We start from the raw sequence: 57671 nt of genomic DNA, 5'->3' as shown, positions 1-57671 counted from the left end.
GGCGGGCGACGGGGTCCCTGTGCTCGTGAACAATCGGACAAGTGTACGCGAATTAGCCTTGGAGGCAGCCCGCTCCCGGCTATCGCTTGCCGAATGCGTCCAAAGGTGCGGCTTCGGAGAGAAGGTCGATTACGATGCGATCATCCGCGAGAAGCGGCTGTTGCCGCCTCTCGACCACGCTGATCCTTCGCGTTGCATGATCGCGGTGACTGGACTTACGCACCTCGGTAGCGCCGAGTCGCGCGACGCCATGCACGCGAAATTGGCCGCAGGCGAACTTTCCGATTCAATGCGGATGTTCAAGCTTGGCCTGGACGGTGGAAAGCCTCCGCCGGGATCCATCGGGGTCCAGCCAGAGTGGGCCTATAAGGGTGATGGCTCCTGGGCAGTCGCACCTGAGCAACCCCTCACGTTGCCGTCCTATGCTGAAGACGGGGGCGAGGAGGCCGAAATTGTAGGGCTTTACGTCATTGGCGAGGGAGGCGACGTACTGCGTGTCGGCTTCTGCCTCGGCAACGAATACTCCGATCATGTGATGGAGCAGCGAAACTACCTCTACCTTGCTCATTCAAAGCTGCGCCAGTGCTCCTATGGTCCCGAACTCCTCGTGGGCGATCTTCCGGACGAGGTATCCGGAACGGTCCGCGTCTTGCGAGCTGGCGAAGCGATCTGGTCCGGAAGCTTTATCTCGGGCGAGAACAACATGTCTCATTCCATTGAGAATCTTGAGCACCATCACTTCAAATACCGCGCGTTTCGTCGGCCCGGCGACGTCCACGTCTATTTCTTCGGCGCGAGCGCCTTAAGCTTTTCGGCCGGCGTCAAGCTGCGCGGCGGTGACGCTTTCGAGATCGAATCTCCGGCTTTCGGGCGGCCATTGCGCAACTCGCTCATCGAGGAAAAGCAAACAGAGATCGTGAGGGTGCGGCCGCTATGAGCTTGATCTGGTGGACCAAAAATTGGGATAGCGAAAGCGCGGTATTCTGAGATAAGCAATCAAAATGCAGAAATGGCACCCTCACCTGCGGGCTGGCACCGCTCCCCTGTTCGTCCGGCTCGTCGAGGCCATCGAACACGACATCGCGGCAGGAACTCTTGCGGCAGGAACAAGGCTGCCTACCCAGCGTGATTTGGCAGAGGAGATCGGCCTCAGCGTCGGAACGGTCATCAAGGCCTATGCAGAAGGTCAACGGCGCGGCCTGCTTCTGGGGCACGTCGGCCGCGGGACGTTTGTCGCGTCACAGAGGCCGACCCCTGCGTCCGGTGGCAAGGTTGTCGATCTCAGCCTCAACATCCCAGGGCCGGCGTTACTGCCCAAGGTGCTAGCTGAGAGCCCATCTACGTTTCCAACGGCTGACATCTCCGACTACGTGGGATACCTCTCCCACTCTGGTGTTGCCGAACACCGGGCCCAGCTCGCCGGCCTATTTCGTCAATCGGGCTTCGAAGCCAATCCGGACAACCTCGTTATTACGAATGGAGCACAGCACGGGATAGCGCTGACCTTCAGCTCGATCTGCCAGCCTGGTGACAAAGTCTTCGTCGAGGCCGGCACTTATCACGGCATGAAGTCCTATGCTCATTTCGCAAAGCTCGACCTTATCGGGCTGCCGATGGATGGCGAAGGATTGCTGCCGGGCGCTTTCGACAAAGCGGCGGCAAGCGGGGCAGCGCGGGTGCTTTTTGCTATTCCCACCATCCAGAGCCCAACCGCGAGAATCATGAGCGCGGCACGCCGGCGAGAGATCGTGCGGATCGCGCGTAAGCGGGACATCCTGATCATCGAAGATGACGCATACGGCTTCCTGGACGAGACCAGCGAGCCGCTCGCCTCATTGGCGCCGGAGCGGACCTTCTATGTCAATACGCTGTCGAAGTGCCTGGCGCCGGGTCTGCGCATCGGAATGCTCGTCGCGCCCGAGCCTTATCTTTCGCAGATTCATCAATCTATGCGCGCGACCTGCTGGATGGCCTCGCCGATTTCAACCTTCATCGTATCCGAATGGATCCGCACGGGAACAGCCGCGCGCGTGAAGCAGTCTCTGGTCCAGGAGGCGAAGAAGCGCGTGAAGCTTGCCTCCCAAATCCTCCGGCCGCATATACGTGCAGATCATCCGGCCAGCTTTCACATCTGGATGGACCTGCCAAGCGACATTGCTCAACAGGTGGCAGCCCGTTCATTGCAACGGGGCGTCATCACAACGCCGCCCTCGGCGCTCGTGGTTGATCCCTCCTTGATCTCGGGGCTGAGGATATCGATCGGCGTTCCCGAAAACATCGAAGATCTCGAATGGGCGCTCCGCCAGGTCGCAGCTTCGCTCGAAGTCGGCAACGAAGCCAGCATGTCAATCATCTGAACGTGCAGAACTGTTCAACTCGGGCGCTTTCAGGCGGCCGCCATCACGCTCATGGTGGACCTCCATCAAACGCATAGGCTGTCTTCACAGTCGCATAGAACTCTGCAGCGTAGCGCCCTTGCTCACGTGATCCATAGGACGAACCTTTGCGGCCGCCGAAGGGCACGTGATAGTCGACGCCCGCCGTCGGCAGGTTGACCATCACCATGCCAGCCTCCGCGTTGCGCTTGAAATGGCTGGCATAGTTCAGACTTGTGGTGCAGATTCCGGAAGATAGTCCGAATGGGGTGTCGTTGGCGATCTCAAGGGCCTCGTCATAATTTCGCGCCCGGATCAGTGCTGCCACGGGCCGAAAATTTCTTCGCGCGCGACCCGCATCCGATTGTCGACTTCTGCAAACAGCGCGGGCGACAAGTAGAAACCGGGCGCATCGCGTTTCAATAGCTCGCCCCCAGCGACGAGCTTGGCCCCCTCGTCCTGGCCGAGGCGGATGTACATCAAGTCTTGCTCCAGCTGCTTCTGATCAACCACCGGCCCAATCTGCGTTCCTGGCTTGCAGGCGTCATCCACGACCAGCGCATCCATCCTTTCCGTGATAGCTGCCAGGAAGGCGTCGTAAATGCCATCTGTCACGATGAGGCGAGATGAGGCCGTGCAGCGCTGGCCGGTCGAAAAGAAGGCGCTGTTGATCGCGCATTCGACGGCCACCTTTAGGTCGGCGTCGTCGAGCACCACCATTGGATTCTTGCCCCCCATCTCCAACTGCATCTTCTTCATGGGATCGGCAGAAATGCAGGTTTGGGCAATGCGCCGGCCGGTCGACAACGAGCCGGTGAAGGAGATCGCGGCCACCTTCGTACTGGCGAGCATTGTTTCGCCCACGACCGAGCCGCTCCCCATGACGAGGTTGAAGACGCCGGGGGGAACGCCGGCGCGCGCAATGATGTCGCAAAGGGCGTTTGCCGAGGCGGGGACCAGTTCTGCAGGCTTGAACACGACGGAGTTGCCATAGGCCAGTGCCGGGGCGATCTTCCAGGCCGGAATGGCCATAGGAAAATTCCATGGCGTGATCGCCGAGCGGCTCGCGGGACATCTCAACGTCTATGCCGGCTCGCACGGAGAGCAGCTTCTCGCCGCTCAGCCTCAGGCACTCACCCGCGAAGAAATGGAAGATCTGGCCGGCGCGAGCGACCTCGCCGATCCCCTCCGGCAAGGTCTTTCCTTCCTCACGTGAGAGCAGGCGTCCGAGTTCGTCCTTGCGGGCCAATATCTCGTCACCCACGGCTTTCAGAACGTCGTGGCGGCTCTGGATCGTCGAACGCGCCCAAGCCGGAAAGGCGCCATGGGCCGCATCGATCGCACGCTTCGCCTCTTCTACAGAGGCTTGGGCGTACTCGCCTACGATGTCGCGAGTATCAGACGGGTTGATGTTCGCGACTGCCTTGGCTGCCGCAATCCATTCACCGGCGATGTAGTTCTTCGTCATCAGGCCCCCCGTCACCAAGCCTTGCAGAACGTCTCAGGACGTCCAACTGCGTCGGCACCTGCTTTTCGGCGGCAGGGAGTGATCCCCTTTCCGGCAGGTGCTGGCCCAAACGCCTGTTCGGCGCCTCGATTCGGCAATCGCATTCAAAGCCGGTTTCGCAGCGCATTGCAATATATCAATTTTATAATGGGATATAGTAATCTTGACGGCGACGATCGCGCGGCATAGTATCGAGCGTTCCAATCTGAGGGAAAGGCCTGTCGTGAGCGATAAAGCAACTGCCTCCGTAGCGCGTGGCGCCCTTGACGGCTTGATCGTTCTGGAAGTCGGCATGGTGATGCAGGTGCCGCTTGCAGGACAGGTGTTGGGGGATTTTGGCGCGGACGTCATCAAGATCGAACGTCCCCAAGGTGACATCACGCGCGGGCTTGATTTTGAGGCCACCCGCGTCGGCGGGATGAGCGCGTATTACGCTGCGATGGGCAGAAACAAGCGGACACTCGCCTTGGATTTGAAGAACCCGGCCGCCTTTGAGATCTTGCTGACCCTGGTCGACCGCGCTGACGTGTTGATGCACAACTTCCGCCCCGGCGTGATGGAGCGGCTGGGCCTCGGCTATAAGGATCTTAGCACACGCAATCCCCGTCTCATCTATGCTGCGGGGTTTGGTTTCGGGGAAACAGGTCCGCTTGCAGATCGTCCGGGCCAGGACATGCTGGCGCAGGCATTTAGCGGGTTGGCACGGGGAGGACTGCAGGAGCACCAGCCTCCGCAGCTGACGAACTCTCCTATTGTCGACTATGGCGCGGCGATGTCGCTCGTCCAGGGCATTCTTGCCGCCGTCATCGAACGCCAGACCTCGGGCCGGGGACAACTGGTGTCGACGTCGCTGTTCGATGTTTCGCTCGCTATGCAGCTGTGCGAAATCGCCAGCGAGAGCATCTATGGTGTGAAAACCGACTGGACGCGTCAGGCGATGCTCGTCAGGACCGCGGACGGTTGGGTAGCCGTTGTAATGCTCTTTCGCGACAACCCGCTTGGCCTGCTTTGCCAGGCGCTCGATCTACCGGACATAAGCACGCGGCCTGAACTCGCTACACGCGAAAAGCAGATCGAAAATCTGACCGCCATTCAGGAATATTGTGCGCCGGCTTTGATGACCTTGAACACTTCGGAGGTACTCGATCGTCTGGCTTCCGTGGATCTGCTCTGCTCACCTGTGAATGAAATTCCAGAAGCGATCAGCCACCCTCAGGCAAGCCAAAACGGCATCATGTGGCAGGTTGAGGTACCCGGGCGAGGAGTCGTTTCGCTCGCCGGACTGCCAGTCCGGCTCTCACGCACACCTCCAGCCGTCCGGATTCACCCCGCGCCGATCGGTGCCGCTACCGAGGAGGTCCTGACTTCCTTTGGCTTCTCGGAGCAGGCGATTCAGGAGGCTCGAAGCAGAAAGGCTTTCGGATAGCCCGCCCAAACCACAATGTGGTGTCTGTTTTTCCTGGCCTTGCTCGCACGATAGCAACCATATCAACCTCGGGTCCTCGGCAGCTTGCCCGGATGAATGGCAGCGAATTGTGTGCAACGCAATGATCTCTCCGAAGCTCGCTGCAAGCCAGCTTACGCAAGGTGCATCCCGATCCAAGTCGAGAAGAAGTTCTGGTTCTTCTCCCATTCTCCAGGAAGAATTCTCTCGTGATCCAAAAATCCGAACTCGTGCTATCCACTTCCCCTCTCCCGCACGTCCGCCTGCTGAGCATGAACAGGCCGGCGAAGCGAAATGCCCTGAGCAATGAGCTTATCGCGGCACTTGCATCGGCCTGCCGAGACGCAATTTTGGATGAGGACGTCCGCTGCATCGTGCTTTGCGGCACCGACACGTTCTTTTGCGCGGGCGCGGATATCAAGGAGATGCAACAACGCGGCTTCGAGGCCATTAACAATCTCGCCCGACGCAATGATTGGCGCGACCTCACCAACTGTCTCAAGCCGATCATAGCTGCCGTAGAGGGCGTTTGTCTTGGGGGCGGTCACGAACTTGCAATGCTGGCCGATATCATTATCGCAGGCGAAGGCGCGCTCTTCGGTCAACCTGAAATCAACATCGGCGTTTTGCCGGGTGACGGCGGAACCCAGCGGTTGACACGCGTGGCGGGCAAATCGCTTGCCATGCTGATGATCCTCACTGGCCAATCAATTTCGGCCCGTGCCGCAATGCAGGCAGGAATGGTCTCCGAGGTTACAGAAACGGGCCAGGCGCGGGCACGCGCGCTCGAGATTGCGGAAATAATCGCACAGAAGCCGCCTCGATCGACGGAGCTTGCGAAGGCTGCCGTTCTGGCCGCCTATCAAACGAACCTCGATGCCGGTGTGGAATTTGAACGGCAAGCGATCCGGGTTGCTTTCACCACTTCTGATCAGCAGGAAGGGATGGACGCTTTCTTCGAGAAGCGGCCCCCAAATTACCAGGGGAAATAGAACCCCTTTGCAGAATTCTGCTCTTAGGAACACAATACAAAGCGAGCAGATTTGCGAGCGCCGCACGAGAGCCGTCGGGCTGCTTGTGGTGCTGAGGCATTGGAAGCTACGATGGCCTAGCCGGATCATCGTTGATCGTCTCGATCACCCTGTCATCTTCGCTCCCGGCGAGAGCCACGAGTTCAATCGGCGGCGCAACCGCGTCGCTCTGAGCTAAAGCTGGCCGCCGGTTTGCTTCTGGTCGCAATGGTCGAATTGCATCGGTACTTAGATATTCTGGGTACGATTGTCCCGGCTGAGAATATCGGGACTGCTAGGAAGGAGAAATACAGACCGCCGCGCCGTATATGCTTCAGACAAGAGGGTGCCCAGTTGGATCTAGTCGATTGAGGCGAGCCAGTCGAAGCTCAGTCGTAAGGCGACTAAGACGATGCGGCATTTGCGACCGTCGACCTTACTCGTTCGCGCGGATCTGTGCGGTTGCAGTAATACATCTCAAAGCGGCTACCGGTTTCTTGGAATAACTTGTGACCTTCCAGCGCCCGTCGGTCACTCAGCGCAAACGCCAGTACGTGACTCGTGATCCCCCGAGATCCCATCGCGCTGTTGGAGCCGTAGCGAGGGGTGCAGATGCCGGGAGAGGCTACCACACTGCCGCTGTCGGGGCGGTGGGCGGAGTCACCATCAGCCGCCGCATTTGCACGTGGGGGACGCGTTAAAGAACCGAGAAGGAGCATGCGGCGCACTGTCGGAGTCACGACACACCCGTTCTACCTGAGACACGTGCCAGATGAGAATAAGAAGGAAACTCAGACTGACGGTTTTGGTATGCTTCTTGAACTCAGAAGCTGACCCGCCGTGTAATGCTCCATCCGAGAATAGGAAATGCTGCAATGAGCGCACCGAATTTGACCAAGCGAGCTAATGCCCTCGGAACCGACAAGGGGAATGAGGTAGGCGACGCCCACGGCTACACCAGCTTCTACTCTTTTCTGTTCGAAGAATTCCGCCAGCAACCTTTCACGATGGTCGAGATTGGATTACAACACGGAAACGGCTCTCTCGATCCCGATGTAGTGGTCGGTCGCAAGGTTGACGACATTCCGTCTATTAAGATGTGGCTGGAGTTCTTTCCCAAAGCCGAGATCATCGGATGCGACGTTGCCGATTTCAGCGCCTTTAAGATGGACCGGTTCCGTTTCGAGCGCCTTGACATGGGCGATACGGTAGCCCTGGAACGCCTAGCGAACTCGCTCCCGCCCGTAAGGATCATCATTGATGACGCTTCGCACGCAGCTTATCACCAGCAGCTTGCTCTAGCGAAGCTGTTTCCCATCGTCGAGCCTGGCGGTTTCTACTTTATCGAGGATCTACATACCACGCACGGGATTGCCGCACGATTGCCTTCCTGCAATTCAACTGAGACCGTAGTTGAGAAATTCGCTCAGACACGTCGGCTCGACATTCCGTTCCTGCCCGCGATCGAGCGTAGAAACCTCGAGACTACAATCAGGAAGATGTTCATTCATCGCGACGACAAGGGGGGTGTCAGCCGCTGGACCATGAAAATGGTGGGATTTGAAAAGTACTAAAGAGTCAACCGAACTTTCCCGCGACCAACATGCCTATCTAGTCGGCGGTCTTCGCTCGCGCACGTGAGACCACTAAAATGTTGATCTCAGAAATATGAATGGGTTCACAATGGTGGAAAAATGGCGATAGAGGTGATTTGCTGGCTGGAGCGGCTTGGCAATTCCCGTGCCTCGCTGCCGCGCGATACGGCGGCTCGAAGTCTTTGTGTTGGAGTTACAAGCTGCGGGCCGTCTAGCTACTTGATCGACGATCGCCAAGCTTTCTCGACAACAACGTTAGATTGAGGCCCTGGCTCTTTACGGACTTCAAGGCCAGGCTGTACAACGAATTCGCTGGCCATGAGCGACACGTCACGCAAGGCCTCGACAGGTGCGCCGACGACGACAATAAATTTGGAGAGGCTGCGCACCTCGAGCCGCCCGTCGACGTCAACATCGCGCCGAGTCGGCCAAATTCCTTCGTCCGCTTGGCCTGCACGCGGTAGCTCTCGATGATCGATGCATCAATGATCTGCGTGTTGCGGTACTTCCGCTGTTGACCGGAGAAGCCAAACCGACCGCCGAGTCCAGTTCGCGGCGGTAGGTCGGATAGCACCTCCCAATTGGCGTAGCGCATGCTTCTGTCCGAAAACACACTCGTCTGATGTCAGGAACCCGCCAAGCAGTTTGCGAACGCGAGAGTCGGCCGAGAAACCGCGAGGGATTCCTGCGATTTGCATTGGTCTAGATCGTGCACTGCGCTACGTGCGGCATCTAGTAATCGGATCGCCGCGCTGGGGTCACGCTGCTAGTGCCGAGACGGTCGTGGGTATGTGGAATGCAACCTTAGACCGACGTCGAGCGCGAGCGGTGCCAGAATCGATCCACGACGATTTCCTATTCGCATCTTTCTAAGTTCGATTCGGTCTTTGTCAATCGAATTGCCGGCATCAGACAAGGAGGCACTATGCGCATCTGCGGTATCAAGCTGACACATGACGGCGGGATTGCTCTTGTTGAGGACGGACGGCTTATCTTTTGTATCGAGCAGGAGAAACGGAGCAACAATCCGCGGTATCAAACAATCGACAACCTCGATGCAATCGTCGTCGCTTTGACCGAACACGGTCTGGATCCGCAAGAAGTTGATCAGTTCGTCATCGATGGCTGGGCGGGGGTGGCGGAGTCGCAGTTCCAGGTTCTCAGCGGGACGACACCGATCACTCTCAAAGGGGCGCCCTATGTTGAACGCCATGCCGACGGCCTTCTCACCTCGTGCGATGGCTCTGGTCTTAGGCTCGATGGCAGCGATTTCCCTTATAGAAGCTATCCGCACGTCACAGGCCATGTAGCCTCCGCATACTGCACCAGCCCCTTTGCCAAAGCTGGACAGCCCGCCTTCTGCCTCGTGTGGGACGGCGGCACCTTTCCACGTCTTTATCACGTAGAACATCGAGGCGCTCAGTTCATCGAATGCCTGTTCCCGGTGATTGGGCATGTCTATGCCGCCGCGGGACTTCATTTTGGACCGTATAAGCAGGCGAACCGCGCTAACTGGGACCTGGGTGGCCCCGGCAAGGTGGACCCGGGCGGTGCCGGCAAGCTTAACCTGGGTGTAGCCGGCAAGCTGATGGCGTATATCGCGCTCGGGTCTGTCATTGAAAACATTGTCACGGTCTTTGAGGAACTCTACCAGGAGCGCTTTGCGGCCGACACGAAACTTGCCAGTTTCCGTACAGACATTGAGAGCATGGAGTCCGCGCTTGCGGCTGTGCATGACTTCTTCGACGCCAGCGCGCGCCACCTAAAGGCCAGGGCCCCCGAAGATGTGCTGGCATCGTTTCATTGCTTCCTCGAGCGTCTCCTCGTCCGCAAAATGGCGCTTGCTTTGCAGCGGCATTCATATCTTGGGGCGCGCAATCTGTGCGTAGCAGGTGGCTGCGGTCTCAATATCAAATGGAACAGCGCACTACGTGCGACAGGCCTGTTCGATGCCGTCTGGGTGCCCCCGTTTCCGAATGACAGTGGCTCGGCAATCGGTGCCGCTTGCTGCGCAATGGTGGTGGAAAAAGGCTTCTCGCCGTTGGAATGGTCGGTATATAGTGGTCCAGCCTTGCAACGTCGAGATGTACCCCCCGAATGGAAGGCCGCGCCGTGTAGTCTGCATGAACTTGCGACCATTCTTGCCGGCAACAAGCCCGTGATTTTTCTTACCGGCCGCGCCGAGCTTGGGCCTCGGGCGTTGGGTAGCAGAAGCATTCTCGCCCCCGCGACCTCGCCGCGAATGAAGGATTATCTCAACGACATCAAACTTCGCGAACACTTCCGGCCAGTGGCTCCGATATGCCTAGAGGATCGTGCGCCGGATATATTTAGTCCCGGAACACCGGACCCTTACATGCTTTTCGATCACCAGACACGACCAGAATGGCGGGACAAAATCCCCGCTGTTGTACATCTCGATGGATCGGCGCGATTGCAGACGATTTGCAGGACCTCTCAGCACAAAGTCGCCGAGCTTCTCGTCGAATACGAAAAGCTCACAGGCATTCCGCTGCTTTGCAATACGAGTGCAAACCACCATGGACGTGGGTTCTTCCCGCATGTCGCAGCAGCCTGCGAGTGGGGACGCGTCGAGCACGTATGGGGCGACGGCATACTGTGGACCAAAGCTCGATAACCGTGCGGCGCGACAATCAGTGACAGTGCTTCCCAACCAGATTGTCGCGCTATAATAGCCTGTTCTAGAGGGCGCACAACGCAATTTGAGTAATACTCGGTAGAGCGGCTCCGGCGACGAATGCAGCCTCCCTGAGCGTCGCCCTCATCCAGCCGCCAGGATTTGACTTGTGTCGCAGTTGGCGCGAGCGATTAGTTTTTGTAAGGCGGCACGAGTACACCAACGTGATCACTTAGAGTTGCGGCATGGCCGCAATCTGACAGTGCAACGCAATACGCACGTGGCCTCGCTTGCCAAGGGAAACGCCAACTGTTTTGGCCGGGATCAGCACAATCCACGCGCTGTAGTAAGCGGATGTGTTCGGAATGGCTTGACGCATATCCGAGTCCGAAAAGAGTACGGCTGCTTTTCGGGTGCAGCAGTCGCAGGACCAACGGCCTATGAGCTTAGCAGGGTGCGAGTGGGCATCCTGGATCCCCGACCTCAGAGGATGACACCTGATACGAATGAAGTTCGCATAGCGCGCTCGGCGATGGTGTTGAGGTGGCGGGTTCGCGCGCTTCGGTGCTTCGGTAGTACCATCGATCGGATCGAGAACGAACGCGGCGCCTCGGTGACCGACAACGTCCCTTGGTCAGCATCCCTCCTGCCGATGAACGAAAGCACGTCTGGGCCGCGCTGGCAGTGACAGTTCAAATTGACGGCAGACCTGATTCACGATTAACCCCCGCCAGCGACCGACCATGTACGGATCGTAAGCGAACAAGCTCACTTGCCGTCCGCACTCGAAGATCCTGTCGTCGCCGATTGTCCTGCTGCACCTGTCTGTGGCCGCAGCAAACCAGAGGACCGCTTAACCCTACATTGCCATCCATGTTGAACGAGCGTGGCTTATGCCGCACCAGAGCTTCCTCTGCGCTCCCCGTTGGAACAAGCCGCCGCCGCTAGTAAGGACTCTTATGGTTCGGATCGAGTTCGATTTTGCAGTTTATGACTGGCCCACGTTAGACGTTTTGAGCTCGACTCTTGAGTGAGACTCACAGCGATGCCCTTATCACGGACCAGATCAGGAGATTGATCGCCAGAAGTGGCGGCATCGCTAGGGCTTAATTTTGAAATAGAGCAATCTCGCCGTTAACAAGATATCGAAAGCCCTATCCGCCGCTTAGCGGCAATGGATGAGGTGAACGACGGACACTCAGCTCAAATTCCTTCATTTCTGATGCGGTTAGGTCCCTGGCTGCCCGCGCCTTAGACCGTTGAGCGCCTCGACGATGCGTTTGAGCCCCATCTCCAATAGCTCCGGTGGAGCACCGAAGGAGAGACGTAGGCCGTTCGCGTCGCCGAAAGCGTCGCCTGGAACACATCCTACATTAGCTTCTTCGAGGAGCACTCGTGCGATGTCATCGGCAGATCGCACTGAGCCTTCAGTCCGCAAAGCAGACAAAAGCCGACTCAGATTGAGATAAAAACAGAACGAACCATCGGCGCGGGATGGAGTTACATCGCGTAGATCAGAAAGGATGTGAAGACCTATGTTGCGAGCGTCGACAAGACGCTGATAGATCTGCTCCTCAAAGCTGCCATCGCTGGCTTGAAGGTGGTGCAGGATCGCCTGCTGCGCGATTACATTCGGAGTTGCGATTGCATGGCTCTGAAGCTTTCTTACCGCGGAAACGAGCTGCGCGGGCGCGGCGAAATAGCCCAAGCGCCAGCCGGTTATCATCAACTCCCTTGAAAACGACTTGACTATGATCGTCCGCGAACGTACCCGGGGGTGCGCCATGACGATCGACTCGTGGTGACGAAAACCAGTGAATACCAGTCCCGAGTAGCACTCATCGGAAATGATCCATATCTGGCGTTCGATAGCGAGTTCGCCGATATCTTGTAGTATCGTTCGATTGTAGACTGCGCCGGTCGGGTTATTTGGCGAATTGATTATTATAGCTTTCGTCTGCGGTGTGACAGCAACTCGGATTGCACTGATATCGGGAATATATCTCGGGCAGCGAGCATCAACGAACACTGGTGCTGCACCAGCGAGAACGACCTGGGACAGCAATATCGGCCGCCAGGGGCGAATAATGATAACCTCGTCGCCCGGCGCTAGGACAGTCACGGCCGCATAGAGCAGCGCTTGCTGCGCGCCCGTAGTGATTACGATCTCTTCCGCACTCCAACCAACGCGCGTTTCGACCGAGAGCTTTTCGGCGACGGCCCTGCGAAGGGGCGTAAGCCCAATGAGATCGACATAGCGGTTCGCTTCGGCGTTGACCGCAGCCATCGCTCCTTCGCACACTGATGAGGACGGCTCGACGACGATTTCGTCGGTTGCCAGATCAATGAACCGGCGCCCAATCACAGCTACCGTGGCTAAGTCGTGGCCGGCTTTTCGGGATCTAGAAAGGAAGGACATCGGGCGCGACGGCATAGGCGCTCTCCTGCAAAGTTGTCGCGCTTGTGAAGTGATCCCAGCCGCGTGACCGGACGTTCCTTGATCTGTTTCGGAGATATCGCTCTTCGGGTTGAACAAGCTCTTCCCAACCGCCGAGAGTTCACCGAAACCACCAAGCCCTTTCTCAATATGCACAACACGTGGTTGCGACTACTCCGGAATTGAAGCCGAACACGCACAAGACGCGGACCAGAGCCAACCGCAGCCGACCTTCAGTAGTATTGGCACGGCGATAATGCTGGGAACAAACAGATCGACTTTTGGACCCCGATGTCGCTCGGCAGGACGCCACCATGCAATGCGGGCTGGTGAGCGCGCCACGAGTCGTGCCATCTGCCAACTTGCCGAAGCTCCTGTCTTCATCAACGAGCGCATGGCAGCGTTCAGCCTCAACACGCCACAACCTCCATGTGATCGTTCTGCGACCCGCCTTGCCGCCTCGACTAGCCCGTTGACGATAGTCGATTGTGGTTGATCTTAATTGCCGACCTCCTCCCATCTGCCTTGCGATCAGCGCGTGATCCGCAGCAGTTACCCACCGTTCATTGCCAAGAAACCATCTCTTGATCAATCACTATTGTTGGTAGTTCATCCGGGCAATACTTCCTTCTGCTGGATGCCAGCAAAGCCCCGCGGCCGGCTTGGCGCGACTCGCATTGGTCATGCTCGCTAATGTGAGGACACTGCCTCGTACCCACGCGCGAGCGTGAGAGTCTCAGACCAACGGTCGGCGCCTGACACTTTTCGGACGAGCTCGTCGCACCTTAGACAGAATGTCGGGATTCGGACACGGAGCTCATCGCGGGTCGCCAAACTGTTTGCGTATCTCGACCTTCGTTGTTGCATCAGCGCGAGCCAGCTCGTCTGAGGAGTGGTACGGCGCTTGCTTAAAGAGAGCAGAGCCACGTCGTCACGCCGTGGTGCATTCGCCAATGATGCGAGCCGGGACATCGGTTCTTCGACAAGAGGGGTAAAGGCATGTCCGGCGTTGCTGCTGCGTTTTTTTGTCCTTCAAGCAATTCGCAGGCGGATGTTTATGATCGACTCGAGCACATGATCCCGAAACTTGCGCTTCGTGGCCAGGCGGCGGTCGGCGTTGCGGCTTTCATGCACAAACAAGGTATTCGATATGGGAGAGCGTTTCAGTCATCGAGCGCTTCAGTGCGCATTGATCCCAACGAACAAGATCGGCGTTTTCGGCCTCATGTTGCAATCGCTCAAGTCCGTAGCCGATGCCGCGAACTCAGTGATGGCGTCGACCTTCAGTCAATTCATAACAATGCAGGCACCAGCCGCCATCTGGCCATTTCTCTGGATGAGGCCTTGGTCAATGCTCGTGAACTCAGGGGAGCCTTTCTTGCCCAGGAGCAACGATCAACCGTCAACACAGATGCTGAGCTCTTGCTCAAGTGTATTGAACGCTGTTGTGAACGACACTACTGGCGCCACGGTCTAGCGGCCAATTACGAAACCGTTTTTCGAGAGATTGACGATCGTATTGACGGCGCTATTAGCGCGCTTTTCCTGGACGGAGACGGAAATCTCATTGCTTACCGCAATCGAAGCGGCTTGCGACCGTTGGAGACCATGCAAACAGATGACGGGTTCTTGCTCTTCGCCTCTGAAAATTGTGCCTTTGCCGCTCTCGAGGGTAAGACGCGGCAGATCTCGCCGGGCCACATAACGTATGTGGACGGAACGACGGGGGGCAGCGTTAGTCGTGCCGTGCACAACGGGCGACATAAAGCCAGGCTCTGCGCGTACGAAGCTCTCTATTTAGGAAGTCCGAATACGTCGGTCGAAGGCCATTCACATTTCGAAACCCGGTACAATATCGGTGCTGCCTTGGGTGGGATTGTTGCGCAGCGACTGCAAGCTGAAGCAGATCCTACCTGCACACTCGTTTCCTCCAAGCCGCGTACAGGTGGTCCGTTCGCCGATGGCCTGTACGCATCTCTCGCGGAATACGGGCTGCTCGCCGAGCGTCGTGAAGTGGTCGCCACGACGTTTCTTCAGCGAACGCTCATCGGCACGACCGACGAGCGAAAGTCCCGCATTTCTCAAAAGTACCGAGTACTGGAAACTGACCTGACTAAAACCAGCGTAGTAATTGTCGACGAAGCACTCATTCGCGGCGATACCAGTCGAGCTGTCACGAGCATGCTCCTTACCGCCGGAGCCAAAGCCGTGCATTGGGCGATCGGTTCGCCGCCTATAGTGGCTCCGAACTACTACGGCATGGGTATCAACACACTCGATGAGCTCGCATTCTGGCAGATTTGGAAACGACTGCCGTCCGAGCAGCGAACGCAAAGCCTTCGCTTTCACAAGATGGAACCCCACGTTTTGAGACTCATCGAAAGCAACATCGCGACATCCATCAACGCAGCCTCGATAACGTATCTGCCCTTCCCACTGCTAGAATCGTTGCTGCCCCTGAGACCGGAGAGCTTCGATCTGTCACCCTTTACATTCGAGATGCCAACTCGGGCGGGACAGGAGCGGGCGGACAGGAATCTGCGCGAATTGGTGGCTGATCTTCCCCGCATGCAATCAGTTCACGCTTGAGGTCATTAATGAAACCCGTTCTCGTCTTTGATTGGAATGGAACGTTGCTCGATGATGCGCACGCACTGCTTCAAACGACTAATGCTATTCTGAACCGCTTTGGTTACGCGCCGATCAATATGGAGACGTTTCGGGAACATTGCGACCTCCCGCTATCTCTTCTTTATCGCAATCTCGGAATGTCGCAGGACGAGGTTGCGGCCGTGGATCGCGATGGCAGCGCTGTCTTTCACAACACCTATGAACCACTTGCGGATCGCGCCGATCTGCGCGAGGGCGCGCGTAGAGTGCTGGAGCTAGCGCACCGAGAAGCAGCTTTGTCCGTCATCGTGAGCAACCATATCGTTGCCCCCCTTCGGTCCCAATTGAGAAGACTTGGAATCCATGACTACATCAACGAAGCTCTCGCCTTTGAAAGCCGCGCCACTCAATACAAATCGATGAGCAAAGGAGAGCGGCTTCGCCTCTACATGCAGAAGTACAGCCTCGACCCGGCGTCGACGTTTATCATCGGCGATATGCCGATCGAAATGGACATCGCACGCAATCTCGCACTCATAAGCATATCGATCACCGGAGGTTTTGTTTCGGACTCGCGCTTGCGGGCGGCAAATCCTGACTATTCGATTAACAACCATCATGAGCTGTTGCCTATCTTACAAAGGCACGGCTTTTTCTAGAGTGCATGAACCATGTTCAGCGAGGCATCATCACCAAACGCAGGTCCTAGCACTGCGAAACAGAGAATAGGTCTTGTCGGCGTCGGGCGAATGGGAACTGGAATGGGTATTAGCCTGATGCGTCATCAAATTGAACTGCATATCAAAGCCAACAAGAATCGTTTCGGTGCGAATCGATTTGCTTCAGCCGGTGCCCGTGAACATCCTTCGATCGCTGAGTTGGCGCAACATGTAAGCGCTGTGGTGTTGTCCCTACCGTCAAGCCGCGAGGTTGAGGCAGTGTGCCTTGGGCAGGATGGGCTTTTTGTCCATATGTCCCGTGGCGGTTTGATAATTGACTGCACGACATCTTATCCTGCTTCGACAGTTACACTGGCGGAGCAGGCTCAAGAACATGGCCTAGGTTTTGTAGATGCCCCAGTAACACGTAGCCCCGAACAAGCTGAGTTCGGCCTTCTCAATGCGATCGTTGGATCGAACGAGACGCTCTTTCCTGTGGCGGAAGGCATTCTTGCTGCATTTTGTGAGACCGTTCTTCATGTCGGAGAAGTCGGACAGGGTCATAAGCTCAAGCTTGTTTACAACAGCATGACTATGGGCATAGCGGCCGTCGCAGCAGAGGTCTGCCAATTCGCAAAGGCTCTTGACATTGATCTTGTAACACTCCGCTCTCTGGTCAGCCGCGGTTCCACTAACAGCGGAATATTCCAAGCCTTCGCTGCCTTTTTGTTGGGCGAAAAACCCGATGTTCTGGCCGTCTCAATTGCCAATTCCGCAAAGGATATTAATTGCGCTGTGCGCCTAGCGGGCGAGAACGTAGTTTCGGTGCCGATCCTAGCTGCGGCTGCGAACAAGTTAAACGCCTCGGTTGCCTCGGGCAAAGGCGAACTGACTCTACCTCATTTGTCTCACTCATAAAGTCTTCGGTCTAATCGAATTTTACTATCTCACTGCCTTTGGAGGTACGGGCGTGTTCCTTCAATGCCGAGAGCGTGGAAGGGTCCCGCCCTTGAGGATTGGCGCGCTCGTTAGCGACACTCGCGCTTCAATGAATGAGATGCCTAGTGTCCTTTAAGAAAAAGCCGCTGTCAGATTTCTCCAACAGCGGCTTAAGTTGAGGGAGGAAGGCAGACGAACCGGTCTGCCAGCGGAGCCGAAGGCTATCGTTAGCAGGCGACAAATCGGATAGTTGGTCGCCCAACGCATCGACATAGGACGCCGGAGACCACCGCGACCAAATTACCGATTGAATTAGATTTTCCTGGTGCCCCCCAGTTCGGAGAGATTCCGGACGAGACGCTGGACCAGGCTGGAGACTTGCGCCGCCACTCTCGCATTCGGAGAGCGAGGGTCGGCACGGGCTTTGGCGCTTGCGCGTGATCCAGACCATTGAAGGTTGCGGTGAAGCGGAACACCTCTTTCCCATCACTGGCGGCCGCGAGATTTCCCCTTAGTGGCCGCGAAAGGATCCAGCGGGTGATTTTTGCTTCAGCTTCAACCAACCACCGACAAGGGTGACGCCGGCTTTCACACGCACGGATTGAAACATTTACAGGCGAGGCTCCATCCGGGACCGACGCTTGGCCGTCCGCCAAATAATGAGACACGAATTTCCTCCCGGAGCATTCTCAACAATAGGAGGTCTAGACCGGGCTGAAGCATTGTATAACATCGGCGATACTTCCGGGTGGGTAAGAATGGGTATAGTCAGCTGCAAGCTTGCCACGCGCTTAACGGCCGCATCTAGAGGCGCGCCCTTGGAAATCTACGCGCCGTCCCTGCGGAGCTTTCCAGCAGACTCGATGCTCGTAATGGCGACTTTACCTGTCGTCGACTGGAATGACTGTCTTTTGCGAGATTTGCGCAGCCTCGACAAGCAAGCGTCCATTCGCGCCTACGCGGCGATGGTCATGATCGATCCCTTTGCCTGTTGGGAGGATTTTGCCGACTTGCTGAAAGAGGCGAGAATCTCCGGCGTCACAAATTTCCCACCTGCATCTATCATTGAGCAGGCTACGGATGGCATGCCAATTAACTCCGGACTGGAGCTCGAACTTCGACGTATGGAATGGTTCGCCAGCCTGGGATTCAAAATCCTGTTTGTTGCTGCCAAGGATTCTGAGATCACGATGGCAGAGACGAGACTTGGAGCGCATCTCGAAGGTATTGTGTATTTGCCCGAAGAGGCTCTTGCGCGTAGGATTTGCGACGAAATGGGGTTGATCAGCCTTGGCCAACAGGCATCGTCGATGCCAAGGTTCTCGTTTTTGCATGCGACTACGTCGCAGCAAACCCGACGCAAGAAATGAGGGTAGGCTATTCTAGGATCCGCAGTTTCTTTATCTTGTTGTAAAGCGTCTTCCTTGAAAGCCCAAGAGATTGTGCGGTCTTGCCACGGTGGAGCCTGTTTCGTTTTAGGCCTTCGATGAACCACTCGCGCTCGGAGAATGCTCCTTTGGGCCGAGCGGGCGACGTCGAGTTCAGAAGCGGCTTGAGGACGTCAGCAGTTATATGCGCGTCTTTCACCATCACCAGTTGATTGACGATCTGGCGCAATTCTCTCAAATTTCCGGGCCAATGGTGGCCCGCTAACGCCAAGAACGCGGACTTCTCTATTGCCAGCGTTTGTGCATTCGAATCCCCCTTGGCTTCGACGGCAAAATGCTGAATGAGCTGTGGAAGGTCCTCCAGACGGTTTGGCAAAGCGGGTTGTTCTATGTCAAGCCCGGCAAAGAAGGCAAGAAGGCGGGGACATAGAACACTTTCCAAGCTTGCTCCGCGGGTCACTGTCGCGGTTGCGATGATCCGGGCGTTTGACCTTACAACGGATACGCCGTTCAGCGGCGTGAAAGTACCCGTCTCGAGATAGTCCGCGAGACGCTCTTGCCCATCTCGCGACAGCTGATCGACATGCGTCAGCAGGAGCGCGGAATCACTTGCGGCTTCGAGGAGCGACAGTTGGCGCCTCCTATTCTCAGCGCTCTCGGCACCGAACAGCGCACCGACCGTGTCGATTGCCGGCCCTCGGCGGCAATGAAACAGCGCGGCCTTCGTGTGTCTCCGATCGCTAAAGGCATGGACGAGGTTCGCTATCCTTCGCTTTCCCGATCCCGCCTCGCCCCACACCAGCACAGAATTGGGATTACTTGCCAAGCGCCTTGCAGTCTCAAGCACGTGCTTCATGATCGAGGACTGCGCGATGACGCCATGCCGGAATCCGCTCAACTGGAGCTGGCGCTCGAGGAGATCGACCTTCTCTCGCAATAAGTGGATGGTCTTAAAGCCCGAGGTTACCTCGAGAACTGACATTTCGAGCGGGATGCGGTCGAGCGACGAACCGCCAATGAAACCCTGCACACCCGTTTCTCGGCAGATGTCCAGGAGTTCGTCAGGCTTCGTGATTGGCCCGCCACCAAGCAGGCAAATTGCGTTCACGTCGACGGATTGAGCGACACGCGCAACAGCGCTCGTTCGCGCGGCAAGCTCCGACAGGCTGATCGACAAGTCGCATCCGCTTTCGACAGCGCGGTTGAGATTGAAGTTGATACAGATGGCTTCAGCTCCAGCTTCAACCATGCGCCTTGCTTCGGACTGGGTGCGAGTATAAGCGATGGTCATTAGGCCGCGTTTTGCGGCTTTGACCAGGAGTTCGATTTCCCGCTCGTAGCCGAGCCCGCAACTTTCAAGCAGTGATCTCCTGTAGTCATCAATGTGGATGACGGACGGGAAATTGGTGACGCCTGAAAAACCCCATCGCATGATGCGGTCGAGAAAGCGGTCGATATCCAGCTGCGGATCGAAGGTACAAGCGCCAAAAAATACCGGCAATTTCGTTGAGGGCAGGATCTCGGTCCGGCCGAAGCCCGCCACGAATTCGTTTGTATTGCGGATTGGAAGAATTGAGGCTGGCGAAGAGCCCCCCATCGCGCGAAATCGGCCGGCGTTAAGGGCGAGAACGAAATCCGCGCCCGCCCGTTCGGCCGCTCGCGCGGTCATGCCCGATCCTATTCCAGCCCCAAGCATAAAGGAGCGGGAGTTGCGGAAGAACCGCCTGATGCCGCCGCCCTTTGCCTGGTCTGTCCGCGTGTGCATGACTTGCCCGCCTCCTGCACGGCGGTTGCGAAAACTAGCTCCAATTTGCGGGCGCGTGCAACCGGCGCAGCGCCTTTCCGTTCGTCACGAACAGGTGGCAGTCCGCCGGCGACGCCGCAAGACGAACCTTGCCAGACCTCTTCTGTGACTCCGGCTTTGGCGCCTTTGCGACCACCGATTCCTTGCCAGCGTTTCCGTAGATGTAGGTGACGCTGCCAAGATGCTCGACGAAATCGACGTCGAGTTCGATCGCGATCTCTTTCCTCTCCGCCGCAGATGGAGAGAAGTCATCGGGGCGAATTCCGAGTGTGATCGGCTTGCCGACGAGCAATTGATCCGGCTGCACGGGGACGGAGACTGTCGCCCCGGCGTCGAGCCTGACGTCCATGCCCGCCTCGTGCGCCGCCTCGATGTGGCCGCCCAGGAAATTCATCTTGGGTGAGCCGATGAATCCGGCCACAAACCGGGATGCCGGATTGTGATAGAGATCATGCGGGCTTCCCACCTGCTCGATGTTGCCGTCCTTGAGTACGACGATCTTGTCGGCCATTGTCATGGCTTCCACCTGGTCGTGTGTCACGTAGATCATGGTATTCCCAAGCTGCTTGTGGAGCTTGGCAATCTGAACCCGCATCTGCACCCGCAATTCGGTATCAAGGTTCGACAGGGGTTCGTCGAATAGGAACACCTTGGGTTCGCGAACAATTGCGCGGCCAATCGCAACGCGCTGACGCTGGCCGCCCGAGAGTTGTCGGGGTTTTCGGTCCAGAAGATGATCGATCTGTAGCAGCGACGCAGTCTCGGCGACCCTGGTCTCGATCCCGGTCTTCGCAACCTTTGCCATTCGCAGAGGAAAGGCAAGGTTCTCGCGCACAGTCATGTGCGGATAGAGCGCGTAGCTCTGAAACACCATCCCGAGGTTTCGATCCGCCGCATCGACATCATTGACGAGCTCGTTGTCAATCAGAAGCCGGCCGCCGCTGATTCGTTCTAGTCCTCCAATCATTCGCAACAGCGTCGACTTGCCCGATCCCGAAGGTCCGACGAACACGACGAACTCGCCGTGATCGATGGTGAGATCAATGTTCCGCAGGATCTGGATTGTCCCATAGGCCTTGTTGACGCCTTCCAAACGAACATCGGCCATCACGAACTCCTCTGTCGAATCCGTTCGACCAGCGCCGCCGGGACCTCAATCTCTGCCAGGCTGGAGACGATAAAATCAGGTGGCACCAGGGATGGGTCTTCGCGGGGCGGCACGCCGGTCGTGACCAGCACCGTCGGTAGCTTCGCTCGCTTTCCGGCCTGGATATCCGTCTGGATCTGGTCGCCAATCATCAATGTGGCGTTGCGCGCCGTCCCGAGACGGGAAAGTGCCGTCTCGATCATGTGCGGCTCAGGTTTCCCGACAATCAAGGGCTTCACGCCTGTGGCAGCAGCTACAGCTGTGATCGTTGCTCCTGCTCCAGGTTCGAAACCGCCTGCGGTCGGCAGGAGGAGATCGGGGTTGGTGCCGACGAATGCGGCACCGTTCAGGATCGCTTCGACCGCAATCCGCAGCTTCTCATGCGTTATCTAGCGATCGAGGCCCATGACCACGGCATCGGGTTCGCGATCGGTCACATCGAGCCCCGCTTCGGTGATGGCCTTCACCAGCGATGGCGCGCCCACGACGAATACGCGCGTTGCATCCTTGTATGTCGCGCGAATGAGCTCGGCGGCAGTGATGGCGCTCGTGACAACGTCTTTCGGCGTGACGACAAGCCCGAAACTCGCAAGTTTGCGGAGACATCTTCGGGGGTATGGGTGGAATTGTTAGTCACGAAGCAGAACGGCAATCCTGCCGTCTGCCAAGCTCCAAATGTCTGGATAGCATCTGGTATCGCCGCGTTGCCGCGATAAACCACGCCATCGAGATCCGAAATGATACCTTTGACTTGCGGCCAGTTATGGGCCGGGGCGGTATTAGCCATTCATCAGCATCCCGCCGTTCACGTGAAGAATCTGCCCGGTCATATATGAGGCCGCGGGGCTTGCGAGAAAGACAGCAAGACCCGCGATATTCTCCGGTAGACCCACGCGTCCCAGCGGGATCCGGCCACTATGGCGGGCTTCGGTCTCCTCCCGGGGACGCCCGTGCATGGGCGTGTCGATAATGCCAGGGGCGATTGCGTTGACATTGATCTTGAGCGGCGCGCATTCGTAGGCGAGCAGCTTGGTGAGATCGTGGACGATCGCCTTGGACAAGCAGTAGTCGGCGCCGCCAGCCTGATAGTTGAAGACTGCACCTTGCGAGGACAGCGAGGAGCCGACGTTGACGATACGGCCACCTTTCGCCTTCATGAACCGGTCGACCACCAGTTTGGAGGAGCGCAGGACAGCGACTGAGTTGATCTGGATCGTGCGCTCGATCTTTTCCGAATTGCCGTTCAGGAGCGGCTCGGCAGACTTGATGCCGGCGTTATTCACCAGCACATCGAGCCGGCCGAAACGTCTGGCAATCTCATCTAGCACCCTTGCGACATCGTCCTCCCGCGCGACATCCATCGCCATTGGCAGTACGCCGTTGCCATGGGGCAGGCCAGCCAAGGTCTCCCTGAGGTTTGCGAGATTAGCATCGGTGGCAAGGACATTCGCCCCTCCCGCCCGGAATGCATTGAAACAATGGCCGACCCGATGCCTCCACCGGCTCCGGTTACGAGCACCGTTCTATCCGAAACTGAGAACTGTTCAGTCATTCCAACTCCAGGATCGTTTGTGATTGCAGAAATTCGCCAACCGCCTCGCGGCTCGGCATCGAGCTTTGAGCACCGCGGCGCGTCACGCACAGGGCTGCCACCGCGAGCGCCCTTCGTACGGCTTCCCTCAAGGGCAGGCTCTCAGCCAATGAAGCGGCGAAGGCGCCATTGAAAGCATCCCCTGCGGCCGTGGTATCCACGACCTTCACCGGGAAGGCGCGCAGAGAAAAAGATTGCTTCTTGTCGGCATAGTAAGCGCCCTGCGCGCCCAAGGTGATTAGGGCGGCAGCTGGACCGAGATCGAGAAGCTTTAAGGCCGCGCCCGCGGCTGTGTGGAAGTCGAGGACTTCGATCCCTGTGAGCTCAAAGGCTTCCGTCTGGTTCGGCGTGACGAAGTCAACGCTTGCCCACGCGGCCGGTGAAAGCCCGGGCCTGACCGGCGCCGGCTTGAAGATGAGTTCAAAACCCTTGTCCGCCTTCATCTCGAAGAGCCGATTAAGGGCCGAGATCGGCATCCCCATTTCCGCAACAACGATTGCATCGCGCGCGATGAACTCGGCCGCGCGCTCGATCATCTCGGGTGTCACGTTCAAATTCGTGCCAGGGTCTATGACGATCATGTTCGAGCCGTCGTCGCCGACCATGACCAGGGCTGAACCGGAGACCTCGCCCGCAGAGATCTGAATGGCATCTGCGCGAACGCCGGCCTGCATCAGGGACTGCAACAGCCAGTGGCCGGCATCGTCATCGCCGAGACGCGTGTAGAAATGTGGCTTGAGGCCAAGCCGGGCGGCAGCAACGGCCTGATTGGCGCCCTTGCCTCCGGGGTAACGGGTCAAGCCGCCCATCAGGCTTTCACCTGGAGTCGGCAGTCGCTCGACGTTGAAGCAGAGATCGAGATTCGTCGTTCCGAAGAACATCAATGGCCGGGTGTTCATTTTACGGCACCGAAGGTGAGGCCGCGTTCGAGGTGACGCTGGCCAATGACGATCAGGATGACGGGAATGATCATCGTCACGACGAGCCCGGCCGCCATGACGGGATAGAACTGCACGCCCGGATTGAGAAGCTTGAGCAGAGCGACCGTCACCGGCGCCTTGGTCGAGCTCAGCATTAGACCGAGGGCAAAATTGTGCCAGGCGAGCAGGAAGATGAGCAATGAGGCTCCGATCAGTCCTGGCTTCAACAGTGGCAGCACGATGTGCAGCACGACGCGAACGGGTTTGGCGCCGTCCATGGCAGCCGCCTCCTCGATGTCCTTGGGGATGTCCTCGATGTAGGAGCGGCTCAGCCAGACGATCATCGGCAGTGTGACCACCTGGTAGACCCAGATCATGCCGAGATAGGTGTCATATAGCCCGATGGTCTGGAATACGCTGAAGAGCGGGATGACGACCAGGAGAACCGGGGCAAAGCGGAATCCAAGAATGAAGAACGCAATGTCCTCTTTGAGAGGTATGTCGCGCCGCGCCAGCACGTAGCCGGCCGGCACGCCCACGAGCAGAGACACGATGACCGAGCCCAGCGCTATGACGACGCTGTTGGTGATCGGCGTCAAGAAATCGACTTTGATGGTGCCATAGCTGGTCGCCCCCGCCTGGGCGACATCAAACAGCACGCGAAAATTCTCCAGGGTCGGCGAGAACAGAAAGGTCGGTGGCCAGGTCATGACTTCGGCCTGCTGCTTCAGCGACATCATCAATATCCAGATAAGCGGAAAAGCTAGGATAAATGCGCAAACGCCCACGAGCAGGTTGAGGATCAGATTGGCGGGAGTCGAACGATTGACGCGCATGCGCGGCCTCTTCAGCTGACGCGCTGGCGAACAAAGCGCCAGAGCTTGACCATGGCGAACGTCCCGACTAGCACGATCAGCCAATTGACCACCATCAGTGCGGCGCCACGCCCAAAAGCGAGATTCTGGAACGCGGTGATGTAGGCACGTACCGAAAGAACCGAAGTGCTGTTGCCGGGCCCGCCTTGGGTTGTCCCGAAGATGATGTCGAACTGGTTGAGAGACTCGATCAGCCGAAACACCGCCGCGATCAGAATGTAGGGAGCAATCAGAGGCTGCTCGATGTGCAGAAAGGTCGCCAAGCCCTTCGCACCGTTAACGCGCGCGGCTTCTCTCACCTCTTCATTGATGCCCTGAAGGCCGGCGAAGATGATGAGTGCGAAGAAGGGCGTGTAGGTCCATACGTCGATCAGGACCAGGGAGAACATTGCGGTCACGGGATCTGAGATCCAGGCAAATCGGCCGATCCCGACAAGCGACAACAGATAATTCATGATCCCGTTTTGTGGGTCCATCATGGTCGTCCACATGAGCGCTACGCTCATCGGGGGTAGGACGAGGGGCAGGAGAATGACCGGCCGCATCACGCGGGCCAGGAAGACTTCGGTCGCGAACAGCTTGGCAAGCGCGAGACCGAAGGCTGCCTCGGCAAGGACGGCGGATCCAGAGTAGACCAGCGTCGCGCGAATGCTATTCCAGAAATCCTCTGTCTTAATCAGCGCCGCGTAATTGTTGAGGCCGATGAAGTGGACCAAGGGGCGACCGAACCTGAGGTCAGTCAACGACTGATAGACGCCGTAGAAGAACAGAAGCAGAAATCCTACAAGTATGACGATGGCTGGCGCAATTGCTGCAATGCTCCACCAGTCAAGACGCGGCTCCTCAGCGCTCTTGATCCGCCGATCCTGTGAGGAGGCAAGTTGGCTGGCCGAAGACTGCAGCGTCACGATTGCGTCGTATCCTCGAAGTTCCATATGACTACATCTCTAATTGCAAGAAGGGGCAGCGGGTCGCCGCCGCCCCCTCGGCACTTCACATGGTCGATCGGATTTCGGCCGCGAGGTCTGTCAATGTCGCCTTCACGTCAGCTCCGTTGACCATTTTCTGCATGGCAACGGCCCAGGCATTCATTGCTTCGGCAAAGCCGACGCGAGCTGTAAAGGCCAGCTTTGCCCGGTCCTGCACGCTCTTGAACGTGTCGACAAAGTTGTTGAATTCAGGCTTTGCCGCGTATTCGAGCCATGCCTTGTCAGTCCAGGTCGAGGTGCGCGGAGAGTTGACGAGCTTGCCGGCCACGGCACCGTTGAGCTTCACTTGCTTCGAAGTCGCCCATTGGATGAAGAGCCACGCAGCTCCCTTCTTTTGCGATGCCGCATTCATCGCCAAAGACCAGATCCAGATGTTGGATTCGAAGTTTTTGGCATTCGGAGCACGCAAGGGCGGCGCAAATGCTATTTTGCCTGAGGCTGGCTTGCCGGCAACGTCGTTCCAAAAGCCAAACATGTTGGAATCGATCGCCATGGCTGTGCGGCCGGAATTGATGCCTTCGACCACCTGGTACCAATTGTCGTTAGCAAAGGAGGGCGCCGCGCACTTCTTGATCATGTCCACATAGTCCTTGTGGAAAGCGATCGACTCGGGTGAGTCGAGGCCGGTGTCGAGCTTACCGTCCTTGACGGTGAAATCGTGCACCCCGTAGGACCTGGCGATCGAGATTGCGGCCGTGTGGATGCTGCTCCAGAACCGCACACCGCGGACGCCAAGGGGCGTAATCGTCGGATCGGCAGCCTTCAGCTTTTCGCATGCCGCGGACATCTCCGGCGGGGTCGTAGGGACCTTGATGCCATACTTGTCGAGGATGTCCTTCCGTTAGAACAGTTGGATATTCTCGAAGCCATGCGGAATGGCCCACACCTGCCCGCTTCCCGGCTCGATCTGGCCTTCCTTGACCTTCCAAGTCAGCGCATCTCGTAGTGCTGGGAAGAAATCCTTGTAATCGTAGCCGGCCGCCGTAAGTTTCGGATCGTTCAGATAGCGGTCGAGGGGCTCAAGCAATTGACCGGGCGCAAGATCCCAAGCCGGTTGAATGCCCGTACCGACAACGTCCCAGCTTGGTGATTTGGTGCTGAGCTGGATCGTCAACTTATTCCAATACGCATCGTCCGGATAAAGCTCCGGCGTCACCTTGATGCCGGTAAGCTTCTCGAATTCCGGCAGCTGGGCTGCAACCGCATCGGCATATGGATGAATATCGGAGGCCCAGACGATCGACTCGCCTTCGAACTGGCGCCAATTGATGTCGTCTGCCTTGGCGTGGGTAAGCGCCATGGCCGTTCCGGCCAAAAGCGTGGAGCAGATAAGGGTAGCTTTCCTAGCAAAATTTGCTGAACGGTCCGGACAAGCAGCGTACTTCCTTGGCATGATTCCCCTCCGGTGAGCTCTTTGGCCCGTAAACCTCGTGCCCCCTCCTCTTCGAGAGGCCGCAGTGTCGGCAAGGCTAGCGCCCGCTGTTCCGTCGTAAGCGGTTTTCCGAACTCTCTTTGGGTAAGATTGGGTAACGTCGAACAATCGGTAGTTCAGAAAGTGATCCGCGGATCGCGTCAGGCGTACTCAAGCCACGTTGTCTACCAATTTGCTGGACTGGCAGCAGTCATCCTCAAGGATCAATTAGCAAACTTATGACGCTGACGCCTCGTAGCTTCGGCAGTCAAACGACAGTCGATTGTCCTGGGATGTGGCGGCTCCGAAATCTCTTGTGCACGCGCCGGTTAGCGAGGTTCACAATGACCGTTCTCGAGTGCGCGATAGGGCAAAGGTTTCAATCCTCCACTGCAGTACTTCACACGGTTTTCCGTCTTCCGTACCGTTCCTCCGAATGCGCCGAGACGGCTTTAAGCTGCAAGAACCGTCATCAGGAATCTCCGGACCTCTGTCTTCAGCCGCGCGCTGTCGTTGGACAGCATCTGCGCGTAGGTGAGCAGTTAACTCGAAGCCGAGCCGGTCTCCGTTGCGCGGCGCTTCACGTCGGCTATGCTCGAAGCCACTCGGCGGGCCCCGTGTGTGCCTCCTGGATATTGGAGGAGATCTCTTGCGTAACAGCTCCTTGTTCGTCAACCGCGCACAAGATCGCCGACCAAGAACTAAGTTCAACGGCGGCGTGGGCCAAGCGTGTAACTCATCAGCAACGCGACCACGAGCAGCACTCCCTGAACGAAGCTTTGCGCGTAGTACGGGAAATTGAACATTGTCAGTCCGTTGATTAGTGTGGCGACGAAGACCGCGCCAACCAGCGTACCGACGGCATTCGCTTTGTTGGCGCCAAGCACGGCATATCCCACGAGCGCGGCGGACACGGCCTGCAGCAAGTACGCGTCGCCCACATTGACGTCGCCCCGGTTGGAGCGGGCCGCTAACATGACTCCGGCGATTGCTGCCAACGCGCCGGAGATCAGGTATGCCGCCATGCGATAACGCGCCACGCGGATGCCGGCCGCCGCGGCTGCGATCGGATTGCCCCCAACGGCGTAGAAGGCCCGCCCCCACCGCGTGTAATTGAGCAGCACAATGACGACGATGAATATCAGACCTGCGACCACGACTGACGCTGGGATACCGAACAGCCGCCCACCACCTAGCCAGCCGAATAGCGGCGAGAACTTGCCCGGAGCGACATTGCCGTTGAACGACATACCCTCCGCGATCGACTGGCCCGAGACGCCGAGCAAGGTCAACCCGTTGATGAGGAACAAGCCGGAGAGCGTTGCCACCAGATCGGGGATGCGGGCGTAGACAATGAGAAAAGTGTTGAATAGGCCGACCGCGACGCCCGCCGCCACGGCGATCAGAATCGCTGGGGCGCCACCGAGGTCGCCGATCACCATCGCCGCGGTTGCTGCCATCACCGCAAGCGACATCGACGCTCCTACGGACAGGTCGAATCCGCCGACCGTCATCGAAACCGTGGCGCCAAGCCCGATCACCGCGACCACCGAGGCCGCTTGCAGGATAAACATTGCATTGGCGAACGTGCGGAAGAACGGCTGCTGCCAGGAGAAGAACAGAATCATCAGCACCAGAACGGCCAAAAGCCCGTAGCGGTAGATGAAGACTTTCAGCTTTTCCGCGCTGCCGCGGGTGGATCCAGGCTCGGCCGGCTGCGCGAGCGAGTTTTGGATTGTCATTGAAGGGTGCCCCCACTTACGCCTTGCCGAGCTGCACCGGTCCGGCTCATGATTTCAGAAAGCTCTTCGGAGCTGAGCGCATCCGCCATAACTTCGCCCGCGATCGCTCCTTCGACCATAATGAGTACGCGGTCGGCGACCTCCACCACTTCCTCAGGGTCCGACGACGAGACTACGACCGAGTTGTACTCCGAGAAAGCCCGCAGCGCGTCCGAGATGATGCCGCGCGCTCCGATGTCGATTCCCCGGAACGGTTCGTCAAGAATTAGAAGTGACCAGCCGTGCTTGAGCCAGCGGCCGACTAACAGCTTCTGCTGATTGCCTCCCGACAGCGCCTCGATGGGGGCATCCCAGCCGGGACACTTGACGTTGTAGTCACGGATGATATCCTGGGTGAATGCCACTTCTTTATGTAGGTCGATGAAGCCATAGCGGCTGAAGAATCCCATTGCGCCGATCGAGCAATGCTTCGCCAGGCCCTCGCCAGGGAAGATCGATTGCTTCGCGCGCTCCTCCGGCACCATCGCCACGCCCCTCGTCAGCGCATCGGCTGCGTCGCGCGGCTTGAAGGGCCGATCGTTGAGCAGCATCTTGCCCGAAACCAGCGGCATAGCACCGTAAATCTGTTCCAGAAGCTCGGTCTTCCCGGCGCCAACGAGCCCGGTGATACCGATCACCTCGCCCTTGCGGAACGTCAGGTCGACGGGCACCGCATCGGGCCGCACACGCAAGCCGCGTCCGACAAACACCGGCACCTGGTCCGAGCGGCGGATGACATGTTTCGCCGACAAGATCAGATCGCCGAGAATTGATGTCGCTATCGCATTCGTATCGAGCGGTGACTGGTGCTCGGAAACGATCTGACCATTGCGCAAAACGACTGCGCGGTTGCATAGTTGCTGGCTCTCGCTCATGCGGTGCGAGACGTAAAGCACCGCGATACCGCGCCGCTTGAGGTCCGCCACCGCCTCGAACAATTTTTCCGCTTCACGCGCCGACAGCGTCGAAGTCGGCTCGTCGAGGATCAACAGCTTAGGGTTCTTCACTAGGGCGCGCGCGATCGCCACCTCCTGCCGACCGCTCGCTGACAGTTCCTCCACCGGAGCTTCCAGCGGTAGCTTGAGGCCCAACTTCTGCTGCACCTGCTGCGCGCGGTCCATGACGCTGCGGCGGTTGAGAAAGAAGGGCGAGTCGGCGGTCGAGAGATCGTCGAGCAGCAAATTTTCTGCCACTGTCATGCCGAACACCACGGCATCGTCGATGTTCTGGTGAACGGTCGCGATGCCGCAGTCACGCGCTTCGGTCGGCGAGCGGATTTCGGTCCGCTCGCCCTCGATCAGGATTTCGCCGGACGTGCGCAGGAAATTGCCGGAGAGCACTTTGATGAGCGTGGACTTGCCGGCGCCGTTGGCACCGAGCAGACCCAGCGTCTCGCCCGGCATAATCGAGAAGCTCACACCCTTTAGCGCTTGCGTGGCACCGAAGCGCTTGGTGATGTTGCGGAACTCGACGAGGGCTCTCGTTCGCTCGGACATAGGGCAACCTCCAGCGAGGCTTTCCTGCGTGGACCGATTCATTTCATCTTATCCATCCAAGGGGCCTTCGCCACGTCCGGCGTCTTCAGATCCGGAAAGACCGCACCAAGCTGTTCGATGTTCTCGACTTTGTTCGTGCGCAGCTCTTCCTGAGTGATAACCAGCGGCGGCACGCTCAGCGTGTTGCCGATGAGGTCGCCGGCAATCCTGGCCGCGGCCACCCGCAGTACGACCGAGCCGACATTGGACTGGTTGGTGGTAGCCGTGACCACCCAAGGACTGTGTGGCTTCGTCATTACCGCGATGTCGGCAGTTGAGATGTCCATGCCATAGGTCTTAACCTTGTCCGCCAGACCGAGTTCGCTGATCGCTAGCGATGCGCCTTTGGTGAACTCATCATACGGCGCGACAATCGCCTTGACGTTTGGATGGGCAGTCAGCGCTGCCTTGGCCTGATCGGCCGTCTGGGCGGCAGTGTTGGCGTTGACGACGCCGATCGTCGCTACCGTATTGACGCCAGGGTTGGCCCTCAAGAATTCCTTCCAGACTTCGTTGCGCAGATCGAGCGCCTGATAGCCTGGCACATAGACATAGATGACGTCAGCCTTTGCACCGTCGCCGCCGATATGGGCCTTCAGAGCACCAAGGATGCCGGTCATCATCAGCTTGTCGCCCTGATCAACGGTGATGACCTTGTCCGACGGCTCGACCGAAACGTAGTAGGTCACGACAGGAATATTGGCGTCAGCGGCCGCCTTGATGCCGTCGCGCAGACTATCACCAAATCCCCAACCAATGACGATGGCATCCGGCTGAGTGGCTACGGCCTGCTGCAGCATCAGCGCCTGCTTCGCATTGTCGCCGTCGGCGTTGTAGACCGTCAGCTTGACGCCGAGCTTCTTCGCTTCAGCCTCAACGCCGGCAATCCACTCCTGATACACGTCGCCAGTGTTGAGCTGGCGGACAACCGCGATCTTAACCGCGTGATTCTTAAACTTTTGCGGTACCTCGGCGTGCGCGTCCGACTTAACTCGAATCGGAGTGGGCCCGTCTGCGAACGCTACACTTGTAAGGGCGATCCCCGCGACGCCTGCGAGAAATGCGCGACGAACAATCCTTGCCACAATCATAACGTTTCCCCTTTGCTGACGTGGTGCTTGGCCGCGGAGTTCTCCGTGCGGCTTGAGTTCTTCAATAGGATTCTAGGGTACGTTGAGCACCCAGTCAGGCTCGAGCGTCCTTCTTGGCATAAGCTTCAGCACGCCGTTCCATACGAAGCTTTAGACGCTCATCGGCTTCAGGGCTGCCGTCGTGAAAGCTGCCAAACCACTTGTCTAGTGGGACCGCCCCATCAGCGTAATTCACCTCGAAAAGCTTGTGGTGAAGATAATGAGCGTAGACTCCAGATGGGACGGTGCGCTCGCCCCCCAGCTCGGTTCGATCGAAACCGGTATGGGCAATTGCTGGAGCGAGGCCCGCGCGCATCACCATGGCAAGCATATGTATTGGATGTGAATTGAAGACAGCGATCAACACGATGACAGAAAAATACAGGATGTGTTCGACCGGGTGCATCGCTAATCCCGACCAGGGAAGCACGTTCGTATTATTGTGGTGCAATGAATGAACGTACTTGTAGAGGAGACGAGTATGAAGCAGGCGGTGAACCGCGTAAAAGTGGACCTCATGAATGAATGGGACGAGTAACAGCAGGACGATGAACCATATTGGGTTGTCTGACAAGGTGATGAGAGGCACGTAGCCGTTGGCATAAAGATAAAACGCCGCGACCTGATATGCTGTAAAGACCGGAACGCCGCTCGTTATCGTCCAGAAAATATTGTCCAAAGCCTGTTTGCCGAAGACGAAAACAGTAGCTCTGGCCGTGGGCCAACGCGGGTTGTACTTAAAGCGCGTCTCCTGCCGTCGCAAAACGTAGAGCCAAGAGTGCCAGGCGCCATACCAAAGGACGACGATGGCATAGTTGAGGAGAACGAGATAAAGTACCCAGCCGATCTCGAGTGTCTTCATTTGTTCAAGAGACGGCGCAAGAAAGAGCCAATAACCGATCCCGAACACGATAAGCAGCAGGTTCCAAGGCAAAAAGTACCCTGGCAACCACTTTATCACCGCCATAGGTTTCGGAGGCAACGTGAACAACGGCCCATAACTGATGAGCTCCTTAGGCGCGTAGTGACCAAACTCGTCGCGACGGCCGAATTTAGTTTCCTCCATCATCGCTTCCTCCTGGCGCGCAATCCACCCCTATATTTTCTTCAGTATATGGCAGAGCGTTGGATGGCTCGATGGTTAGGTTGATTGAAATCCATCAAAATGTCGAGCTACGGCTTACTGCATTGTCGCCACGGCCGCTAAACGCTCGTCATTGTACGGCTCGTTTGCTCCCCTGCACGCTACGTATAGCGGTCGAGAGTATAGATTGCAGATCGGCAACTGATGCAACTTAGCGTGCTCGCTATCGAAACACCGGTACACCAGACATCACTGCCTTTCGAACCGCGATGCAGCATCTGAGCGGCCACAACGGATTGCGCCGGGCGCCACTTCGAGGTGAACGACTTCGCCGCGAACCGGTCGCTCGCGTTATTAGCAGCGAACCGTTGTACGCTGAGGGCTGCGCCACCGGCGACGAACTTTGGCGTCTTGCTCACAACGGACCACACGACCTTCACCGCCGCGGCCGAACTCTTCGCCAACTTCGACCACGGCGCCGCAATGTTCGCGTTGTGTCCGTCGTCAGATAATTTGAGACCGCTCATGCATTTCGAGAAGGGAGGCTCCGGATCATCTTGGGCTAGAGGTTAAGCTGCCTGCAGTCGATGCCGCAAGCGACGGATTGCGATGGTCTCGCGCTTGATGCGCTCAGCAAGATGCGGTTCTTCAAGGTCTGATGCCAGTGCCCTGGGTCTGGCGATGATTGGCGCACCGCGCACAGGCCGTATGTCCTTGCCCTTGAGCCAGGTGGCCAGATCATCCGCGACGTAACTTGATCCGTTGTCGCTGAGAAGCCGTGACCGCTGCTTTATATTGATGTACTCCAGGCCTGAGGCGACAAGCGCCCGGTCGAGCGTGGCCGTAACGTCGGAGGCGCACATGGTTGGGCTCATCCTCAACGCCACGATATAACGCGAGAAGTCAGCGAGCACAGTGAACAGATAATACCAGCCCCAGCCGGTGATCTTGAGGTAGGCGAAGTCAGTCTGACAGAGCTGGTTGATCGCCGTGGTCTTGTCCTTGAACTCGTTGGCCGTCTTGATCACCTCATAGGCGGGGCTGGTGATCAGGTCGTGCGCCTTCAGCAGCCGATAGACCCAGCGCCTCGGAGACTAAGTACTTTCTGTCATCGGTGAAGCGCACCGCCAGCTCGCGCGGCGACAGCTCGGGAATCTCCAGCGCCAGATCGATGATCTGACCGCGGACTTCGTCAGGAACCCGATTCCAGACCATGTCCGACTTCGAGCGATACTCAGCCAGTACCTCAACGCCAACCGCACGGTAGCGATCGTACCACCGATAAAATGCGGCTCGCGGGATGCCGAGCTTCTCGAGCGTGCGTCTGGCACGCAGATGGTGATTGCTCGACCAGCGCGATGATCTCGGCCTTCGCGAACGCAGGATACCTCATGCCTCGTCCTCCCCAGCCGCGCTCAACTCTTTTTTGTAAGCGGTTCTCCAGGGTACGATCGGCGACCACCTCCTTCAATTCGGAGGCTTCACGACGAAGATCCTTGACCTCGCCGGACGTGGCTGAGCGGGCAGTGTCGCCCCCCAAGGCGGCGTTTGCCAGCCTCAAGGAACTCCTTGGACCGGCCATAATACATCGAGGCCACACAGCTCGGAGATATTCTCCTCGTCGCGCAAATCCTTCCAACACGATACGGATATTCTTTTCCGCTGAATACTGCCGAGGTGCCTGGCGTCGGTTGTCCTTCAGCACTTGTTCTGCCGGGGCTTTGTCCGGCCCGGATTTCTGCTTCAACTTCGCTCCGTACGGCAACGATGAACCAGAAATCCTCCTTCGTGAAGTCCTGGTCTCAGAGGCGCTGACGGCGAACACGCCACACTACATGGCGTTGATCCTACGCCGGCAGGCCGCCGACTCGGGGCGCCCCGCACACGAGCGAGTCTACGAATCGTAAACATGATGGAAAAACATCAGGTTCAGAATAGCCTAAATCAGATGTCGGCGACTAACCTCCAAGCTCGCACAGTTCGGACTTGATGTGATGGCTCGAAGAATTGTCATAGTTGGTGCTGGACATGCTGGGACGAGTGCAGCTCGCGCACTACGGGAGCATGGGTGGTCCGACGAGATTGTACTCCTAACGGAGGAACGGTCCGCCCCTTATGAGCGTCCGCCTCTGTCCAAGTCAGTCCTTACTCAAGAGGAGAGCTTCAGCGGCGTAGCGGCTCTTGCCCCAGGTTGGCTTGACCAGAACGGAATCCTTTTCCGCTCTGGGGTCAGAGCGGAAGCAATCGACCGGGACGCACAGAGCGTTACACTCGCTGGAGGAGATCGTTTTCGGTATGACTACCTCCTGCTCGCGACAGGAGCAAAACCGCGTTTTCCGCAGTTGCCTGGCGTCGGCTCGAAGGGAGTGATCGCGCTGCGGTCGTTGGATCAATCCGCCGTTCTCCGAGAGAGATTGATGCCGGCACGAAGGCTTGTCGTTATCGGCGGAGGACTGATCGGATTGGAAGTCGCGGCGTCTGCCCGGGCAAGAGGTGTTGACACAACAGTTTTGGAAAAGGCACCCGCTCTGCTGTCTCGCGTGATGCCGATCTCGACGTCCGATAGAATCTTAGAACTGCATCGTTCCAACGGCACCAAGGTTTTCCTCGGAGCGGACGTGGAGGCGATCATTGGTTGCGACATGGTCGAGGGCGTGCGACTCAGATCAGGACAGGAATTCGTAGCCGACACAGTTCTGGTTGCTGTTGGCGCGGATCCCGACGTTGAATTGGCGCAGAAGGCTGGCCTTGCCACTGACGACGGCATTCTCGTCAATGAATACCTCCAAACTGCAGACTCTCGGATCTTCGCCGCCGGAGACGCAGCAAGATATCCGGCGTCGACGGGTAAAGACACGATACGATTGGAGGCATGGAAGAATGCGCTGGACCAGGGGGGCACTGCCGCGTTGAACATTTTGGGACGAAAGGTTTCCTATAGGGCAGTTCCATGGATGTGGTCTGATCAATTCGACAAAGTATTCCAAGTTGCTGGCATTCCGAACAAATCGCAGGTCGAGGTAAATCGTAGTTTAGACGATGGGGGTATAGTAACGTTTCTCCTAGACAGATTTGGCGTTCTAGAGGCCACGGCGGCGTTCGGTAGCCTATCGCAAGTAGCAAAGATCGTCCGAGTCGCGACCTCGATAATTGAGAGGCGCCTTCGCCCGTCGCCTTCCGTCCTGCAGGACCCAAGCTACGATTTGAGAAAGCTCTTGCAGTCAGATGCCGTCAACGCCCACTCAACGCATGAAGCCGCTCTCTCAGCAGTTCGAAGGTAGACACTACATGAACACCATCCTGTTCTTTCAGTCGCTTTGGGCCATGGAATTGCGAAGCGCGACGGAGCCAGAACGCGGGCTTGAGGAAAACATCCGAATGATCAAAGATGCCGGCTATGACGGCGTTAGCGCAGATTGGCGGAGCCGGGAGTACGTACGCGAGCTGCATGGCCTGTTGAAGGCGAACGGGTTGACAGCCGAAGGCCAGTGTTTTCCGAAGACCATCGATGAGCTCAAGCCAGTGCTCGAAAATGCAACGGAATTCGGTCTTCATCATCTTGAGATTCAACCAGATGTACGGCCACGTCGCTTGGATGATTGCATCCCGCTTTTAGAAGGATGGCTGCGGCTTGCCGAGGAGGTCGATTTTCCCGTCTATATAGAGACACATCGCGACCGGATGACGACCGACCTGTTCTTTACACTCGATCTACTTGAACGAATCCCCGATCTCAAGCTGCTGGGGGATATTTCGCACTTCGTTGTTGGGCGCGAGTTCTCATGGCCAATTACCGAGGAGAATAACAGCCACATCCATCAAGTTTTGGATAGGTGTTGGGCGTTCCACGGTAGGGTAGCAAGCCGCGAGCAAATACAAATCGAGATTAGCTTCCCGCAGCACCAAATGTGGCTCGACCAGTTCTTAGAGTGGTGGGGCTACGGCTTTCGGAGTTGGCGCCGGCGCGCGGCGGACGGAGAGGCATTGGCGTTTACTTGCGAGTTGGGGCCGCGGCCGTACGCGATAACCGGTCGAGATGGTGAAGATACAACGGATCGCTGGAGCGAAGCCCTGATGCTTCGAGAATGCGTCAGGAAGGCTTGGGACAAGTCTGGAGCCCACCTGGAAGACAACGCGTAGAGCACAACGACAGCGCTTGAACTCAGGAAACGTTACAGCCCACTACTGCTCCGCTGCTGAAGACTGCAAACTGTAGACTGCAGATGTAGGTGTCCAGATCAAGGCGATCGCGATTTGTTGTATCGTCGATACACGCTTCGTGTGCTGATCCAGATGGCCTCTTTCTGTTGATTTGAGCTATGAGAGCGCTGGGATCTTGGTCGACATCGGTTTGGGGGGCCCGGCCGGAAGCGGCGCATGCATACATGGTCTATTGAGAAGATCCAAAGGTGCAATGAGGTCGACGGGTACGCGGGAGAACTAGAAGTCGACCTAATGATAGCCCGACTTTGCCGCCGGATCGATCGACGAAGGGTTCGATGTCAGGTGCAAAAGTGATGGCGCCAGACGTTCAGCATATTCTAAAGAGGGAAGAGAAGTTCAACATGAGCCTAGATTTGAAGATGGTTGACGACACCGCTCGTACATGGGTGTTTGCGTGCAAGGTAGAGGATATTCGGCTTCAAGACGTTCGTCGCTGGGAGTTTGACGGGCATTCATACGCAATATTTCGCTCCCCGAAGGGCGAAATCTTCGTAACAGACGATATTTGCACTCATGAACACGCCCACCTGTCCGATGGTTATGTTGAGGGCCACACGGTGGAGTGCCCCCGTCACTCTGGACGGTTCAGCTATATGACGGGAAAGGCACTTGGCGCTCCGGTATGCATAAACCTGCGCACGTACGAGGTGAGAATCGAGGATGGAGCGGTCACCGTTTTGGTACCTCGACGGGCTTAACCCGCAACGACCTCTAACTCGGCTCCGTCAAGCGTGACAGAGTTGCAGATAGCGCGTGAAGCAATCAGCTGACGCATTTTTCTCAGCTCTCGCCCGATGAGCGCCGTGGGTCCGATGGCGGTCGCGCCGACGAGTCGTTCAAGTGCGTCGCAGTGAAGCAAGATCGCGCTTCCAGACGCTGTCGGTTTTCGCCTTGTCGACGTACCGAGATGAGGTAACCCCATTATTTGAAGGGAGAGGTCGTACTGGTCAGACCAAAAGAATGGGACTGACGGCGCCGTAACTTCTTCGCCCAGCAGTACGGCGGCTAGGATTCTTGCGTGATCCTCCGCGTTTTGCCACGACTCCAAACGTATATGCCGTTGGTAAAGTGGATGCCAGAAGGCGGCAATGTCGCCACAGGCGAATATGTTGGGATCAGAGGTACGCAGCTGCTCGTTAGTTATTACACCAATGTCGATCTCCAAGCCGGCGCCAATCGCAAGGGATATCTCAGGTTCAACACCAACGGCAACGACGGCGACACTGCAGTCAACAGCATCTCCATTGCTGAGAACAGCGCGCTTTAGGCTACCATGGCCATTGGAAACGAACCTCTCGACCATGGCCCCGTACGTCAATTGCACACCAGCGTGGAGGTGCGTCTCGGCAAGGCGATCTGCTACCAGTCGCGGCACCAAGCGAGAAAGCAGTCGGTCGGAAGCTTCGATCACTCGTGGCTGGATGCCGCGCTGTGCGGCGGCCGCCGCGACTTCGAGGCCGATAAATCCGCCACCAACGACGGCCACTCGGTTTGATGCCAGGAAGTACTTAGAAACGGTTTGAGCATCGGCGTAACTTCGAAGGCTAAAGACGCCGCGGAGCTGACTTCCTTGCACCGGAAACCCGCGAACTCGAGAGCCGGTAGCGAGAACCAATCGATCGTATCTAATCACTTTACCGTCGCTAAGTCGGATGTTTTTCCGGACGCGATCAACATCTTCAACGGCGACGCCGAGATGGGTCTCTACACGCTCCCAAACTGGGTCGTTAGGCTTCCACAACACGCAGTCATCGAGCCCGCTGGTGCCCAGGAGAACTCCTTTAGATAGCGGAGGTCGTTCGTAGGGATAGATAGGCTCGGCCCCGACGAGGGTCACGTGGACGCGATCGGGGCCGCGAGACAAGAGTTGCGCCAATCTGCCGCCGGCGTGCCCCCCTCCAACGATGACTATTCTGCATCGCTCAGTCATCAGTTATAATCCTGTGCATCCATGACATCTTGGTGCGAAGTGCGGTGTTGACCTGCGATGGGCTATCGTCAACAAACATACCGCAAAACGAAAGCCGAAGCGAATGAAACCTGGGCTGAACGAGGTAGCCAAGCTCGCTGGCGTCGGAATTGCAACGGTCGATCGCGTCCTCAATGAACGAGCTAATGTATCCCCGAAGACGGCGCTGAAAGTCATCGAAGCTGCTCGTCAGCTGGGGATCAGTCGGACTCTTCCATCGCCCCATCGTCGGCTCTTTCGAGTCAAGGTAATAATGCCTTCGCAAAGGACGCCCCTTCTGTTGCGGCTTGCCCGAGCGTTTGAAAGCCAAATCGCGCAAACTACAAAATCCCTTGTGATCGAACGCGTCCTATTCGAGGAGCGGCATGCGGAAGCGGTCCCGGGTCTGATTCGCGCGGCCAAGGCAGACGCGGTGATAGTGTACGGACCCGAGACAGATCAAATGATAGATGCGATTGCCTCGGTGACCTCATCGGGGACCCCTGTCATTACTCTCGGATCAGACCTGCCGACGACACCACGGTTGGCCTACGTCGGGATTGACCACTACGGAGCCGGACGAGCTGCGGCATTCTTCATGTCCCGGATGGTCAATCGGGGAATCTACTTAGCGGTCTGCTCCGATCTGAAATACCGAGCGGAGGCCTCTAGGATTAGTGGATTTCGAGACGGTGTGAAGGCAGAACTTTCTTCTCCGATACACGTCGAGATAATGGAGAGCGATGAGTGCCCTAAAGGAATGTCCGAGGATGCTGTCAGCGGTATCTACGTCGCGGGATCAAAAAATGGGCTTGCCCACACAGTGGCACCGTGGTTGGCCAGAGCACCAATCGTGATCGCGCACGACCTTAGCGACGAGGTCAGACAGATGATGAAGACCGGCGTCGTTGCTCTGGCGATTGATCAGAACCCGGAAGAACAAGCATCGAGGTCGGTAGCTCTTCTCTTAGCCCGCTTCGGCCTAACGGCTCACGCGCCCGAGGCCGGGATAGTATCGTTTACCGTCCACACGAAATACAACATCTAAGACTGTGCAGTATCCAGAGTCCTGCGAGGGCCGCTCTTTTTCATCGCGACCGGCGCGTTCTGCGCGCTAGCGGCAATGCTGCGTTTGGCGCGGCTGACGAGCAGCCTGCCCTCGGCCGAAAGGCGCCCGAACTCGCCGTGGGCCAAGCTTGATGGTATCCGTCCGGTGATGCTTGCGATTACCCACATTTTTTGAGTCAGAGTTTCGCTCCCGTTGCGATATCGATGAATCGCGATAATCCGCGCCATATGATCAGATTCCCTGGTGGCGGATCGTTGGCGCGGGCGAGATAGCCGCCGAGCCTGGCGATCTTGATAAGATAATGCGACAATGTCTTTCGTTGTGTGTCGACTGGATTCTTGTCTTCGACGAGCCGATCAAGCAATTGGCTTTCAGCCTTGGTCAGCACAAATCCGGTGAGGCATTTGGCGCTGAACGATTAAGCATCGTCATCCAAAAAATGCGCCAGCTCACAATGCAGAATACCGAGATCAGATTCGTCAATCGCTGAGCAGTCCGCAGTTGCGAGTCCTCCTCTGCCCTACAGCCGGATTTGAGTATCTTGTGGAAGACCTCGATCTTCCATCGCAGGGAATACCATTCGAGTTTCTCGATCGCAGCCCTGCGCCGATTGCACTGGAAGATCGGTCAGGAGTTTCCATTCAATCTTCTTTCTGTTCTTTGGCGCTCCTCTTTCATCAGCGTGGATCACTGTCATAGTCAAAGTTGGATACCGCGACTGCTTGCCGATCGGTAGCAAAGTACCGATTTTACGATACCGGATTTCAAGAACAGACTGGTCTGGATTGCCCTTGCTATCCTGGACTTCGATCCGGTGGAGGCCTTTGACCACGACCTCGTCCATTATCGTTGCAACGGTATGATCGCCATCGCCTGCCAGGCGATTGACAAAGGTCCTTACCAAGAAATGCGTTCCAACCTCTTGGGCGGCGCACAACAAGTCATAAATATCGGCCTCACGATCACCGATATGGATGCACTGCGTGGCTTCTCGAAAAGCTCCGTGGATTGTTTGAGGTTCTCCAGCCACCGAATGCTCTCCTTGGTTTCAATGGGGATCCGTGTCAGGTTGACCTCGCGCCTGAGCGCGGCGCCCCCTCTGAACTTCTTTCGGTCCAGAACTTCACGGCGCTGAGCCCCAGTGGAAGCCCCTCGAGGGTCACCGCAAAGCTCGAATGCATCAATATTCCGCATGTCGTGTACGTTTGGGTTTTCCGTCCAATCTTCGGGAGTTGCTTTTGGGGATGCGCTTAATCATCCCGATCAGATCCGGGCGCTCTCTTTGATAGGTGAACTCGGTCGTATCATGCGGGACAAGAACAGGACCTTTCGCAGCCGCGATACGTTCCCGCGTCGATTTAAAGAGACCAGACAGAATGTCGGCCTCGCTTACTCGTTCATTGGAAAAGAAACGATAGGCCGCCTTGGTATTCGCCCAGTCTTGGCAAACCATCGGAATGCTCTGGCCGATGTCTCCACCGATCTGCTTCAGTAGCATGTAAATCTCTCGCCAAGTCCAGCGTCCTGGAATTCGCAAAGCGCTGCTTCACGATCAAACCAGGTCATCGCGTCGGACGCCTCCCGATGCAAGGCTCAGCCTCACAATCTCGCGCACCTGGCGCATGATAACCCTCCTCGTCGGCATCCAATCCTCCCAGCTGCTTCCAGCCGGAGAATTGGCCCAACGATCGGGCCTCACACCATCCGAATCTGCGCGCGATCAAATCCGAATGCTGCGCGGAAAATGCTCGGAATGCTGGGCGCGATCATTTCGGAACCCTGCGCGCCATCAAGTCGGTACGGTGCGCACCATCATCTCGGAATCCGCACGCATTGTCTGGGTGGTCTTGAGCTCTCTACGAACGCAGAGATCCTGCTTTCACCTGACGCTGGCTTCGATTGCATGGCTCGGGAACAGTGATGACGAAACAGTGGATCAACATGCCGTAAGGCCTGTGCAAAAAACGGGCTTCGTGCCCGAACCATTTATTGGGAACGGCGTGCGCAGATCTCATCATGGCCTGGCTGCAACAGCAGTCCACTCACGAGAGGCCGGATACATTTATGCAACTGGAAGTGTCATTTTCGTTGTTACGAACCCTTACACGGACGGGGTGAACCATACATTTTTTGACAAAAGCTCGCGCAGTGCCGCCGCATCGAGCATCTGCTCGGCCAGCAGCTTCTTCAGCTTCGCGTTCTCTTCCTCGAGCGCTTCAGCCGCTTGGCTTCGGAGACTTCCATGCCGCCGAACTTGGCCTTCCAATTGTAGATCGTCGCCTCGGAGACCCGTGTTTGCGAGCCAGGCCTGCTGTCGTCGCTCCAGCCTCATGCTCCTTCAACACTGCGATAACCTGCTCTTCCGTGAACCTTGCCCGTCCATCTTCTGATCTGAGGCCGGCAAACTGGACCATTTTTGGCTAGAGTTTTTCGCACCGGTTCCCTGGCTGGGAGGAGCGAAGGACGATGAAGGCTTCGAAGTTTTCGGACGCCCAGAAGGCGCTCATCCTGAAGCAGGGCAGTGACGGGGTTGCGGTGGCGGAGATCTGCCGCAAGGCCGGGACCAGCTAACTTATTCTGGTAGGGGCAGTTGCCAGTCCGTCCGCTCATTGATGTATTGCTTGTAGGCGGGGTGATCGAACAGGTGCAACACAAAGATCTGGTCATGCCACTGCGTTGGTGCGCCAAACTTCCAAGACAGACCGTTTATCTTTGCGATTTTCCGCGCTGCGTGAGCATCGTTAAATTCCCGGATTGCCAGAAGTTCCCCAACCCATTCGCAGTGTACTTCATCAAGATCACCGACGATATCGTCAAAGTAGCAGAAGGTCCGTGGTAGAAAATGAGATGCAGCAGAGTTGAAAAGGTTTAGTGCCGGCTTAGTACTTGTATAGAGGTCGAGGTCGAAAGACACAAAGCCGATAACAGGTGGCGAATAGCGTTCGATAAACGCCAGAACCGTCTCGCCGACGTTGCCGATTATCAGGGTGGCGCGCTTTAATTGACGCTCCAATTTAGCCCTATCCATTTTGAAAAAACCGGCGCGCCAGAGGTATGGCAGATCTCGGTAATCGTCAGAGGGTGGCAAGCCAGTTTCCAGATCGAAGCCGTAGAGTCGGAAGCGAACTCCCGTTTCAGCCTGAAGACTCTCAGCGACTTGTTCCATCTCCAGCAGTCCCATACCGCCAGCGACGCCAAACTCGATAGCGGCGATTTCGGGAATTTGGAGTGCCTTTGCTTGCCTCGCGGCTTGCCTCATTCCGAAAAGATAATTCGGGCGCATGCGTAGTCCTCGCTTTTAGTGTGGCGGCTTAATCCTGCCACCAAGCATAGGTCCTATTGTACTCAGATCGCCCCATTGGGACACCCCTTAGCGTTGGTAGGTTCGCCTTCTCGAAGACGACCTGCGGGACTTACGGCGCTCCGGATCCGCAAACCACTCCTTCAGCGATTTGCAGTAGGCCTTCCGCGTCTTCAGAGCCACGACGATCAGCAGGACGGGAGCCGTGCCTTTGGTCCAGTATTCGATGTCAGCGTCGGCGCACGCGAATTCGAACGTTTCCTCGGTCTCCACCTGCAGTCGTTCGCGCTCAGTGGCCTTGCCCTGGACCCGCAGGAGCAGGTTGCGTACAGAATCTTTCGCTCTTTCAGCACTGACGGCTTCTTCTAGAATGAAGGAGCTTTGGATGAACGATGGGAATGCCATGGGTCAGGTGATCCAGATAGATGAAGCCCGGATTCGCGATCACCTGGGCGAGATGGTCCGCGGAACGGTAGAAGAGACGCTGAATGCCATGCTGGAGGCCGAAGCGGACCTGCTGTGCGGTGTCGGACGCTATGAGCGGAGCCAGGCCCAGCAGGACACGCGGGCGGGCAGCTACGAACGAACGCTGCAAACCAAGGCGGGCGACGTCAATTTGAAGGCCAGAAGCTACGGCGGCAAACCTTCGAGACGGCGACTATCGAGCGCTACCAGAGGCGGGAGAGCTCGGTTGAGGAGGCGCTGATCGAGATGTATCTGGCCGGGATTTCAGTTCGCCGGGTCGAAGACATCACGGAGGCGCTGTGGGGCACCCGGGTCAGCCCGAGCACAGTGTCGAACCTGAACAAGAAGATCTATGCCAAGATCGAGGCATGGCGGAATCGCAGGATCGAGGACGAGCATCCGTATCTCTATCTCGATGGCATTGTGATGAAGCGCAGCTGGGCCGGTGAAGTTCGCAACGTGTCGCTGCTGATGGCCTCGGCCGTCAATGCCGAGGGATTCCGGGGGATCCTCGGCATCTGTGAAGGTGCCACGGAGGCAAGTCCGGCTGGTCATCGTTTTTGCGGCATCTCGTCGATCGTGGTCTCAAGGGCGTGCAGTTGGTGGTTTCCGATGCCTGCCGAGGTCTTGCCGAAAGCGTTACGGATTACTACGGGGGGTACGCTATCAGCGCCGCATGGTGCATTTTTATCGCAATGTCTTCAGCCTCGTGCCGTCGACCCGGGTCCGCGAGGTGAGCCACATGCTCAAGGCCATTCATACCCAAGAGAGCCGCGCCGCGGTTGGCGCGGGCGACCTCGTGGCGAAGAGCGGCGTGTCGGCTGGAAGCGCGGCCAGGCAGCCTATTCAAGCCTTATCGGGTTGAGGCGTCCGCGCGCCGCGCCCTCGGCGGACATACTTTCCAGTACGTTACAAATCGTACGTAACTCTTCTCGGCGAGTTCGGCGACCTGACGTTCCTGGTCGCGCAGAGACTTGACGTTATAGGCGTAAGTGGTCCCCCCGGCGATTGCCTTTCTTCTGCGGCCGCCCCGCCTGAGCCTCCATCCATGGCGCGCATCTTGCTCGCCACCGGAGCCGGCCGCGCCCAAAGATAGTCTTCCTGCTTGGTCAGCAGATGCCTGCATAGGACAGTGAGCTTACGGGCAAGCGCGACCGCCGCGATCTGATGCCCCCGCTTCGCCCTGATGCGAACGAACAAGGCCTCTTTGCAGCACCCCATTCCGCCTCGACCAGCATCGCCCGCGCGTGGCTGCGACCAACCTTGCTGATGCGCCCATGATGGGCAGCGCCGAGGCCCGACTGGCGTACCCGTGGATTCAGGCCGAAGTAGCTCACCAGCTTCTGTGGGCTCTTGACTCGCGTGACGTCGCCGACCGCCGCGATGATGCCGACGGCCACCGTTAGGTTGACGCTCGTGATCGTCATCAGCCTTCGCACGGGACTGTCGCCCATGACACTCAGTGCGATCTCGCGGTCCAACTCCGCCTGGTCTTCGGCGAGCCGATCGAGTTCACGGATATTCCGCTCAAGTGCCGGCTGCTCATCTGCCGGCACGACCTGCCGTGCAAGCCACACTCGGCCGCGCTGGTTGAGCAGGTCAGAGTGAAGGCACTTCGGAACAAGATGCGACGCAAGGATCGCATGCACCTCATTCTTTACGCGTGTTCGACGACGTACAATCTGGTAACGCCGCGCCACCAGCCGGCGCAATCGCTCGGTAACCGCGTCCGGCGTCCACACTTCGGGCAAGTAGCCCGCGACGTAAAGGTTCGCGAGAGTGCCTGCATCAACCTTGTCGGTCTTCACATGCGCATGGGCGATCGCCTTCACCTGCAGCGGGTTGGCGATCACCTCCCGGGCGACGAAAGGCGACAGTACGCGCGACGCTGCCATGCTATTGCCAGTCGCTTCCAGAACGACCTCGTCCGTCGGCTTAGGCGTCCTCCCGAAGCCTTCAAGTGCCACGCGGGTCATGTCGACCCGGCCTGCGTGCCGCAGCACGCCTCCTTCCCAAATCGCCACCTCCCAGAAGGTGCGGTGGATATCCATTCCGATTACGCGTCGCATGTCCGTCTTTCCTACCCGCCACGTTGATAACGAGAGCGGCGGGCGACACGACAACTACGGATTCGCGCTCTCGGCGCAACCGGGCGAGTCGTAAGAGGCGGCCACCTAACAAAACGAGCTCGCAGCTCATCGTACGAACCGGCCGCCCGCACCTTCGTGCTCCCGGAGCCTCTATCCCGGATACTCGCAGCATATGCCACCAGTTCGAAAAGCCAGTAGCGGAAACAGTGACCGCGCCATCCTCATACCGGTTAACAATCCGCTCGAGCGCATCATGAAGGAGATCCGGCGACGAACCCGTGTCATCGGCGCCTTTCCTGACGGTCAATCCTGTCTCAACTTGGCAGTGGCACGGCTGCGGCACATTGCCGGAACGCGTGGTCGACCAAATGCTACATGAATATGCGACCGCTCTATCAGCAGCAACTCTCTGAGACCGGAGTCGTCGCCTGATCAATGTGCGAAAGATACTGGACACTACCAGTTGCGACCTCGCCCGTTTCGGCGTCACGCAACTCGATGAAGCCGTCGATCTCCGCTTCGACGCCGCCGGTCGGATAGAACATGAACTCCAAGAGAACGATTCCCTCGATGAGGGACATTCCATGCTGTCCGATGACATCGCTTTTCACGACCTTCTTCATGGCCGTATGTTGGGCGCGGGATCCGACTCCTGTCCATTGCTCGACGCCGGTCGTGCACTCCTTCGTCGGTTATCGGCGATCGACAATCCGCTTCGACCGCGGGCGCGCTCCGATGGTATGATGCCATCGGAAAGAGTCGGGAAATCGCTGGTGATGTACGTCTACTGCAATGGAACCGCCCGTATCAGACATCGACGTTTTGGCGAGATACACGAAATCGATTCGGACCTGCTGGACTGGAACGCCGTTTGCAGCGACGAGCGACAGATGGGACCGGAGCTCCACCATGAAGCCGTTATTAAGCATCCGGAATTGGGAAGACTTTCCCTAGGGTCTGGGAGTATCCGGAGGGCGTCGAGAACCATCAGGAAACCAACACCGGCTCCCACCACGTGGTCGAAGATTTCGACTACGGACTCGAGCACGACCGTCCCGAGTACGACGACGAGTGGCTGGAGCTCCCTCCGCCCGACAATCCGTTCGCACAATTCCAAACGTCGTACCGGGAAAGCACCGATCTTCTCGCGCGAAGCGGCTCAGATGCCGGCAATCGCCTGGTCAACAAAAGCGGCGGCCTTGCCGCACTTAGGTCGCCTCGTGGAATGAAGCTGCCAATCAGATGTACTCGCGCCGGTCGCCAATACGGTGAAACGCGGACGTGGCGCGGATGCATCATGTCTCGACACGATGCAACTCATGCCAAAGGCCGGCACTGTGACAGGATGTCGGCCTCGCTTACTCGTTCATTGGAGAAAGAAACGATAGGCCGCCTTGGTATTAGCCCAGTCTTGGCACACCATCGGAATGCTCTGTCCGATGTCTCCGCCGATCTGCTTCAGCAGCATGCGAATTCTCTCGCCAAGCCGAGTGTCATGGAATTCGCAAAGCGCTGCTTCACGGTCAAACCAGGTCACCGCGTCAGACGTCAACCGATCCGCCTTCTCATCCCGCGCGCGTGAAGTCAGTCCATAGAGCACCTCTTCTCGAATCAGGTACCCGTCAAAGAATCACAAGCGTTTCTGGCGACTCAAGTTTTTCGGCACAGTACACCTCAAAAAATGTGGGTAATCGTAGGGTTGCCCGGATGCGTACACTGCATCGATGAAAATGCGCAGACCGATAGAGGGCCGCGGCCCCGCCAGCTACACCTCTCCATAACGACGATCTGCACTCGCTCCGCGGTTAGAGCCCGCTCTCGATTGCTATGAATAGGCCGAGGAGCTCATGGGCGAGACAGATGAGGTAGTGTGAGTTCGCCTTTGCCCGCAACAACTGAGACATTTAATTTGTGTGCGGCGGCAGCCAAGACCGGCACCGGAACTGCGCTCTCGCCTGCCAGGCGCACAGCGCACTCAATATCCTTTGCGGAATTCGCGATTGAGATTGCCAGAACATCGGGTTTCTCGCCTAACAAAAAGGACACGAAGGCTTGAAATATTCCGCTATTGGTGGAGCCCCGACTAACCAGAGAGCGGAGTGTTACGAGATCGACGTCAAGGCCGCACGCAAACTGGCAAACCTCCGCGGCTACCGCCGCTATCCCCATAGTCATGCTGTTGTAAACAAGCTTGAGCTTGTGACCTTGTCCGACATCTCCGACATGAAGAACGGTCTCACAAAACGCACCAAGAATGCCCTCAGCGACAGGAAAAAGCTTTTCATTCGATCCAACGATCGCGTTGAGAAGGCCTAGCTCTGCTTGTTCGGGGCTCCGCGTTACTGGAGCGTCCATAAAGCTTAGGCCGCATTTTTGCGCCTGCTCAGCCAGTGCGACCGTTGAAGCAGGATAAGACGTCGAGCAGTCAATTATCAACCCTCCTCGGGGCATATGGACGAACAGCCCATCTTGCCCAAGGCATACTGCCTCAACCTCGCGGCTGGAAGGCAAGGATAACACGACGGCGTTTACATGCCGCGCCAACTCGGCGATCGAAGGATGTTCATGGGCACCTGCACCAGTCAAGCGATCCGCACCGAAGCGAGTTTTGTTCGCTTTGATATGCAGCTCGATTTGGTGACGCAATAGGCTGATACCGATACCGGTTCCCATGCGTCCAGCTCCGATAAGGCCTATTCTCTGCTTCGCCGTTTTAGGAGCGACGTTGGGTGATGATTCCTCGCCAATCATGATTTATGCATTCCGAAAAAACCCGTGCCTTTGTAAGATTGGTAACAGCTCATGATGGTTGTTAATCGTGTAGTCAGGACGCGCCGCGCGCAAGCGCGACTCCGAAACAAATCCACCGGTAATGGATATGCTTACGAGTCCGAGATTGCGCGCGATATCCGTTTCGACCGGCATATCGCCGATGATGAAGGTTGACGCCGGCTTCAGGTTGTTTTTCTGCATGTATAGACGAAGCCGCTCTCCCTTGCTCATCGATTTATATTGGGTAGTGCGGTTTTCAAAGGCGAGCACATCGTTGATGTAGTCGTCGATCCCAAGTCTTCTCAATTGGGAGCGCAGAGGATCGACTATATGGTTGCTCACGATGATGGACGAAGCTGCTTCTTGGTGCGCTAACTCCAACACCCTGCGCGCGCCCTCGCGCAGATCGGCTTTACCCGCAAGAGGTTCGTACGTGTCGTGAAAGATTGCACTGCCATCGCGATCCACCGTCGCAACCTCGTCTTGCGACATTCCGAGACTGCGATAAAGAAGAGATAGCGGAACATCGCAATGTTCCCGGAAGGTGCTCATGTCGATTGTTGCATGACCAAAGCGATCTAGTATGGCATTTGTCGTTTGGAGCAGTGCGTACGTATCATCGAGCAGCGTTCCATTCCAATCAAAGACGAGAACCGGTTTCATGATTTGACCTCAAGCAAGGATCGATTCCGAATAGGGAAGATCGGCCGCTAATTCGCGCAAGTTCCTATTCGCGCGCTTCTGCCCCGCAGGGGTTGGCATCTCGAATGTAAACGGTGACAAATCGACGCCGTCTTGCCTGCAGGGCAACAACGATACTAGAAGTGGAAACGGCAGATACGTTATCGTGGCCGCGTTGATGGATGCCGCGATATTGCTTTCGATGATTTTGAGATCTTGCGGCTCCATCTTGTGAAAGCGAAGGATTTGCGTGCGCTGTTCAGGCGGCAATTGTTTCCATATCTGCCAGAATGCCAACTCATCTAGTGTGTCGATACCCATGCCGTAGTAGTTAGGAGCCACTATGGGCGGCGAACCGATCGCCCAATGTACGGCTTTGGCCCCAGCGGCAAGCAGCATATTCGTGACAGCCTGACTGGTATCGCCACGAATGAGGGCCTCGTCGACAATTATTATCGCGGCTTCAGCAAGGCTCGTTTCCGATACGCGGTACTTTTGAGCAATGAGACATTTTCGCTCGCTGGGTGTACCGATTAGAGTTCGCTGAAAAAATTGCGTTGAGACTACTTCCCGACGCTGGGCGAACACGCCGTATTCGACGAGAGATGCAAACAGACCATCAGCGTACGGCCCGCCAGTATGCGGCATGGAGGAAACGATTGTGAGTGTGGAGCCTAGTTCTCCTTGCAGTCGCTGCGCAACAAGGCCACCAAGGGCGGCTCCGATGTTGTAACGGGTTTCGAAATGTGATTGGCCTTCGACCGATGTGTTCGGATTTCCTAAGTAAAGAGCTTCGTAGGCGCAGAGTTTGGCTTTGTATTGCCCGTTGCTCACGGAACGATCAACGCAGTACCCCATTTTCCCGTCTACATACCTGATGTGCCCTGGTAAGATTTGCTGTGTCTTACCCTCCAGATCGGCAAAGGCACAATTTTCCGAAGCAACCAGCAAGAACCCGTCATCTGTTTGCATAGTTTCCAATGGACGCAAACCACATCGATTACGGTATGCAACCAGATTTCCTTCTCCGTCCAGGAGAATCGCGCTAATAGCGCCATCAATTCGGTCATCAATGTCGCGAAAGATGTTTTCGTAATTGACGGGCAGACCGTGCCGCCAATAGTCTCTTTCACAAGAGCCTTCAATCCACTTGAGCAAGAGCTCAGCATCTGTGTTGCTGCCCAACCTATAGCCCTGGGCAAGCAATTCTCCCCTGAGTTCACGGCCATTGACCAAGGCTCCATCTAGAGAAATTGCCAAACTGCGGCTGGTGCCCGCATTGTTGTGAATTGGCTGAAGGTCCCCGCCATCGCTGATTCCGCGGCATCGGCTACGGATATGGGCGATTGCAACATGGGGCCTAAAATTCGGATCCTGTTCATCGTGCTCAATGCGCACTGAGTCGCATGAGGACTGAAGCGCTCTCGCATATCGAACACCTTCCTTGTGCATGAAAGCTGCAATGCCGACCCCCGCCTGACCGCGAAATGCAAGTTTCGGAACCATGTGCTTGAGCCGATCATAAACCGTCGCCCGTGACTTGCTTGAAGAGCATAGAAACGCAGCAGCAACACCGGACATGCTATTAGCTCCTCGTGCTAAAGAACCGATCTCCTAGGTCCATCGCAGGCGAAGGTATTTAATCGCCAGGGGGCGTAGACGTGGTTCCGCCTCTCTTTAAGCAAGCGCCATACCAGCCCTTAGATCACTCGGCTCGCGCCCCCAGAGCCGACGGAATTCGAAAAGAGTTGGCCATTTGGTTTGCCAGCGATGATTTCGCGTCGTCCGACTCCCGACACGTTGTCTGAAGCGCGACGCGTTGGTACGAAAAGAGCCAAGCTCTGACTGTTGGTTCTCGGTGTCCTATGGTCCCACGGACCCGCTCGAGCTTGCCTGCGACGCAGTCCCCTCACATGCGCGAGCATGACGATTTCGAGCCGCACCAGGCCTTCTGATCCGGCGACCGAGTCGTAATCGAGCACCTGCTTCAGGCCTACCGCCTTTTCAAACACCGCAGGATCGGAATCAGAGGCTCCAGACAGATGGCGAGCAGGTCTTGGACGCGGTCGCCGACATCTTCAGTTTCCGACTGGGATGCGAGTGAAGAGCCGCATTGAAGCCGACGCTGACGATCTCCTCTCGATGATCAACGTCCTTCGCCGCGCCGAACGGTTGTGCGCGAGCGCGACGACAACGAGCAGGCTTAGAAGCGCTCGCAACGGGGCAACACGGTAGCGACGTTAAGATCGCTCAATTTCGAGCGCTTCATGACCGAAGGCAGGGCGCCAACACTTAACCCTTTCGGTGAAACCATCGTGCGTGTCGGTTCAACGACATGATCTGAGGCCGGCAAGCTGGACCACTTTGGCTAGAGTTTTCGCTGCCGAATCCCCTCGGCTGGGAGGAGCGAAGGACGATGAAGGCCTCGAAGTTCTCGGACGCCCGGAAGGCGTTCATCCTGAAGCAGGGCAACGATGGCGTCCCGGCTGCGAAGATCTTCCGCAAGGTCGGGATCAGCCAAGCGACCTACTTCAACTGGAAGAAGAAGTGTGACGGACTGCTGCCGACGGAGATGCCGCGCTTGAAGCAGCTCGAGGCCCAGAACGGCAAGCTGAAGAAACTGGTCGCGGGCCTGTCGCTCGACAAGGAGATGCCGCAGGACGTGATCCGCCGAAGGCTATGAGGCCTTGCCGGAAGCGCAAGCTGGTTGACGAAGTCCGCAACGAATGGCAGGTCTCGATCCGCAGGGCCTGTGCGGCGTTTTAGTTTGACAGGTCGACCCACCACTACAAGTCCCGTCGCTCCGGCCAAGCTGCCCTCGAGCAGAAGATCAAGGAGACCTGTCATGCCCGCATTCGCTACGGTTATCGCCGCGTTCACGTGCTGCTGCGTCGTGAAGGATGGGCGCCGTGCCAGAACAAGACCCGGCGCGTCTATCGCGAGTTGGGCCTGCAATTGCGCAACAAAAAGGCCCAAGCGCCGCGTCAAAGTCAAGCTGCGCGATGATCGCAAGCCGGCGACGCGATCCACGAGACCTGGGCGATGGACTTCGTCCATGACCAGTTGGCAACAGGACACAAGCTTAGCGTGCTGACAATCGTCGATATCTTCTCACGGTTCTCACCGGCGCTGGCGCCACGGTTCACCTTCCGCGGCGCCGACGTCGTGGCGGTGCTGGAAAGGGCCTGCAAAGAAGCGGGCTTCCCGGCCACGATCCGCGTCGATCAAGGCAGCGAGTTCGTGTCGCGCGATCTTGACCTGTGGGCCTACCAGCGCGGCGTCATGCTGGACTTCTCGCAGCCCGGCAAGCCGACCGACACGGATGTTGTAGACAAGCCCTATGTTGCAGAAGCCTTGCTGTGTCGGGATCGCGGCTTTGGCCGCCAATCTCGTATACTCCTTCTCGGCGCATTCCACGCCTGCTCGTTCCTCAGCCCTCTTCGCGGGGATGTTGTATCATAGGCCGATCCACGCTTGGCATGGCTGGTGGGTAGTCCAGCGCGCAGTTCGATGCTCCGGAACTTGTGCGCCAGCAGGGCCGGCCTCGTCCAGATTTAGTCAGTGCTCTTGGTCAGCATATGCCAGATGATCATCGCCAGCTTCCGCGCCGTCGCGACTGCCGCGATGTGCTTGCCGCGTCGTGCAGCGACACGTTGAAGGAATGCACGCAGCGGTCCCGCCGAACGGGCTACAGCCCATGCTGCTTCGACGAGCATTCCGCGAGCTTGGCCGCAGCCCTGCTTGGTGATCCTGCCATGGTAGGGGCCCTCGCCAGACTGCCTGACGCTCGGGTTCAGCCCCAGGTAGCTCACCAGCCTGGTCGGATCGGCAAAGCGCCGAATGTCGCCGACGGCACCTATCGAACCGCGGCGCTCGCAATGCGCGCGGCATCCAACACTTGGCGGCCGATTTCGGTCACTGATGAGCTCATCTGCTCAGTGGCGCAGGCAACCGACTCTAGGTTAGCCGAAGCCTTCTCGGAAGCGACAAAGACTACGGTATTGCCGGCCAACTCGGCACTGGCGATCGCAACCGGCGTACGAAGACCCACCATCTCATTGACGGTGGTTGAGACTCCGCTAACTGCGAAAACCGCATATCCGAATGAGAGCGCTATGATCGCACATTCCGCTGCAAAACCCGCAATCAGCTGACCACGAACGCGAAGCATCAACTTGGCAAACATCCAGAACACTCCACGGTCTTCAATTGCCCGCGGGCACCGTAAGAGAAGAAATTTAGAATCTCGTTAGCCAAAAACTCGTCCATGCCAGGTCAATTCCACACAAAATCTGTCACGTCTCAACGCCACGAAATTTGTCTCGATCGAGAGGGGCAAAATTTGCGACAATTTTGCGCTTGCAGACCATGTAGATTCTGCGAGGAGGCTCGCTCCGTGAGACCTTGGACAACCCGCCTCTTCCGAGTCGTGTGATCTGAAGTACGCTGCGGTCGTCTCTCTCCGGCGTTCTCCGGAACGCGACCATGGATGAAAGCGCTCTGCTGGCGATGATCCAGCTCGGCCCAGAACCCGTCAGTCGCCACGAGCACTGGCGTGTCGTCCAGCGCAATTGAACAGAAAGCTGGCTCGACGAATTCTCGCGAGCGGAAGCTTCGCGTGAGGCGATGACGACCGCTATCGTTCGCAAGGTCGCCGATCGTCATCTGCGACACCGAGTTGGCAAGCGTGTGCGGCTGGGTTAGCCAGGACATCGGACCCGCCGGCGCCTGACGGCCAACCAGGCAATCGCCTGCGTGCAGAACGAGAGCTGTTTGAGCAGCGCCGACATGCATCAGAAGGTAACTCGCCGAATCCCTCCGAAACTGTTTCGACAGTTTAGCATGCGTCGCGCGAAGTTGAGCTGTGAGAACCCCCGCGGTGATGTTTTCGTCGGTCGACACGTACCAATCGACCATCCGACGCGCAATCTCGTGGGCAAAGGCTCCGCTCTCTGCTCCAGAGGTCGAACCGTCGAGCACTATGGCGAGGGCCGACGTCTGGCGTATGCCGATCCCGGCGCAATCCCGGTTGTCGGTCGTCCTCGTTCCCTGCTGGCTGTGCCATTGGATTGCAAACGCCATATCAGCCGTTGCCCAACTGGCTCAATGCAACGAATCGGTCGCGAACAATGTCAGCACGCCCCACCGGGCCGCGAATATTTCCTTCGAGGAAATGATCGAAGTCGCGATCTGCGAGCAGCGCTCCGAATTGCTCGGCAATGTATGAGCTAATGTCTGCATCGGAGGCGGCAACTTCGTCAAGCAGTTCCTCCCGCCCGTCGACGAGCAGGAGAATGTCCTCGGCGTCGCGGCTGCCGATAAGGTCCCACTACCTCTTCCGCGATAAGCCTCCAGCTTCGTTGCGATGAACAAGGGCGGCGTGAGGCGACGAATCGTAATGGCATCATCCAGGGGCGTCTCAACAGCTGTTTCGATGCCCTTTGCGTACCAACGATTGCTGAAACCGAGGATCTTCTCGTCGTCGGGCATGAAATCGACCTTGAGTTCATTAAGCTTCATCCGACAGATGACATTGTCCTCGGGTGTCTCGGAAAAACCCTGCGTTCGCAACTGATCCACCAGCTTTGCCCACTCCGGGAAGCCGACGAGATCCACGATCAGGTCGACATCATCTGTCGATCTGACTCCTTCGAGGGTGACCGGATCCGTTATGTAGAGAGCGGTTGTGCAGCCTCCGACGAAGACCAATCGCGCACGCAGCTCATCGCCGAGTGCGCCGGCGACTGTCTTCAGCATTTCCTTGAGATGCCCCTGGATGGTCACCCTAGTCTCTCCTTGAGCAAGTTGGCCGCGAGACTCGCTTCGCGCTGATTGCCGAGCCGTATTGCGTCGACGAGAGCCAGATAGGCATAGAGGCGATCATCCCTCTCGGCGGCTTTCGGCACAGTCTTGAACAGCGGCGCGACGGACTGCCCCATCTCGCGGCCGCGCGCATAAGGCCAAACATGAATCAGGCTACCCGCGCTGTAGAGTAAGTCCTTCAGGACCGGGGCGGCGAATGCCGTTGGCATGCCGCGCTGCATGGGACCCGGGCTTGCCGGAAAAACGAACTTCAGGCCGTATGTGATGAAGTCGCGCAGGTTCCTGCGATTGGGATCGGGACGGCTCGTCATCGGGCGCTTAATTGCCATACCCGATGCAAGGCTGCGCTTGATCGAGGCGGCGACTTCGGTTTTGCTGATTCCGAGGGACGTCTCGAGTCCCCGCACCGAGTATGGGTCTTCGCCATCTTGGCCAAAGGGGCCTACCCCGCCGGCGTGCTCATGATCCTGCAAGCACACGAGCTTCAGCAGGACGACAATATCCTGACTTTTCATGGGTTCCGCGCGCATGTCCTCTGTCCTAGGACTGAGGACAGTATGCGTGCAGACGGGTGTCCGTCAACTGGTCCGAGGTCTTAGGTCCTTTGACCGCTCAAAACGGGCGAGTTCCAGTCAAAGATTCCATCGCAGCTGAGTTGCTTCCGACCGAAATTTACATCATATTTCGGACACGCTCAAGGAGCCGACCCCGGACCTCCGATCGCGGCTCATTGCCCGCATCGACGCGGCACCCACAGAGGTATGGACAATTTCGCCGACTTCGGAAGCCGTGCGACCGTCGACAAGGCGTTGCAGCGCCTGGTCGTGGCTGGCGAACTACGCCGCTTCGATCGTGGCCTCTACGACCGGCCGCGAAAGAGCAATTTCACGGGCAAGCTGGGAATCCCCGACTATCGCGCCGTCATCAAGGCCGTGGCGCGCCGCGACCAAGCCCGCGTCGTGGTTGACGGGATGACTACCGCGAATGATCTCGGCTTCACCAGGGCCGTCCCATCGCGCATCGAGGTCCTGATCGACGCCCGCCTGAAGCCGATCATCCTTGGAAAGCAGGTCATCCATTTCAAGTCGGCAGCGCCCAGCCGTCTCTATTGGGCCGGACGTCCAGGCATGCGCGTCGTGCAGGCGCTCTATTGGATGCAGGACATGATGACAAGTAGGTATGATCGACAGCCAATAGTGAACCTCCTGAACAGACTGTTTGCAAATCCGCAGCATGGAAGGGTGATTCGCGACGATCTTCGCGCAGGTCTGTCAGCTATGCCGATCTGGATGCAGGATTTCCTTAGGCCCTTGCTCGAGCGTGACGACGCCATACCGGAGGATGGCTCGTGAGCAGCGCAGCTTGCAAGGAGGTCATCCGGCGAGAAGTTCGATCTTTTCTTAACGACAGCGAACCGGCCTCGTGCGCCGATCGACGCGCTCGCGCGTGACTATGCGAACATGACGCCAATGATCTTGCGGCGGGGCTTCGGTTCGAGCACATCCTGGCGTCAATGGAAGAGATCGAGCGCGCGGCGAAACAGGCTCCGATGATGGGATCAAGTCATGGATGAGCCTCCGGAGAATGTTCCGCACGACTGCCCGATCCCGCCACGATCGAGGCGGTCCTCGCCCGTCTTCCGATCGGAGCTAACGAAACGGCGCTGGCGGCCGCGCTGACAGAGACGTTTGCTGGATTCCCATTTTCGACGGCGGCCATCGATGACCAGTATTGGCGCGACAGACGCTCGGTGATCGCCGCTGACGGGACACGGATCGCAGAATACCGGTCGTGGATGGAAGCCGAGCTTGCCAAGAACAACGGCGACATCGGCGCGCTCTGGACGCGATTGCGCCAGAGCGATCTTCAGACTTCTGAATGGCGCGGTAAGACGGTCTACGCCTTCGCGCCGACTGGATCGGGCGCGGCGGACTATGTGCAAATCCGTCTCGGCCGGGAAGTCGAATCGCGTGCGGGGCCGATCGTCAATCGACGTACCGCCCTTGGGGCAAGGACGAATTACTCGATCCGTCATGGATCACGCACGAAGAGATGTCCGACAACAAGGTCATCGCGGGTCCGCTCTATCGGATGCTTGGGCGCGCGGGCAGCAGCGTCATCTACGTTCGGAGTTACCTTACGCGGTGCGCCCGACTCGAGCGCGAGAGGCGCGAGGCGCAGCGGCCGGAGATGGAACGTCGTGCGGTGCGTGAAGTGACACGGGAGGGCACAACCGAGACGCCGTTTCTTGAACTGGTGCCGGACTGGTTCGAGTTCGTACCGCGGGAGAACCGTTTCTTCCAGGACTGGGACGAATCGAGCGCCTCGGCTGAACGCGTCTACGCGCACTGGGCCCTCGATATTTGCGACTACGACCACAAAGGCACGCGCGAGGTTGGATTTGTGCCGCGTCCCCTTCATCTGCCGGA

At 57.6% G+C, this 57671-nt stretch carries 41 protein-coding genes and 15 pseudogenes (2 of these 56 cut by a window edge); 21 read left to right on the top strand and 35 right to left on the bottom strand.

The window, feature by feature from the left end; genetic code table 11:
* Together araD1 and XH90_RS36880 are read left to right on the top strand one after the other, a co-directional pair.
* A protein-coding gene (araD1, locus tag XH90_RS36885; protein ID WP_128930170.1) for an AraD1 family protein crosses the window boundary here: on the top strand, positions 1-937 show its 3' portion. It extends 56 nt beyond the left edge of the window; the window shows 937 of its 993 coding nt (coding positions 57-993); the start codon falls outside the window, past its left edge; its stop codon occupies positions 935-937.
* A gap of 64 nt (positions 938-1001) precedes the next feature.
* Entirely contained in the window at positions 1002-2357 is a 1356-nt protein-coding gene (locus XH90_RS36880) for a PLP-dependent aminotransferase family protein (RefSeq protein WP_128929756.1), read from the top strand.
* A gap of 49 nt (positions 2358-2406) precedes the next feature.
* Here XH90_RS36880 and XH90_RS36875 read toward each other — a convergent pair.
* Positions 2407-3843, bottom strand: a pseudogene (locus tag XH90_RS36875) (aldehyde dehydrogenase family protein).
* Positions 3844-4045: 202 nt separating this feature from the next.
* Here XH90_RS36875 and XH90_RS36870 point away from each other — a divergent pair.
* The 4 genes from XH90_RS36870 to nodU all read left to right on the top strand — a co-directional run bounded on the left by XH90_RS36870 (position 4046) and on the right by nodU (position 10569).
* The gene (locus XH90_RS36870) at positions 4046-5308 is read left to right on the top strand and encodes a CaiB/BaiF CoA-transferase family protein (RefSeq protein ID WP_128929757.1); all 1263 of its coding nucleotides are present in this window, start codon (positions 4046-4048) and stop codon (positions 5306-5308) included.
* Between the two features lie 227 nt (positions 5309-5535).
* Entirely contained in the window at positions 5536-6318 is a 783-nt protein-coding gene (locus tag XH90_RS36865; RefSeq protein ID WP_232995601.1) for an enoyl-CoA hydratase-related protein, read from the top strand.
* Positions 6319-7211: 893 nt separating this feature from the next.
* Positions 7212-7910 (top strand): hypothetical protein, encoded by a 699-nt coding sequence (locus XH90_RS36860; protein ID WP_128929758.1) that lies wholly within the window; start codon positions 7212-7214, stop codon positions 7908-7910.
* Positions 7911-8856: 946 nt separating this feature from the next.
* The gene (gene nodU / locus XH90_RS36855) at positions 8857-10569 is read left to right on the top strand and encodes a nodulation protein NodU (RefSeq protein WP_128955098.1); all 1713 of its coding nucleotides are present in this window, start codon (positions 8857-8859) and stop codon (positions 10567-10569) included.
* Positions 10570-11797: 1228 nt separating this feature from the next.
* Here the strand turns inward: nodU and XH90_RS36850 are convergent.
* Complete coding sequence (locus XH90_RS36850) at positions 11798-13003, bottom strand: pyridoxal phosphate-dependent aminotransferase (RefSeq protein WP_128929760.1); 1206 nt, start codon at positions 13001-13003, stop codon at positions 11798-11800.
* 1002 nt (positions 13004-14005) lie between these two features.
* Here XH90_RS36850 and XH90_RS36845 point away from each other — a divergent pair.
* The 4 genes from XH90_RS36845 (at position 14006) to XH90_RS36830 (ending at position 18584) form a co-directional block, all read left to right on the top strand.
* Positions 14006-15595 (top strand): hypothetical protein, encoded by a 1590-nt coding sequence (locus tag XH90_RS36845; RefSeq protein WP_232995602.1) that lies wholly within the window; start codon positions 14006-14008, stop codon positions 15593-15595.
* A gap of 8 nt (positions 15596-15603) precedes the next feature.
* Entirely contained in the window at positions 15604-16275 is a 672-nt protein-coding gene (locus tag XH90_RS36840; protein WP_128929761.1) for an HAD family hydrolase, read from the top strand.
* 102 nt (positions 16276-16377) lie between these two features.
* Entirely contained in the window at positions 16378-17193 is an 816-nt protein-coding gene (locus XH90_RS36835) for an NAD(P)-dependent oxidoreductase (RefSeq protein ID WP_164934142.1), read from the top strand.
* An 839-nt stretch (positions 17194-18032) separates the two neighbouring features.
* Entirely contained in the window at positions 18033-18584 is a 552-nt protein-coding gene (locus XH90_RS36830) for a hypothetical protein (protein WP_232995603.1), read from the top strand.
* 7 nt (positions 18585-18591) lie between these two features.
* Here the strand turns inward: XH90_RS36830 and XH90_RS36825 are convergent, their stop codons facing one another.
* The 16 genes and pseudogenes from XH90_RS36825 to XH90_RS36760 form a co-directional block, all read right to left on the bottom strand.
* Entirely contained in the window at positions 18592-20367 is a 1776-nt protein-coding gene (locus XH90_RS36825; protein ID WP_188637435.1) for a phosphoenolpyruvate hydrolase family protein, read from the bottom strand.
* A gap of 34 nt (positions 20368-20401) precedes the next feature.
* Positions 20402-21514 carry an ABC transporter ATP-binding protein gene (locus XH90_RS36820; RefSeq protein ID WP_128929765.1) on the bottom strand — a complete coding sequence of 371 codons (1113 nt, stop codon included), beginning with the start codon at positions 21512-21514 and terminating at the stop codon, positions 20402-20404.
* Complete coding sequence (locus XH90_RS39455; RefSeq protein ID WP_232995604.1) at positions 21514-21756, bottom strand: HAD hydrolase-like protein; 243 nt, start codon at positions 21754-21756, stop codon at positions 21514-21516. Before XH90_RS39455 ends, XH90_RS36820 begins: the two co-directional genes overlap by 1 nt.
* A 297-nt stretch (positions 21757-22053) precedes the next feature.
* Positions 22054-22340: pseudogene (locus tag XH90_RS39450) on the bottom strand (phosphotransferase); the annotation flags it as partial.
* Positions 22333-22965 (bottom strand): annotated as a pseudogene (locus XH90_RS36810) (SDR family NAD(P)-dependent oxidoreductase); the annotation flags it as partial. The pseudogenes XH90_RS36810 and XH90_RS39450, both read right to left, overlap by 8 nt.
* Positions 22966-23101: 136 nt before the next feature.
* Positions 23102-24043: a ribokinase gene (locus tag XH90_RS36805; RefSeq protein ID WP_128929766.1), complete on the bottom strand. Its 942-nt coding sequence runs from the start codon at positions 24041-24043 to the stop codon at positions 23102-23104.
* On the bottom strand, positions 24040-24801 hold the full coding sequence (locus XH90_RS36800; protein ID WP_237866557.1) for a carbohydrate ABC transporter permease: 762 nt from the start codon (positions 24799-24801) through the stop codon (positions 24040-24042). The genes XH90_RS36805 and XH90_RS36800 overlap by 4 nt, the downstream gene beginning before the upstream one ends.
* A 110-nt stretch (positions 24802-24911) precedes the next feature.
* Positions 24912-25847 carry a carbohydrate ABC transporter permease gene (locus XH90_RS36795; protein ID WP_232995606.1) on the bottom strand — a complete coding sequence of 312 codons (936 nt, stop codon included), beginning with the start codon at positions 25845-25847 and terminating at the stop codon, positions 24912-24914.
* An 85-nt stretch (positions 25848-25932) separates the two neighbouring features.
* Positions 25933-27228, bottom strand: a pseudogene (locus XH90_RS36790) (extracellular solute-binding protein).
* A 563-nt stretch (positions 27229-27791) separates the two neighbouring features.
* Positions 27792-28033, bottom strand: a pseudogene (locus XH90_RS39445) (hypothetical protein); the annotation flags it as partial.
* Positions 28034-28046: 13 nt separating this feature from the next.
* The gene (locus tag XH90_RS36785) at positions 28047-29081 is read right to left on the bottom strand and encodes an ABC transporter permease (RefSeq protein WP_128929769.1); all 1035 of its coding nucleotides are present in this window, start codon (positions 29079-29081) and stop codon (positions 28047-28049) included.
* A complete protein-coding gene (locus tag XH90_RS36780; RefSeq protein ID WP_164934141.1) occupies positions 29078-30616 on the bottom strand; it encodes a sugar ABC transporter ATP-binding protein in 1539 nt (512 codons plus the stop codon). Before XH90_RS36780 ends, XH90_RS36785 begins: the two co-directional genes overlap by 4 nt.
* A gap of 38 nt (positions 30617-30654) precedes the next feature.
* Positions 30655-31746 (bottom strand): substrate-binding domain-containing protein, encoded by a 1092-nt coding sequence (locus tag XH90_RS36775; RefSeq protein WP_128929771.1) that lies wholly within the window; start codon positions 31744-31746, stop codon positions 30655-30657.
* A gap of 94 nt (positions 31747-31840) precedes the next feature.
* Positions 31841-32854 carry a sterol desaturase family protein gene (locus XH90_RS36770; protein WP_128955099.1) on the bottom strand — a complete coding sequence of 338 codons (1014 nt, stop codon included), beginning with the start codon at positions 32852-32854 and terminating at the stop codon, positions 31841-31843.
* Between the two features lie 176 nt (positions 32855-33030).
* On the bottom strand, positions 33031-33396 hold the full coding sequence (locus tag XH90_RS36765) for a hypothetical protein (protein ID WP_128929773.1): 366 nt from the start codon (positions 33394-33396) through the stop codon (positions 33031-33033).
* Between the two features lie 104 nt (positions 33397-33500).
* Positions 33501-34616 (bottom strand): annotated as a pseudogene (locus XH90_RS36760) (DDE-type integrase/transposase/recombinase); the annotation flags it as partial.
* Between the two features lie 247 nt (positions 34617-34863).
* Here XH90_RS36760 and XH90_RS36755 point away from each other — a divergent pair.
* The 3 genes from XH90_RS36755 to XH90_RS36745 all read left to right on the top strand — a co-directional run bounded on the left by XH90_RS36755 (position 34864) and on the right by XH90_RS36745 (position 37791).
* Entirely contained in the window at positions 34864-36150 is a 1287-nt protein-coding gene (locus XH90_RS36755) for an NAD(P)/FAD-dependent oxidoreductase (RefSeq protein WP_128929774.1), read from the top strand.
* 7 nt (positions 36151-36157) lie between these two features.
* Positions 36158-37009 (top strand): sugar phosphate isomerase/epimerase, encoded by an 852-nt coding sequence (locus XH90_RS36750; RefSeq protein ID WP_128955100.1) that lies wholly within the window; start codon positions 36158-36160, stop codon positions 37007-37009.
* Between the two features lie 443 nt (positions 37010-37452).
* A complete protein-coding gene (locus XH90_RS36745) occupies positions 37453-37791 on the top strand; it encodes a MocE family 2Fe-2S type ferredoxin (protein ID WP_128930174.1) in 339 nt (112 codons plus the stop codon).
* Here the strand turns inward: XH90_RS36745 and XH90_RS36740 are convergent.
* A complete protein-coding gene (locus XH90_RS36740; protein ID WP_232995607.1) occupies positions 37788-39023 on the bottom strand; it encodes an NAD(P)/FAD-dependent oxidoreductase in 1236 nt (411 codons plus the stop codon). The genes XH90_RS36745 and XH90_RS36740 overlap by 4 nt on opposite strands.
* A 103-nt stretch (positions 39024-39126) precedes the next feature.
* Between XH90_RS36740 and XH90_RS40040 the strand changes: the two are divergent.
* Both XH90_RS40040 and XH90_RS36735 read left to right on the top strand, forming a co-directional pair.
* A pseudogene (locus XH90_RS40040) lies at positions 39127-39204 on the top strand (LacI family DNA-binding transcriptional regulator); the annotation flags it as partial.
* Between the two features lie 192 nt (positions 39205-39396).
* Positions 39397-40089 (top strand): substrate-binding domain-containing protein, encoded by a 693-nt coding sequence (locus XH90_RS36735; RefSeq protein ID WP_232995608.1) that lies wholly within the window; start codon positions 39397-39399, stop codon positions 40087-40089.
* A 196-nt stretch (positions 40090-40285) separates the two neighbouring features.
* Here XH90_RS36735 and XH90_RS39440 read toward each other — a convergent pair whose 3' ends face one another.
* From XH90_RS39440 to XH90_RS36725, 4 genes and pseudogenes are all read right to left on the bottom strand, one after another.
* Positions 40286-40498, bottom strand: coding sequence for a hypothetical protein (locus XH90_RS39440; RefSeq protein WP_232995609.1), 213 nt, complete (start codon positions 40496-40498; stop codon positions 40286-40288).
* 132 nt (positions 40499-40630) lie between these two features.
* On the bottom strand, positions 40631-41140 hold the full coding sequence (locus tag XH90_RS39435) for a hypothetical protein (RefSeq protein ID WP_232995610.1): 510 nt from the start codon (positions 41138-41140) through the stop codon (positions 40631-40633).
* Positions 41141-41290: 150 nt separating this feature from the next.
* Positions 41291-41608, bottom strand: a complete 318-nt coding sequence (locus XH90_RS39430; RefSeq protein ID WP_232995611.1) for a transposase DNA-binding-containing protein — start codon at positions 41606-41608, stop codon at positions 41291-41293.
* A 624-nt stretch (positions 41609-42232) separates the two neighbouring features.
* Positions 42233-42524, bottom strand: a pseudogene (locus XH90_RS36725) (transposase); the annotation flags it as partial.
* 52 nt (positions 42525-42576) lie between these two features.
* Here XH90_RS36725 and XH90_RS40035 point away from each other — a divergent pair.
* Positions 42577-42678: pseudogene (locus tag XH90_RS40035) on the top strand (transposase); the annotation flags it as partial.
* A gap of 4 nt (positions 42679-42682) precedes the next feature.
* On the opposite strand, the gene XH90_RS36720 reads toward XH90_RS40035, so the two are convergent.
* The gene (locus tag XH90_RS36720) at positions 42683-43393 is read right to left on the bottom strand and encodes a hypothetical protein (protein WP_128929777.1); all 711 of its coding nucleotides are present in this window, start codon (positions 43391-43393) and stop codon (positions 42683-42685) included.
* A gap of 87 nt (positions 43394-43480) precedes the next feature.
* Positions 43481-43816 (bottom strand): DUF4365 domain-containing protein, encoded by a 336-nt coding sequence (locus XH90_RS36715; protein ID WP_128929778.1) that lies wholly within the window; start codon positions 43814-43816, stop codon positions 43481-43483.
* On the opposite strand from XH90_RS36715, the pseudogene XH90_RS36710 reads away from it, so the two are divergent.
* Positions 43797-44657, top strand: a pseudogene (locus XH90_RS36710) (IS256 family transposase); the annotation flags it as partial. The gene XH90_RS36715 and the pseudogene XH90_RS36710 overlap by 20 nt on opposite strands.
* A 328-nt stretch (positions 44658-44985) precedes the next feature.
* Here the strand turns inward: XH90_RS36710 and XH90_RS36705 are convergent.
* Positions 44986-45945 (bottom strand): IS110 family transposase, encoded by a 960-nt coding sequence (locus XH90_RS36705; protein ID WP_232995613.1) that lies wholly within the window; start codon positions 45943-45945, stop codon positions 44986-44988.
* 244 nt (positions 45946-46189) lie between these two features.
* Here XH90_RS36705 and XH90_RS36700 point away from each other — a divergent pair.
* Positions 46190-46398, top strand: a pseudogene (locus tag XH90_RS36700) (transposase); the annotation flags it as partial.
* Here XH90_RS36700 and XH90_RS36695 read toward each other — a convergent pair.
* From XH90_RS36695 to XH90_RS36675, 5 genes are all read right to left on the bottom strand, one after another.
* Positions 46362-46589 carry a hypothetical protein gene (locus XH90_RS36695; RefSeq protein ID WP_194482918.1) on the bottom strand — a complete coding sequence of 76 codons (228 nt, stop codon included), beginning with the start codon at positions 46587-46589 and terminating at the stop codon, positions 46362-46364. The pseudogene XH90_RS36700 and the gene XH90_RS36695 overlap by 37 nt on opposite strands.
* Before the next feature lie 743 nt (positions 46590-47332).
* A complete protein-coding gene (locus tag XH90_RS39420; protein ID WP_232995656.1) occupies positions 47333-47503 on the bottom strand; it encodes a transposase in 171 nt (56 codons plus the stop codon).
* A 308-nt stretch (positions 47504-47811) separates the two neighbouring features.
* A complete protein-coding gene (locus tag XH90_RS36685; RefSeq protein ID WP_206733206.1) occupies positions 47812-48639 on the bottom strand; it encodes an NAD(P)-dependent oxidoreductase in 828 nt (275 codons plus the stop codon).
* An 81-nt stretch (positions 48640-48720) separates the two neighbouring features.
* Positions 48721-49401 (bottom strand): HAD family hydrolase, encoded by a 681-nt coding sequence (locus tag XH90_RS36680; RefSeq protein ID WP_128929780.1) that lies wholly within the window; start codon positions 49399-49401, stop codon positions 48721-48723.
* A gap of 9 nt (positions 49402-49410) precedes the next feature.
* Positions 49411-51000: a hypothetical protein gene (locus XH90_RS36675; RefSeq protein ID WP_232995614.1), complete on the bottom strand. Its 1590-nt coding sequence runs from the start codon at positions 50998-51000 to the stop codon at positions 49411-49413.
* Between the two features lie 835 nt (positions 51001-51835).
* Between XH90_RS36675 and XH90_RS36670 the strand changes: the two are divergent.
* Positions 51836-52752 (top strand): annotated as a pseudogene (locus XH90_RS36670) (IS3 family transposase); the annotation flags it as partial.
* A 51-nt stretch (positions 52753-52803) separates the two neighbouring features.
* Here XH90_RS36670 and XH90_RS36665 read toward each other — a convergent pair.
* The 4 genes and pseudogenes from XH90_RS36665 to XH90_RS36650 form a co-directional block, all read right to left on the bottom strand.
* A pseudogene (locus XH90_RS36665) lies at positions 52804-53285 on the bottom strand (transposase); the annotation flags it as partial.
* Positions 53276-53605 carry a hypothetical protein gene (locus XH90_RS36660; protein ID WP_128929781.1) on the bottom strand — a complete coding sequence of 110 codons (330 nt, stop codon included), beginning with the start codon at positions 53603-53605 and terminating at the stop codon, positions 53276-53278. The pseudogene XH90_RS36665 and the gene XH90_RS36660, both read right to left, overlap by 10 nt.
* A gap of 917 nt (positions 53606-54522) precedes the next feature.
* Complete coding sequence (locus tag XH90_RS36655) at positions 54523-55203, bottom strand: hypothetical protein (RefSeq protein WP_308421722.1); 681 nt, start codon at positions 55201-55203, stop codon at positions 54523-54525.
* Entirely contained in the window at positions 55200-55757 is a 558-nt protein-coding gene (locus tag XH90_RS36650; RefSeq protein WP_128930177.1) for a hypothetical protein, read from the bottom strand. The genes XH90_RS36655 and XH90_RS36650 overlap by 4 nt, the downstream gene beginning before the upstream one ends.
* Before the next feature lie 166 nt (positions 55758-55923).
* Between XH90_RS36650 and XH90_RS36645 the strand changes: the two are divergent.
* A pseudogene (locus tag XH90_RS36645) lies at positions 55924-56594 on the top strand (DUF6088 family protein).
* Positions 56595-56839: 245 nt separating this feature from the next.
* Positions 56840-57671, top strand: a pseudogene (locus tag XH90_RS36640) (hypothetical protein); it runs 235 nt beyond the window's last position.

Origin of the sequence: Bradyrhizobium sp. CCBAU 53338 (assembly GCF_015291665.1) — a bacterium.
Classification (GTDB): Bacteria; Pseudomonadota; Alphaproteobacteria; order Rhizobiales; family Xanthobacteraceae; genus Bradyrhizobium.
This window is presented reverse-complemented; position numbering and strand designations above follow the sequence as displayed.

What these genes read in the sequence shown, in the direction of transcription:
- XH90_RS36715 (WP_128929778.1), bottom strand. Translation starts at nt 43,816, where the DNA reads ATGGCATTCCCATCGTTCATCCAAAGCTCCTTCATTCTAGAAGAAGCC.
- XH90_RS36750 (WP_128955100.1), top strand. Translation starts at nt 36,158, where the DNA reads ATGAACACCATCCTGTTCTTTCAGTCGCTTTGGGCCATGGAATTGCGA.
- XH90_RS39455 (WP_232995604.1), bottom strand. Translation starts at nt 21,756, where the DNA reads ATGATCGAGACGGCACTTTCCCGTCTCGGGACGGCGCGCAACGCCACA.
- XH90_RS36740 (WP_232995607.1), bottom strand. Translation starts at nt 39,023, where the DNA reads ATGACTGAGCGATGCAGAATAGTCATCGTTGGAGGGGGGCACGCCGGC.
- XH90_RS36880 (WP_128929756.1), top strand. Translation starts at nt 1,002, where the DNA reads ATGCAGAAATGGCACCCTCACCTGCGGGCTGGCACCGCTCCCCTGTTC.
- XH90_RS36800 (WP_237866557.1), bottom strand. Translation starts at nt 24,801, where the DNA reads ATGTCGCTGAAGCAGCAGGCCGAAGTCATGACCTGGCCACCGACCTTT.
- XH90_RS36685 (WP_206733206.1), bottom strand. Translation starts at nt 48,639, where the DNA reads ATGGGAACCGGTATCGGTATCAGCCTATTGCGTCACCAAATCGAGCTG.
- XH90_RS36745 (WP_128930174.1), top strand. Translation starts at nt 37,453, where the DNA reads ATGGTTGACGACACCGCTCGTACATGGGTGTTTGCGTGCAAGGTAGAG.
- XH90_RS36785 (WP_128929769.1), bottom strand. Translation starts at nt 29,081, where the DNA reads ATGACAATCCAAAACTCGCTCGCGCAGCCGGCCGAGCCTGGATCCACC.
- XH90_RS36825 (WP_188637435.1), bottom strand. Translation starts at nt 20,367, where the DNA reads ATGCACACGCGGACAGACCAGGCAAAGGGCGGCGGCATCAGGCGGTTC.
- XH90_RS36765 (WP_128929773.1), bottom strand. Translation starts at nt 33,396, where the DNA reads ATGAGCGGTCTCAAATTATCTGACGACGGACACAACGCGAACATTGCG.
- XH90_RS36805 (WP_128929766.1), bottom strand. Translation starts at nt 24,043, where the DNA reads ATGAACACCCGGCCATTGATGTTCTTCGGAACGACGAATCTCGATCTC.
- XH90_RS36775 (WP_128929771.1), bottom strand. Translation starts at nt 31,746, where the DNA reads ATGATTGTGGCAAGGATTGTTCGTCGCGCATTTCTCGCAGGCGTCGCG.
- XH90_RS36850 (WP_128929760.1), bottom strand. Translation starts at nt 13,003, where the DNA reads ATGCCGTCGCGCCCGATGTCCTTCCTTTCTAGATCCCGAAAAGCCGGC.
- XH90_RS36720 (WP_128929777.1), bottom strand. Translation starts at nt 43,393, where the DNA reads ATGCGCCCGAATTATCTTTTCGGAATGAGGCAAGCCGCGAGGCAAGCA.
- XH90_RS36860 (WP_128929758.1), top strand. Translation starts at nt 7,212, where the DNA reads ATGAGCGCACCGAATTTGACCAAGCGAGCTAATGCCCTCGGAACCGAC.
- XH90_RS36840 (WP_128929761.1), top strand. Translation starts at nt 15,604, where the DNA reads ATGAAACCCGTTCTCGTCTTTGATTGGAATGGAACGTTGCTCGATGAT.
- XH90_RS36660 (WP_128929781.1), bottom strand. Translation starts at nt 53,605, where the DNA reads ATGTTTGCCAAGTTGATGCTTCGCGTTCGTGGTCAGCTGATTGCGGGT.
- XH90_RS36650 (WP_128930177.1), bottom strand. Translation starts at nt 55,757, where the DNA reads ATGAAAAGTCAGGATATTGTCGTCCTGCTGAAGCTCGTGTGCTTGCAG.
- XH90_RS39430 (WP_232995611.1), bottom strand. Translation starts at nt 41,608, where the DNA reads ATGCTACTGAAGCAGATCGGTGGAGACATCGGCCAGAGCATTCCGATG.
- XH90_RS36755 (WP_128929774.1), top strand. Translation starts at nt 34,864, where the DNA reads ATGGCTCGAAGAATTGTCATAGTTGGTGCTGGACATGCTGGGACGAGT.
- XH90_RS36820 (WP_128929765.1), bottom strand. Translation starts at nt 21,514, where the DNA reads ATGGCCGATGTTCGTTTGGAAGGCGTCAACAAGGCCTATGGGACAATC.
- XH90_RS36675 (WP_232995614.1), bottom strand. Translation starts at nt 51,000, where the DNA reads ATGTCCGGTGTTGCTGCTGCGTTTCTATGCTCTTCAAGCAAGTCACGG.
- XH90_RS36680 (WP_128929780.1), bottom strand. Translation starts at nt 49,401, where the DNA reads ATGAAACCGGTTCTCGTCTTTGATTGGAATGGAACGCTGCTCGATGAT.
- nodU (WP_128955098.1), top strand. Translation starts at nt 8,857, where the DNA reads ATGCGCATCTGCGGTATCAAGCTGACACATGACGGCGGGATTGCTCTT.
- XH90_RS36780 (WP_164934141.1), bottom strand. Translation starts at nt 30,616, where the DNA reads ATGTCCGAGCGAACGAGAGCCCTCGTCGAGTTCCGCAACATCACCAAG.
- XH90_RS36835 (WP_164934142.1), top strand. Translation starts at nt 16,378, where the DNA reads ATGGGTATTAGCCTGATGCGTCATCAAATTGAACTGCATATCAAAGCC.
- XH90_RS36705 (WP_232995613.1), bottom strand. Translation starts at nt 45,945, where the DNA reads ATGCGACGCGTAATCGGAATGGATATCCACCGCACCTTCTGGGAGGTG.
- XH90_RS36770 (WP_128955099.1), bottom strand. Translation starts at nt 32,854, where the DNA reads ATGATGGAGGAAACTAAATTCGGCCGTCGCGACGAGTTTGGTCACTAC.
- XH90_RS36845 (WP_232995602.1), top strand. Translation starts at nt 14,006, where the DNA reads ATGTCCGGCGTTGCTGCTGCGTTTTTTTGTCCTTCAAGCAATTCGCAG.
- XH90_RS36695 (WP_194482918.1), bottom strand. Translation starts at nt 46,589, where the DNA reads ATGAAGAAGGTCGTGAAAAGCGATGTCATCGGACAGCATGGAATGTCC.